This window comes from Neobacillus cucumis (assembly GCF_023715505.1).
The window spans coordinates 57672-101061 of sequence record NZ_JAMBOH010000019.1; the positions used below are offsets into that span (position 1 = coordinate 57672).

At 38.7% G+C, this 43390-nt stretch carries 31 protein-coding genes (1 of these 31 running past the window's edge); 4 read left to right on the top strand and 27 right to left on the bottom strand.

All coding sequences use genetic code 11. The features are described from left to right. The 9 genes from M3226_RS22065 to M3226_RS22105 all read right to left on the bottom strand — a co-directional run. Positions 1-958: the 5' portion of an alpha-N-arabinofuranosidase gene (locus M3226_RS22065; protein WP_251570694.1), read on the bottom strand. The gene continues 530 nt to the left of window position 1, outside the view; 958 of the gene's 1488 nt are visible here — the first part of the coding sequence; it begins with the start codon at positions 956-958; the stop codon falls past the left edge of the window. Positions 959-1020: 62 nt separating this feature from the next. Next, entirely contained in the window at positions 1021-3039 is a 2019-nt protein-coding gene (gene tkt, locus M3226_RS22070; RefSeq protein WP_251570696.1) for a transketolase, read from the bottom strand. A gap of 107 nt (positions 3040-3146) precedes the next feature. Beyond that, positions 3147-4634: an L-arabinose isomerase gene (gene araA / locus M3226_RS22075; protein WP_251570698.1), complete on the bottom strand. Its 1488-nt coding sequence runs from the start codon at positions 4632-4634 to the stop codon at positions 3147-3149. 110 nt (positions 4635-4744) lie between these two features. After that, a complete protein-coding gene (gene araD, locus M3226_RS22080) occupies positions 4745-5440 on the bottom strand; it encodes an L-ribulose-5-phosphate 4-epimerase (protein ID WP_251570700.1) in 696 nt (231 codons plus the stop codon). A 273-nt stretch (positions 5441-5713) separates the two neighbouring features. Then, positions 5714-7312, bottom strand: coding sequence for a xylulokinase (locus tag M3226_RS22085; RefSeq protein ID WP_251570703.1), 1599 nt, complete (start codon positions 7310-7312; stop codon positions 5714-5716). 212 nt (positions 7313-7524) lie between these two features. Further along, the gene (locus M3226_RS22090) at positions 7525-8991 is read right to left on the bottom strand and encodes an arabinan endo-1,5-alpha-L-arabinosidase (protein ID WP_251570705.1); all 1467 of its coding nucleotides are present in this window, start codon (positions 8989-8991) and stop codon (positions 7525-7527) included. A 149-nt stretch (positions 8992-9140) separates the two neighbouring features. Further along, positions 9141-9983: a carbohydrate ABC transporter permease gene (locus M3226_RS22095; protein ID WP_251570751.1), complete on the bottom strand. Its 843-nt coding sequence runs from the start codon at positions 9981-9983 to the stop codon at positions 9141-9143. Positions 9984-10063: 80 nt separating this feature from the next. Next, a complete protein-coding gene (locus tag M3226_RS22100; protein ID WP_251570706.1) occupies positions 10064-10954 on the bottom strand; it encodes a carbohydrate ABC transporter permease in 891 nt (296 codons plus the stop codon). 141 nt (positions 10955-11095) lie between these two features. After that, complete coding sequence (locus tag M3226_RS22105) at positions 11096-12454, bottom strand: ABC transporter substrate-binding protein (RefSeq protein ID WP_251570708.1); 1359 nt, start codon at positions 12452-12454, stop codon at positions 11096-11098. 638 nt (positions 12455-13092) lie between these two features. Between M3226_RS22105 and M3226_RS22110 the strand changes: the two genes are divergently transcribed. Next, entirely contained in the window at positions 13093-14259 is a 1167-nt protein-coding gene (locus M3226_RS22110; protein ID WP_251570710.1) for a GntR family transcriptional regulator, read from the top strand. A gap of 225 nt (positions 14260-14484) precedes the next feature. Here M3226_RS22110 and M3226_RS22115 read toward each other — a convergent pair whose 3' ends face one another. Next, entirely contained in the window at positions 14485-15591 is a 1107-nt protein-coding gene (locus M3226_RS22115) for a GerAB/ArcD/ProY family transporter (protein ID WP_251570712.1), read from the bottom strand. A gap of 142 nt (positions 15592-15733) precedes the next feature. On the opposite strand from M3226_RS22115, the gene M3226_RS22120 reads away from it, so the two are divergent. The 3 genes from M3226_RS22120 (at position 15734) to M3226_RS32805 (ending at position 19586) form a co-directional block, all read left to right on the top strand. Beyond that, positions 15734-17338, top strand: coding sequence for a spore germination protein (locus tag M3226_RS22120; RefSeq protein WP_251570714.1), 1605 nt, complete (start codon positions 15734-15736; stop codon positions 17336-17338). Between the two features lie 31 nt (positions 17339-17369). After that, positions 17370-18542, top strand: coding sequence for a Ger(x)C family spore germination protein (locus M3226_RS22125; protein ID WP_251570716.1), 1173 nt, complete (start codon positions 17370-17372; stop codon positions 18540-18542). Positions 18543-18986: 444 nt separating this feature from the next. Then, positions 18987-19586 carry a YesL family protein gene (locus M3226_RS32805; RefSeq protein ID WP_374110666.1) on the top strand — a complete coding sequence of 200 codons (600 nt, stop codon included), beginning with the start codon at positions 18987-18989 and terminating at the stop codon, positions 19584-19586. 163 nt (positions 19587-19749) lie between these two features. On the opposite strand, the gene M3226_RS22130 is transcribed toward M3226_RS32805, so the two are convergent. The 17 genes from M3226_RS22130 to M3226_RS22210 all read right to left on the bottom strand — a co-directional run bounded on the left by M3226_RS22130 (position 19750) and on the right by M3226_RS22210 (position 43122). Further along, positions 19750-21723, bottom strand: coding sequence for a glycoside hydrolase family 127 protein (locus tag M3226_RS22130; protein ID WP_251570718.1), 1974 nt, complete (start codon positions 21721-21723; stop codon positions 19750-19752). A 58-nt stretch (positions 21724-21781) separates the two neighbouring features. Next, a complete protein-coding gene (locus tag M3226_RS22135; protein WP_251570720.1) occupies positions 21782-23062 on the bottom strand; it encodes a glycoside hydrolase family 27 protein in 1281 nt (426 codons plus the stop codon). A 119-nt stretch (positions 23063-23181) separates the two neighbouring features. Then, positions 23182-24060: an AraC family transcriptional regulator gene (locus M3226_RS22140; RefSeq protein WP_251570722.1), complete on the bottom strand. Its 879-nt coding sequence runs from the start codon at positions 24058-24060 to the stop codon at positions 23182-23184. Positions 24061-24281: 221 nt separating this feature from the next. After that, on the bottom strand, positions 24282-26480 hold the full coding sequence (locus M3226_RS22145; protein WP_251570725.1) for a dihydroxy-acid dehydratase domain-containing protein: 2199 nt from the start codon (positions 26478-26480) through the stop codon (positions 24282-24284). A 145-nt stretch (positions 26481-26625) separates the two neighbouring features. Continuing rightward, positions 26626-28092 (bottom strand): alpha-ketoglutaric semialdehyde dehydrogenase GucD, encoded by a 1467-nt coding sequence (gene gucD, locus M3226_RS22150; protein WP_251570728.1) that lies wholly within the window; start codon positions 28090-28092, stop codon positions 26626-26628. Between the two features lie 35 nt (positions 28093-28127). After that, a complete protein-coding gene (locus tag M3226_RS22155) occupies positions 28128-29030 on the bottom strand; it encodes a fumarylacetoacetate hydrolase family protein (RefSeq protein WP_251570729.1) in 903 nt (300 codons plus the stop codon). 119 nt (positions 29031-29149) lie between these two features. Further along, on the bottom strand, positions 29150-30619 hold the full coding sequence (locus M3226_RS22160) for a glycoside hydrolase family 5 protein (RefSeq protein WP_251570730.1): 1470 nt from the start codon (positions 30617-30619) through the stop codon (positions 29150-29152). 84 nt (positions 30620-30703) lie between these two features. Beyond that, the gene (locus M3226_RS22165; RefSeq protein ID WP_251570731.1) at positions 30704-32086 is read right to left on the bottom strand and encodes an MFS transporter; all 1383 of its coding nucleotides are present in this window, start codon (positions 32084-32086) and stop codon (positions 30704-30706) included. Positions 32087-32290: 204 nt separating this feature from the next. Beyond that, positions 32291-33325 (bottom strand): CdaR family transcriptional regulator, encoded by a 1035-nt coding sequence (locus M3226_RS22170; protein ID WP_251570733.1) that lies wholly within the window; start codon positions 33323-33325, stop codon positions 32291-32293. Between the two features lie 99 nt (positions 33326-33424). Continuing rightward, positions 33425-34567, bottom strand: a complete 1143-nt coding sequence (locus M3226_RS22175) for a glycerate kinase family protein (protein ID WP_251570734.1) — start codon at positions 34565-34567, stop codon at positions 33425-33427. 284 nt (positions 34568-34851) lie between these two features. Then, positions 34852-35748, bottom strand: a complete 897-nt coding sequence (locus M3226_RS22180) for a carbohydrate ABC transporter permease (RefSeq protein WP_251570736.1) — start codon at positions 35746-35748, stop codon at positions 34852-34854. An 18-nt stretch (positions 35749-35766) separates the two neighbouring features. Beyond that, the gene (locus M3226_RS22185; RefSeq protein ID WP_215044632.1) at positions 35767-36642 is read right to left on the bottom strand and encodes a carbohydrate ABC transporter permease; all 876 of its coding nucleotides are present in this window, start codon (positions 36640-36642) and stop codon (positions 35767-35769) included. Between the two features lie 183 nt (positions 36643-36825). After that, positions 36826-38124 (bottom strand): extracellular solute-binding protein, encoded by a 1299-nt coding sequence (locus M3226_RS22190; RefSeq protein WP_251570754.1) that lies wholly within the window; start codon positions 38122-38124, stop codon positions 36826-36828. A 303-nt stretch (positions 38125-38427) separates the two neighbouring features. Then, positions 38428-39741, bottom strand: coding sequence for an extracellular solute-binding protein (locus tag M3226_RS22195; protein WP_251570756.1), 1314 nt, complete (start codon positions 39739-39741; stop codon positions 38428-38430). A 109-nt stretch (positions 39742-39850) separates the two neighbouring features. Beyond that, positions 39851-40639 carry a response regulator transcription factor gene (locus M3226_RS22200; RefSeq protein WP_251570738.1) on the bottom strand — a complete coding sequence of 263 codons (789 nt, stop codon included), beginning with the start codon at positions 40637-40639 and terminating at the stop codon, positions 39851-39853. Continuing rightward, entirely contained in the window at positions 40632-42383 is a 1752-nt protein-coding gene (locus M3226_RS22205; RefSeq protein WP_251570740.1) for a sensor histidine kinase, read from the bottom strand. The genes M3226_RS22200 and M3226_RS22205 overlap by 8 nt, the downstream gene beginning before the upstream one ends. 136 nt (positions 42384-42519) lie before the next feature. After that, on the bottom strand, positions 42520-43122 hold the full coding sequence (locus tag M3226_RS22210; protein WP_251570758.1) for a polysaccharide deacetylase family protein: 603 nt from the start codon (positions 43120-43122) through the stop codon (positions 42520-42522). Positions 43123-43390 lie beyond the last annotated feature (268 nt).

The following is a 43390-nucleotide window of genomic DNA, read 5'->3' on the forward strand; positions in this document are numbered from 1 at the left end:
GAATCGTATTTTGCTGGTATAAGAATCCAGGGTTTGTACCTGGCTCAACGTCAAACCAAGTACCCCACTCATCAATGATCATGCCAATGCGCTTTTGTGGATCATACTTATCCATAATCGTGCTGTGTTTAGTAATTAACTCATCCATATGAAGAGCTTTTTTCATGGTAATAAACCATTCGTCTTCTGGGAAATCAATGGCAGAACCTTTCCCTAACCAGAAGTCTCCTGGAATGGTGTAATAGTGAAGGCTTAGGCCATCCATTAACCAGTGGGCATTTTTCATTAACACTTCTGTCCAGTTATAATCATCGACATTCGCGCCGCCGGCAATTTTATAAACTTTGTTATTTCCATAGTTTCTTACATAGGTTTGGTATCTGCGATATAGATCAGCATAATATTCAGGGCGCATGTTTCCGCCGCAGCCCCAGTTCTCGTTACCAACACCAAAATACTTTAATTTCCATGGCTCTTCACGGCCATTTTCACGGCGCCAGTTGGCCATTGGTGATTCGCCTTCAAAGGTCATGTATTCAACCCACTCTGACATTTCTTGAACCGTTCCGCTGCCAACGTTTCCGCAAATATATGGCTCACACTCTAGTAATTCACATAGAAGCATAAATTCGTGTGTACCAAAATGGTTGTTTTCTACAACACCGCCCCAATGGGTATTAACCATGCGTTTGCGGTTTTCCTTAGGACCAATGCCATCTTTCCAGTGATATTCATCGGCAAAACAGCCGCCCGGCCAGCGAAGGACTGGTACTTTGATGTTTTTTAATGCTACTAAAACGTCATTCCGAATTCCTTTTGTATTTGGAATTGAAGAATCCTCACCAACCCAAATTCCTTCATATATGCATCTTCCAAGGTGCTCTGCAAAATGACCATAGATATTTTTATTGATTTTTCCTTTTTGGATATCTGCATTGATAATTACATTATTAGCCACCAAAAAACGCCTCCATTTTTGAGTTATTAGTATTAAAAGCAACCATGTTAACTACTCTTTTTTTATAGACGGTCTTTTATCTTCGTAATGATGCTCTCTGGTGTAAATCCGTATTCTTTAGCAATCTTATCCCCTGGTGCAGATGCGCCAAATGTACGAATTCCAATGACAAGTCCTTCTCTGCCGACATATTGTGCCCAGCCTTGTGGTGAAGCTAATTCAATCGCCACGTTAAGTTTAATGTCATTTCTAAGGATAGATGCTTGGTATTCAGGAGTTTGCTGATCAAATAGTTCCCATGACGGCATGCTGATAACACGTGTACTGATTCCTTCCTTTTCCAGACCAGTTTTAACATCTAGGGCAAGATTTAATTCAGAACCAGTGGCAATCAGTTGAACAACAGGTGTTTCAGCTGTTGTACAGTCAGCCGCAATATATGCACCTTTAGTTACTAGATCATTTGCCGTAGCAGCATCCGTGTTAACAGTCAGATTTTGTCTAGTTAAAACTAGCGCTACAGGACCATTTTGATTTGTTACAGCATATTTCCAAGCTGCTGCTGTTTCGTTAGCATCCGCTGGGCGTATCACGGTTACATTTGGAATGCCGCGCAGAGCAGATAATTGTTCAATTGGCTCATGTGTTGGTCCATCTTCACCGACAAAAATGCTATCATGAGTAAACACGTAAACAACTGGTAAATTCATTAGTGCCGATAATCTGATAGCCGGACGAAGATAATCAGAGAACACAAAGAAAGTCGAACCAAACGGTTTAACGCCGCCGTGAAGGGCCATACCATTTACGACGCCACCCATGGCAAACTCGCGTACTCCATAATAGACGTTTCGTCCTTCATAAGAGCCTTTTGCGAATCTGCCTAGGTCTTTCATATGTGTCATGGTTGAAGATTCAAGGTCAGCAGAGCCCCCAATTAAATTAGGAATTTTTCTAGCAAGTGCGTTTAGCACTTGTCCTGAAGCCACTCGAGTGGAAATGGTTGTGCCTTTCTCATAGACAGGTACTTCCTGATCCCAATCTTGTGGAAGTTCGCCATTAACCTCCCTTTCAAGGCGTTCACCCAATGCAGGGAACGCTTGCTTATACTTACTAAACAATTGGTCCCATTGCTGATTCGCTTGTATTCCTTTGGTTTTAACTTCGCTCCAATATTCCTTTACTTCTTCTGGAACATAGAAGTCTTCTTGCGGCCAGCCGTAAAATTCTTTTGTTAATTTTACTTCCTCTGCACCAAGCGGTGAACCATGTGTACCTTGATGTCCACCTTTTCCGCCTTTGTTCGGGCTTCCGTAGCCAAGAGTTGTTTTCACTTCAATTAAAGTAGGTTTGTTTAACTCTTTCTTTGCCTCAACAAGAGCCTCTTCAATAGCCGCTAAATTATTTTCTTCTTCCACTCGAAGGACTTGCCAGCCATAAGCTTCAAAACGTTGGGCCACATTTTCAGAGAATGAAAGATTTGCTTCCCCATCAAGGGTTATATTGTTAGAATCATAGATTAAAATTAATTTGCCTAATTGCAGGTGGCCGGCTAATGAAGCTGCCTCAGCAGAAACACCTTCCATTAAGTCGCCATCACCGCAAATTGCATATGTATAATGGTCAATAAGCGGGAAGTTTTCACGATTATATACGGAAGATAAATGCGCTTCAGCCATCGCCATTCCGACACCCATGGCAACACCTTGGCCTAAAGGTCCAGTCGTTGCATCTACACCTGCTGTATGCCCAAACTCAGGATGTCCTGGGGTTTTGCTTCCCCATTGTCTAAACTGTTTTAAATCCTCGAGTGACACGTCATATCCACTCAAATGCAATAAGCTATATAACAACATCGATCCATGTCCTGCAGAAAGAACGAAGCGGTCACGATTAAACCACGTTGGGTTTGCAGGGTTATGATTCAAGACTTTTGACCATAAAACATGACCGGCAGGCGCCATTCCCATTGGCATCCCTGGATGACCAGATTTTGCTTTTTCGATTGCATCAATCGCCAGTGTTCTAATGGTATTGACTGTAAGCTGTTCGACTTGCAATTTATCAACTGTTTGACTCAAAAGGCATCTCCCCTTTATAACAATAGAAATAAGTGTAAACTTAACATCAGGGCTATTATTTTCTAATAGCCCTGATTTTTTAATTAAGTAGTTTTAAACCTTTTTAATTAACGAAAGATAACGTCGTTCCAGCGAATTTCGTTATTGAATGCATGAGTGTTTGTATCATTATTAATTACTAGGAATTCAATTCCAGCTAGTTCAGCAAAATCTCTAAGCTGTTCAGTTGTTACCTTATATGAGAAGCCTGTGTGGTGGGCTCCGCCAGCTTGGATCCAGTTCTCAACCGCTTGACTTAAAGATGGCTGAGTCTTCCATAATACGCGTGCAACAGGAAGCTTTGGCATATCCTTTTCTAGCTTTACCGCATCCACTTCATTCACAAGTAGACGGAAACGATGTCCAAGGTCCACGATGGTTGCATTCAATGCTGAGCAGCCGCCTTTTCCATCAAATACAATTCGTGCAGGGTCCTCTTTACCGCCGATTCCAAGTGGATGAACCTCTATTTTCGGACGAGTGGCAGAGATGGTTGGGCAAACTTCAAGCATGTGAGAACCAAGAACCATTTCATTCCCTGGCTCAAAATGATACGTATAATCTTCCATGAAGGATGTTCCTTCATTACCTGCAATAATTTTCATTAATCTAACAAGTGCTGCTGTTTTCCAGTCACCTTCACCAGCAAAACCATAGCCTTGTTCCATTAAACGCTGTACCGCTAGACCAGGAAGCTGACGCATACCATGTAAATCTTCAAAAGTAGTTGTGAATGCAGTGTAGCCGCCTTCAGTTAAGAATGCTTTCATACCAAGTTCAATTCTAGCTTGATAACGGATGGAATCACGAACTAGACCATCTGTAAGTCCTTCTGGAGTAATATCATATTGCTCCTCATATTCAGCCATTAACTGGTCAATTTCTAGTTCTGTTACATCATTCATGCGTTGAACGAGGTCACCCACTCCGTAACCGTTGACTGTCCAGCCAAACTTGATTTGTGCTTCAACCTTATCACCCTCTGTTACTGCTACTTGGCGCATATTATCACCAAATCTTGCAACCTTAAGGTTCTTGCTTTCCTCAAATGCTGCTGCTGTTCTCATCCAGCTGCCAACTCGTTCTCTAACTTCTGAGTTTTCCCAATGACCAACAACAACTTTACGCTTTACTTTCATGCGCGCTGCGATGAATCCATGTTCACGGTCACCATGGGCCGCTTGATTCAAGTTCATGAAATCCATATCGATTGAATCCCAAGGGATATCACGGTTAAATTGTGTAGCTAAATGTAGATAAGGCTTTTGAAGAGAAGAAAGGCCGGCAATCCACATTTTTGATGGTGAGAATGTGTGCATCCACGTAATGATACCAGCACAATTTTCATCCGCATTTGCTTCGAGGATCAATTTGCGGATCGAATCTGAATCCTTTACGACGGATTTAAAAATTAATTTATAAGAAACAGCCGGATCATTATCTAATCCGTTTACAATTGTTTTTGAGTTTTCTTCTACTTGGCGAAGTACATCTTCTCCGTATAATAATTGACTTCCTGTTACAAACCAGAATTCATAGGCTTTTGTAGATAACATTTTAGTTCCTCCTAAGGTAGAAAATATTATAGTAATTTATTAAATTTGTACTCTTCAACCAGTCATCCGTACAAGTTATCTCGGATTACGGCATTTAGTAATCTATTAGACTACTTCTGTCCGTAATATGCGTTAGCACCATGCTTACGAAGATAATGTTTATCAAGCAAGAATTGGTCGATCGGCTTTATTTGCGGGTTAAGCGTAAATGTGTTTAACGCCATTTTGGCCACTTCTTCTAAAACAACTGCATTGTGAACCGCTTGGTTGGCATTTTTCCCCCAGCTAAATGGAGCATGTCCTGATAGTAAAACGCCCGGCATGGCCACAGGGTCATATCCTTCTTTTTCAAAGGTTTCAATAATGACATTTCCTGTCTCAAGCTCATAGCCACGATCAATTTCCTCCTGGGTAAGGGTACGTGTACAAGGAATTTCTCCGTAAAAATAATCCGCATGTGTCGTCCCAAGTGCTGGAATTGGAAGTCCAGCTTGAGCCCAGCTCGTTGCACCCGGTGAGTGAGTATGAACAATTCCGCCGATTTGCGGGAATGCCCGATATAATGCGAGGTGTGTTGGTGTATCGGAAGAAGGTCTTAAGCTTCCTTCCATGATGTTTCCATCTAAATTTAATACAACAAGGTCATCGATTTTCAACTCATCGTAAGGTACACCACTTGGTTTAATAACGACAAGGCCTGTTTCACGGTCAATTCCGCTCACATTTCCCCAAGTAAACGTAACTAAACCATGTTCTGGAAGCGCTAAGTTAGCTTCCAGAACTTCTCTTTTCAAACGTTCTAACATACGGTTTCTTCCTCCTTATTCTCTAATAAGAATACGTTTACAAATCTAATAAAATTTTTTTAATCTAAAAATGATTAATAGCTTTAATTCAGTCATTCTATAAAAATAAATTTAATATACGTACAAGATATTTAATAAGGGTGACAACTTATCAGTAATTCCTACAAGTCAATCAAACAACTTTAACTTGTACGTATAACCTTGATTAGATTTTACCATTTATCTGTTTTTTTTCAATGGTATTTTAATAATTAATTTACGTTTTTTTTATATTTACTTTAGATTGGTTATTGCTGCTCTTTCGATTGCAAGTCCGTTGGTATAACGCTTCATAAACTGCTCAAATCCCTCAACATCCTTTGGAACTGGAGAAACAGTCGTACCGGCTCTTTCTGAAAATACATTGTGGCTTAAATACTCTTCCAACGTTTCATTATTGCATTTGTTTATCATATAAGATGCAAGCAGCGCGATCCCCCATGCACCGCCCTCTCCTGCAGTTTCCATAACGGAAACAGGAACATTTAAAGCAGCAGCCATGATATTCTGCCCAACACCTTTTGTCTTAAACAGGCCGCCATGACCTAGGATTACATCTAGTTCCACTTCTTCTTGTTTAAGAAGAATATCCATACCAATCTTCAGCGCGCCCAATGCTGTATATAAATGTACACGCATGAAATTAGCCAGGTTGAAATTGCTATCAGATGAACGGACAAATAATGGACGACCTTCTTCAAAGTGGGTAATGTGTTCACCGGAGAGATAACCATATGCAAGTAAGCCGCCGCAATCCGGATCCCCTTGAAGGGCCAAATTATATAGAGTTCCATACAATTTATTCATGTCAACATCTATACCCATTGCTTTTGAAAATTCGTCAAACAATCCGACCCATGCATTCAGGTCCGAAGAACAGTTGTTGGAATGAGCCATCGCTACCAGATTACCTGTAGGTGTCGTAACAAGGTCGATCTCGGAATAAACTTTGGACAGTTCTTTTTCCAATACAACCATTGCAAATACAGAAGTTCCGGCTGAGACATTACCTGTACGCTTTGCTACACTGTTTGTCGCAACCATACCTGTTCCAGCATCACCTTCCGGCGGACAAAGTGGAATACCAGCCATTAGCTCTCCGGTAACATCCAGAAGCTTCGCTCCTTCTTCTGTAAGTACACCAGCGTTTTCACCCGCTACTAAAACTATTGGCATAATATCTTCAAGTTTCCAAGACAGATTATGAGGTGCAATCAATTCATTGAATTGTTTGATCATGGTCTGATTAAAGTTCTTCGTATTCAAGTCAATTGGAAATACACCGGATGCTTCCCCAACTCCCAGCACCTTTTCGCCTGTCAGTTTCCAATGGATATAGCCAGCTAGGGTTGTCTGGAAGCTAATGTCAGCAACATGTTCTTCCTGATTCAAAATCGCTTGATACAGATGCGCAATACTCCATCTTTGAGGAATATGGTAGTTAAATAGTTCTGTCAGTATTTTCGAAGCCTGTTCGGTAATATTGTTTCGCCAGGTTCGAAAAGGCACCAGTAGCTCTCCATCCTTGTCGAAAGCCATATAGCCGTGCATCATCGCACTAAAGCCGATTGCCCCTACTGTTTTTAGGGTAACTCCATATTGCTGTTTCACATCCTCAGCCATTTTTTGATAGCTGTCTTGTATACCCTTCCAAATATCCTCAACACTATAAGTCCAAATATTGTTCACATAGCTATTTTCCCAGTCATGGCTGCCAGATGCGATGGGTGCATTATCTTCTCCAATGAGAACTGCTTTGATTCGGGTTGAACCAAGTTCAATACCGAGTACTGTCTTGCCAGTTTGAATAGCATTTTTCACATCAAAACGCATGTAATTTCCCCCCTAATTTATAGAAACTTCTTTAATTTGGTTGATAGATATTATCCAGTTCATTTGAAAAATCAGTATTGCTGTCTTGATAACATTATTGGTTATCCTTACAACTCACTTAAGTATCAAAACTTGTACGTATAACTCAATTTAAATTTTACCATCTAAGAATTTTTTTTCAATGCCTTTTTATATTAATTTAGTAGTTTGGACTATTTATTCATTATTTTCTTTCCCCAAATAACGGTACCTTCTTGATTCATACCAGTGAAAACCAAAGTTCCCCTCCAGTTCTCCCAATCCCATGCGGGAAGAACTTTAACAGTAAAGTTCCAATAGTCCTTTGGAGCTACTCCAGGATCATAGATAGACAACAGTAATGTGTTTTGCCCGGTTAATTTCCAATAACTTTTCCCTTTGCCATCCTTAATTTTCCCATTACGTAATAATTGAAGATTGGTAGAAGCTTGCATTGAATCATCAAAGCGATTGAAGACAATCCGCTGCCAGTTTCCTATTAGATTGGATTCCATCACTTTTTGCTCTTTCTCACCTGCATACCGTTCAGGTGAAACTAGCGGCCAGCCATCCTCGGTCCAAATAATTTTTCTTACATGTAAATGCGACCAATATTTATCCTCTCCGGCTCTGGCATTGTGAATAAGATAATAGTTTTCTCCATCTTGAAGTAATCCATTATGTCCTGTTCCCATCCATCCTGGATCTTTTCCGAAAGAATAAGGCGCTAAAATTTTACTTCCGGTATTAAAGGAGTCGTCGCCTGGGTCAATCATGTCCTTATGGTTATAGTCTAAAAATGGCCCTGTGATATTTTTAGAGCGGGCAACCCTCACATTATACGTATCTTCCAGCCAGTCATAAGAAACAGTTAAATAATAGTAACCCGTTTTTTTGTTATAGATTATTTCTGGGCCTTCAATTCCAGCATTCATGTCCTTCCTTTGGGCAAGCAATGTTCCTTGATCATTAGGATTTACTAATTTACCGGTATTTTTATCGACCTTTGTAATAAAGATCCCACCAAAATAGGATCCATACACCATCCACGGCTGGCCACTTTTATCAATGGTTATGTCTGGGTCGATCGCATTAACTGTATTTCCGTCGCCTTCTTTCGATTTAAAGACAGCTCCTTCATCCTTCCAAGGACCTTCAATATTGTCGCTCGTCGCTAGACCAATATAAGAATTCCTTTTCCCTACCTCAGAAACAGAATAATATAGATAGTATTTTCCATTCATTTGAATGACGTTTGGCGCCCAAAATGTTGTTCCATGCGTCCAATCCCACGCCTCTTCGGAAACTTGTTCAAACACACGGCCAACGAATTGCCAATGAATTAAATCCTTGGATTTCCTGATTTGGATCCCAGGAGTTGGCGGTGCCCCGACCATATAATCGGTAGAAAACACATAATACCAGCCATCCGCTTTAATAATGGCTCCATCATGGGTAAAATTAGTCGTCCACTTCTTTTCATCATAAAGAACATCGGAGTTAACATTTTTAACTGGCGTTTTTGCCGGGGCTGAAGGCAGTTTTATTCCTGTAAAATCATTTTCCTTTGGTTGGTAGTGTTTAAACCCAAAGATAGACGCTGGGATGATGATTACAGCTAACAACACACCAATCAGAATCACTTTAGTTTTTGTTTTCATTCATTATTCTCCCAATCTATGAAACGACACTAGTATTTTTTGATAAGAAAAGGCACTTATCAAAACAAGTGATAATAAGTGCCCTTACGTTTTCTTTCTATTAAACTGTGAATGCCCATTATAAATGCACTAACAATAATTTAATTGGATCAACCTTTTACACCGGAAATCGCAATTGATTCAATGATTTGTTTTTGGAAAATAATGAATACAATTAGCATTGGCAATAACGCTACCATAGATGCCGCCATAATTAGCGGGTAGTCACTTTGAATCGCGTATGATGCATTAAAGTTTGCAATAACTAGCTGCAACGTTTGTTTCTCTGGAGAGTTCAAATAAAGAATTGGACCTAAGTAATCATTCCAGATTCCCATGAACCAAAGGATTAACTGGGCAGCTACCGCTGGCTTGATTAATGGGAAGATAATCTTATAAAAGATTTGGAAATAAGAGCATCCATCAATTTTTGCCGCTTCGATGATTGAATTTGGAATGCTCGTTAGGAATTGCCGTAAAAAGAAAATCATAAATATGTTACCAAACAATCCAGGGATAATTAATGGTAACAGGCTATCAACCCAGCCAATTTTTGAAAACATAATAAATTGCGGAATCATAAGAACTGGATATGGAATCATAACGGAAGCAAACAGCATGATGAAAATTTTATTCTTACCAGCGAAGTGTAACTTTGAAAAGGCAAACGCTGCTAAGCTGGATGTGAATGTTCCGATTACCGTAACTGTCACAGCTACAATTAAACTATTTCCGATACCAGATAAGAGCGGACCCATATCCCAGATTTCGGCGTATTTACTAAAAGAAATTGTTTCAGGAATCCAAACTGGTGGTAAGGCAAAGACATCTTCTTTTGATTTAAGGGATGTGGAAAACATCCATAATAACGGAGCTACCATGAAGATTGCTCCAATACTTAGTAAGGCAAAAACAAATATATTGGTAATTCTATTTTTCTTTTTTTCAGACATGGGTTCTGCTTTAACCGTCTTTTTTGCCATTGCAACTTCCATTTTTCAAGCCCCTTTCTATAACACTTTTATTCTCGTTCTTAATCCAAATCAAAAGAATTTTTCTCGTTGATTTTAAACTGGATTAAAGTAACAATAAAGATGAAAAGTCCCAGTACCAAGGCCATTGCAGATGCATAACCTAATTGGAAGTTACCAAATGCTTTTTGCCAGATGTAGAATACAACCGATGCGGAGCTATATTCAGGACCACCGGTTGGGGTCATAACGTTAATCTCCGTAAAGATTTGAGCACCGCCAATAATATTTGTAACGATAATAAAGAAGGTTACTGGTTTTACCATTGGCAAAGTAATGTACCAAAAAGATTTGAACGCGTTCGCTCCATCTAACTTAGCGGCTTCATAAAAAGATTTAGGAACACTTTGAAGTGCTGCTAAATACAATAACATCGTATAGCCTAAGCCCTTCCAAACCGCCATAATAATTAAGGCAGGTTTTACTGTGCCTGTATTTTGCAGCCAGTTTGGACCCTTTATGCCAAAAAGATCTAAAAATTGGTTAACTAAACCATAATCGCCATTGTAAGCCCACTGCCATAAAATTGAGATTGCAGCAAGTGAAGAAATAACCGGAATATAATAGAGAACTCGGAAGGTATTTGTTCCAGGGATCCCTCTATTTAAAGCTAAAGCAAGCAATAGTGCTAATACAATGCCAATCGGAATTCCCAGCATCATAAAGATGGTATTATACATAGACTTATAGAAATATTCATCTTGAAATAAATTCTTAAAGTTTTCTAGTCCGATAAAATTCATCTGTCCTAAGCCGTTCCAATCCGTAAACGCCCCGTAGATCGAATATAATAGAGGAACCAAAGCAAATATGAGGAATCCTAAAACCGGTGCCGCTATAAATAAATAGGCGTATCTTTGTTCCGTGCGATACAGCTTGGATGTTGTTTTCATCTTTCCCACCCTTTCACATGTCTTGTCGAGACATCTCCCTTTCTCTAAATTTCTTATGACTAAAAAAGTTAGATAAAAGGAATAAATGGTGCTAGCAAACTTCCTTAAACTAGCACCATTTACATTATGTCAAAAACGATATTATTTCTTTGCAGATTGTTTTTCTTGTTGAATGGCGGCGTCTAATAATTTTTGCATTTTTGGCTGTTCTTCTTTTACATACTGAACAGCTGTTTTCTTGCCATCAAGTACAGGCTGAATGTTTTTAAAGAATTCATCATACCATTCACTAGTATAAGTGAACTCACCTGGGAAGCTGCGGCCATAATCATTGATAATATCTAAGAATTCTTGCTTGTTTGCTGGCTTAATAGAAGTATTAGCAGCCCACTCTTCAGCAACTTTCACGCTGTTTGGAAGCTGGATTTGTGCATCAACTAATGCTTGTTGTCCTTCTTGGTCAGCAGATAGATAGGTAGCTAATTCAGCTGCTGCTTTAGCATTTTTAGTAGTAGCTCCTACACCAATTCCAAGTGAACCGATCCATGCAGCAGTTTTTCCAGTAGAACCAACTGGCCATGGAATTAAATCATATTCAAATGGTAATGTTGCATATGTCGCCATATCCCAAGGACCTACAGGGAAGAATGCTAATTGACCTTTCATCCATCTTTGGTATGTGTCTAGTGTTTGTGCTTCAGAGATAGATGGAGTCACTTTGTATTTGGTTTGCTGATCTGCAAACCATTGTAATGCTTCAATAAATTTAGGTTCATCGATCGTTACTTTTGTATGTGTTTTATCGATGAAGTCTGCACCATTACTCCAAACGATTGGCTGCAATGACCATTGTACGTTAAATCCTGTACCGTATTGATCAACTTTTCCGTCACCGTTTGTATCTTTTGTTAACTGCTTTGCTACATCAATAAATTGGTCTAAAGTATATGGCTTATCTTTGTCAGGAAGTGGAATTCCTGCTTTTTCAAACATTGTTTTATTGTAGCCTAGTGCGAATCCGCTGATATCCTTTGGCAAACCGTAGATTGCGCCTTGGCCAAGTTCTTTGCCATCAAAACGGTATTTATTAATACCCTTTTCCCACATATCACTTAACTTAACATCTTTTGAACCTTCAACATATTTCGTGATATCCAGTAAGATTCCAGAGTTTACATATGCTTTAACTTGAGCTGGGTTATAGAAGAAAACATCCGGAATTTTGTGTCCTGCAATCGCAGCTTTTAATTTTGTATCATATTGATCTGGAGCTACAGATACAACAGTTACTTTTACATTTGGATGAGACTCTTCATATTTCTTAACAGTTGATTTATAGGCTTCTAATTCTTTAGGCTGACCGCGAAACATAAAAGTAAGTTCTGTTTTGCCGCCGTCTTTACCTCCACTAGATTGATTACCACATCCTGTAAGGATGGAACCAATCACCAAAATCGCTAGCAACAAAAGTGCGCTTATTTTTTTAGATGCTTTAAACAAGTAAATCCCTCCAATTAAATTGATTTAAAAATTGTGTAAAAATTAAAACCATTGGAAGCGTAATCACTTTTCAATAAAAAATAAAGTGTTAATGTTAGTAAACTAGTTAACTCTTTATTTTAGATGTACGGACATGTAAAAGTGATTAGATATGAATCCCTCCTAAAAAGCCCCTCTTTATTAAGATTATAAGTCTTAAGTATGATATCTATAAGGCTTTTTTTATCGATTTTTGTAAAACCGTGAAAGCGTATTCCTTATATTTCAAATATTAATATACCTGTTCGTACATGTCAATCATTTTTCTATTAATTTTTATTTTTTGTACGTACGTGTCAAATGGTTGATTTATAAGCTTTTTATACGATAATAATCGATCTGCTTAGATTCTTTCAACAAAGCGCCAGATAAAATTCTTTTCAATGAACATTAGACTCATGATTTTTCGTGTTAATTAGTAACTTTTCTAATGGATTCGACACTAATTAACTTCTTTTATTAAAATTTTTATTATACTTGAAAAGATAAATAAAAATTTTTCATAGTTTTTTTTAATTATTTTTGTTACGATAATGTTATAAAACTGTTGTACGTATAAGTTGAAGGTTTTTCATACAAGTTGAAAGAAGGTGATACCAATGGCCCAGAAGACGAAATATAATATGGTAAAGGAAAAAATAACAGAATGGATTACAAGTGGGAAGGTACAACCTGGAGAAAAGATTTATTCTGAAAATGAACTGGTTAAAATGTTTGGGGTCAGCAGACATACCGTCCGTCAAGCCGTTGGGGATTTAGTCCATGAAGGATGGCTTTACCGAGAACAAGGAGCAGGTACTTTTTGCTCGAATAAATTGTTACAACCAAATGTGGAATCTGAAATGATTTCTCCTATTCAAAGTTTAAATACAAATGGGAAAAATATTGGCGTTATTACAACATATATTTCTGATTATATTTTTCCGTCTATTATCAAAGGAATTGAATCTTATCTAACAGCACAAGGTTACTCACTAACGTTTGCTTGTACGGATAATGATGTGGAGAAAGAAAAACAATGCCTGCAAACGATGCTGAACCGAAATATTGATGGTCTAATCGTAGAGCCGACCAGAAGCAGTAATTATAACCCTAACATTCATTACTACTTACAATTAGAACAAAATAATATTCCCTATCTTATGATTAACCAGTTTTATTCTCAGTTGATGCCTCCTCATATCATTATGAATGATGAACACGGTGGTTTTATTGCTACTGAACATTTAATCAATCTTGGCCACGAGAAAATAATTGGCCTTTTCAAAACGGATGACCTTCAGGGAGTCAATCGGATGCAAGGGTTTATCCGCGCATTTAGAGAACATAACCTCCCGTTTTTCCCGGATATGGTTATTACCTATACAACAGAAGAAAAGGATAATAATCTAGTGGAGCAATTACAGCAGTTTTTCACGACAGATGATAAGCCAACGGCAATTGTTTGTTATAATGACCAGTTAGCATTGCAGGTTTTATTCATGTTAAGAGGAATTGGCTTAAGCGTTCCTGAGGATGTTTCCATTGTCGGATACGACGACTCTTCCTTGGCGGAAGCTACAGATGTTAAACTAACATCTGTTACGCATCCGAAAATGGATATGGGGATTGAAGCGGCAAAATGGATTGTTTCTGCTGTAGAAAAGCGCGGCAGCATTGAGCACTCAACGATTTATGAACCAGAACTGGTCGTCCGAAACTCTACCTCAGCATTAGATAAAAACCCAAAAAATTTAAAAGAAAAACACCAAGACCAGACCTATTAGGACTGGTTTTTTGGTGTCTTGTAGATTAATTTTGAATTTGTACAATATCCATACTGGCTACCCCTTACGAACATCTTTCCTTTTTTTTCTTATCCACGTTATGATAGATAAAATAAAAGAAAGGCAAAAGAGGAATGTATAAAATACCCAAGGATCATCAATAACTACTTTTGACTGCCAAGGCCAGAGATATTTTTCCATACATATTTTCAGCTCCTAATACACCTATAATCCACTTCTAACCATTGATTTATTTGAAAATTTCCTGCGAATACAGGCCACGATAAATAAGAAAAAGGGAATAATTATCCACCATATTAAACCCATATACCCTAAATTTTTTATAGAATACCAATGTTCTGAAGTGCTCCTTGATATGGTTAACCCTAAGATAAATGTGATTATCGATATAGGCATTACCAATACCCTGCTGTCACGCAGGTACAACAATAGCTGCACCCCCCGAATGACACCATAAAGTTGTAACGACAATTTAAAGAACGCCGTTCCCACAAAATACAATATTCCCAATGCATCCAGGTTTTCAAGAAAATCTGCAACAGATATAACTTTGACTAATCTGTACAGGGGATAGGTACTAGTTGAAAAGGAACCCTCACCAAAGGTAAGAACAGCTAGTGCATCAAAAGCGGCAAGGAGGAATCCGTACAAAACAGACGCTAAGAGAGTGGGTTTTATTATACGTTTCGAATCTATCACTAATGTCCAGATCATCGCCAATTCAAGGGTTTCCGAAAATGACTGCTGAATCCCGTTTGGCCATACCGCTTTCCAAATACGACCCCATCCTTCCCCTAAAACCGGCTCTAAATGCTTAATATCAATTATATCCGAGGAGAAAATTAAGACGATCTCTAGTAAAAATAAAACTAAGATGACTGGTAAAATCATTTCGGCAAGGCGGGCTAGAACCTCAATCCCACTATACAAAGCATAAGAGATGGCAATCATAAACACACCAATTATGACCCAATTAGGTGTTCCAGGCAAAATGGTGGTGGGGATAAGATCCTTTATATCGCCAAGTGTTCGTCCAGCGTTATATAAAAAATGAAGCATATAGAACCAAGCAAGGGGAACACCGATCCATTGGCCAAACTGGGCGGGAAACCATTCAACTAGAGTCAATCCCGGCTGAAGACGCATTAAGATGAGATACAAAATAATGAGGCATGTCCCAATCACCGTACATATTAAAGTAGATAACCAAGCATCACTACCTGCTGCAGAAGAAAATCCAAATATGACAGAGGTACCAATCTGAAATACTAGTGTAAGCATAAATAATTGGCTAATTGAGATTCTCTCCATGGTCTCCCACCACCTGACCCATTTTTTGTTAAATCCGCTCAGTATTAACATGAACAAAATTTTTACATCTATCCTCGAGATTTATTTTTATATCTGGTTAAAATAAGAAAAAAATTTAACTACTAGGGGGTGAGTTTTTAAGATGGGATTCATGAGCTGGTTTGGGAAGAAAACCTCAAATTCAAAACAAATCCAAAACCAACAGCCATCTAACCATGAAAAAGATTTCTACGGCCAACAGCTTAAAGGCAATTTTCACAGTGATTTAGAGCAATTGAAAATGATTTTTGAACGATCTTCGGATATTGTTTTTCGTGAATTTCAGCTGGCTGGGAAACAAAATGGAGCTCTCATTTTTTTGGATGGTTTGGTTGATAATCAAATCATCGATTCCGACGTAATAAAACCCTTAATGAACGTGGGGAATAATGGGACGTTTCCGTACGCGAAAATACCTTTGAAAGAGATGGATTCTTTTCTTCGGGATCCACTTATTTATGTTTCGCAAATAAGTATAGGGAAAACCATGAAGGAAATAGTGGATCACATTTTAAGCGGTGACACGATTCTATTATTGGATGGAATAAATCAAGCTCTTATTATTAGTGCTCAAGCTTGGGAAATGAGATCTGTCGAAGAACCAGCGACTGAAGCTGTCATTAGGGGGCCCAGGGAAGGATTTACTGAAAATCTGCGAACCAACACCAGTCTGATTCGCAGAAGGTTAAAAACGCCTCAGCTTAAAATGGAATCCATGACCGTGGGGCGGTTATCCAAAACAAAGATAGCAATCACCTATTTGGAGGGAATTGCTGAGTACTCACTAATAGCGGAAGTAAAAGAAAGACTCAATCAAATCGATATCGATGCAATTTTAGAAAGTGGTTATATCGAGGAACTTATTCAGGACAACCCCTATTCTGTTTTTCCTCAAGTAAACAATACGGAACGCCCGGATAAAATAGTGGCAAATTTATTGGAAGGGAAAATCGGGATTCTTATCGATAATACTCCTTTTGCCTTAATTGTTCCAGTTAGTTTTTTTGAAATGCTCCAATCGAGCGAGGATTATTATCAGCATTATATGGTTTCGACGGTAATCCGATGGCTTCGCTTGTTTATGCTGGCAGGTGCTTTGCTTTTGCCTTCACTTTATATTGCCATAACGTCATATCATCAAGAAATGCTTCCTACAACCTTATTACTTAGTGTGGCTTCGAGCAGGGAAACTGTTCCGTTTCCCGCTATAGTAGAAGCTTTTATAATGGAAGTCTCCTTTGAGGCATTGCGGGAAGCCGGTGTACGCCTGCCGCGGCCAGTTGGACAAGCTGTAAGTATTGTTGGCGCCCTCGTAATTGGACAGGCAGCAGTACAAGCAGGAATTGTATCAGCTTCAATGGTTATTATCGTTTCTATAACAGGGATATCTTCATTTATTTTTCCAGTCTTTAGTCAGGGAATCGCCATTCGTTTGCTCCGATTTCCGATGATGATCTGCGCAGGAACGCTCGGATTGTACGGTATCTTGGTAGCTAGTTTAATTCTATTAATTCATATGACTCGGCTTCGCTCGTTCGGTGTTCCTTATTTGTCTCCAGTTGCACCTTTAGATTTCTCGAGTCTCAAAGATACTTATGTACGTGCCCCTTGGTGGAAAATGATCGACCGTTCCGATCAGACAGGGAAAAAGAATCGTAAACGAATGAATCATTTAATGCGTCCACGGCCGCCTAAACCGAGGAACTAGCTCGAGTGAGTGGTTCGGAAAGGGAAACAATATGAAAAAACTAGGAATCCTAGTAATAAACTGTATGATTATATTCGTGCTGACCGGCTGTTGGAGCCGGATTGAGATCAATGATATCACGATCGTTACAGCTACTGCCATAGACAAGATGAATGATGGGAAAATTCGTGTTTCACTTCAAGTAGCGATCCCTAAACAGCTTGGACCTGTTGGAGCCGGCGGTTCCGTGGGTAGCAATGGTTCGACCGTTGTCATTTCAGAGACAGGAGAAAGTATGATGGATGCCATCAGGAGACTTCAAGAAAAATTGCCTCGCCGGATTTTCTTTTCTCATAACAGGATTTTAATTATTGGAGAAAAGGCTGCCAAGGATGGGGTTTATCAAATTTTAGATTACATATCGAGAGTTAGGGAAGCACGTATGCGCAGCTTTATTTTGTTTTCAAAGGGAGAGGCCGCATCCATTTTGAGACTGACTCCGGTCATTGAACGATACTCTTCAGAAGCCATTCGGGAAGAGGAGAAATCAGGGGTCGGAGCAAAAATAATGATAAAGGATTTTTTCAATATGCTTACGACCGAAGGCATCTCCCCTGTCGCAGCTGAAGTAGCCATACGATCAGAAGAAAAGGGCAGGAACAGTTCTAAGCAGACTGCCGCCATTATTGGATCAGCTGTATTTCGTAAAGATAAATTGGTGGGGTGGATCAATGATAAGGATACACGGGGAGTGCTGTGGATTCGTAATGAGATGGAGAAAGGGAACATTACCGTTTCGATACCAAAAGAAAAAGGAGGAGGAAAAATCAGTGTTGAGTTAAAAAAAGGCCGGACAAAGGTTAAACCAATCCTTGTACAAAGCAAAGTAAAAATGAATGTGAATATTCAAGCACAAGTTGAAGTGTTTGAAAATAGTTCAAAATTGGATTTAGGTAACCCTAAAGTTTTACAATATGTTCAAACCTTACTTGAAAAGGATGTCGAAAAAAGGTGTGAATTAGCACTTTTTAAAGCACAAAAACAGTATCATACTGATATATTTGGGTTTGGAAATGCGGTCTATCGCAGCCATCCAAAAGCATGGAAAGAACAACATAAAAATAAGTGGACTGAGGAATTTCCAAACCTTGAGGTTAGCGTAAACCCCCACGTTTCCATCGTTAGAACAGGGTTATCCATCAAGTCCCCAGAGATGAAAGATTGATAAAAAATGTACAATCATCTTTATATTAATGCTTCTCCCAATAAATATTAAAAAAGCGGTTTTTTAAAATGATCTGCCCTCCTCTCAATTAGACATCGGAAATAAATAAACGACACTAAGCGGCGTTAGCCCTGAATTCATTCTACAGAGCTAACGCCGTTTAGTTGCAATCTCAGCTATTCCAGCCTAATGGAGGAGTTGTTGCAAATATATGGTGTTTCATATACAAGTCTACTTCTTCTATAAGATTTTTCAAAAAAGTTGTACGGTCCACTTCCACAATAATACGTTTTCAGATAAAATTAAATAATAGAAAAGAAGAAAAATAGTAAACTCACAGTTCCAACTTGGCCTGAAAAAATGGCAAATATAATATCACTTATCTAAATACACTTATGCTATTTTAATGGTACTTCAAAAAATTATGGGAATTTGGTGAAAATTATGTTGAGATATGACGGTAAATTCTTTCGAATCCTTGAGGTAGTTACAGCTTTCTTTCAGTTAAATGTTATATGGTTGTTATTATGCATACCTGTAATAACCATTTTCCCTGCCACAGTCGCAATGTATTGCGTTACACGGCAATGGATTTTGCATAAAGATTTCAGTGTTTTTCGGCCATTCATTCAATATTTTAAGGAAAATTTCAAACAAAGTTTTGGACTAGGAATTCTATGGATTATCTTCTGCGGACTGTTTTTTTTAGATTTTATGTTGCTGAAAAATGTTGGTTCTTTTCGGTATATATTGTTTCCGGTTTTATTTTTAATGGGACTATTAATTCTCTTTACCTCAATATTTATCTTTCCAACAATCGCTAACTTTAAGGTCAACTGGTTAAATGCACTCAAAAATTCACTATTTTTTTCAATTAGATATCTTCCGACTACTCTTTTAGCGGTCCTTTATATTGGATTAATGGCACTTATTCTTTTTAAATGGCCGATAACCTTTTTATTTATTTTTAGTCTTGGTGCCTATAGTATTTACTATCTTTGTCACCGAGTTTTTACCAAAATCCACTTGGTTAAATCGTCTTAAGTACTTGTATGTACAAGTATAACCATTTAAATTTTTCATAAGAAGAGGGTGCCTCCAAAAGAATTAGTTTTGGAGGCACCCTCTTTTAAATTATAAAGTTGGTTAACATCAATTTATCACCACAGCCCGACCGTGAAAACAAAGCGTCTTTAAGGTCTATACTCTAAAGAGTTTCTAGTTCGTTAACCCATACTTGCATTTCCCCTAATCCACGGTTAGCCCAGGCAAAGTAAGGGATAAACTTAATAGCTACTGATTCCGTTTCTAGATGGATGTTTGGTTTATACAAGGCCTCTCCCCAGTTTTCTGTTTTCCGTTTTATCGCCTCTCCAGTAATCACCTTCATCCCGCCAAGGAGGTTTTCGTCCTCTTCAATTTCAAGAATTCGATCTGAAGGTAATAAAATTTGATACAGATTTTGACCATTGTCTGCTTCTTCCAAGCAATAAATGAGCGGGCCTCTTTGAATAGCGACTTTTCCAGAAGTATGGCGTACAAGTGGATGTCCTTTCATACGTACAACCGGCATAGAGAGAACCAAATGGATTTGATCACCAGTTTTCCAGGTACCTTTTAACATGGCATACCCATCGATTATAAGTCCAGATACTGATTGAAGTTCACCATTTATGGAGATTTCTGCATTCTCACACCAGTCCGGGATACGTAACGCAAGAGTCAGGTCAGTTTCTTGATCCGCCTTAATGGTAAATTGAATGCTGCCACTCCATGGATAATTTGTTTCTTGTTCCAAAATTAGACGCCGGTTACCGTCCAGCTCAATTTCTGCCTGGCCACTTATATATAAATGAGTATAGACTGTATTTTCACGTACGGTATAAACATATTGGCCTAAGGAAGCTAGCAGCCTGGCTACATTTGGCGGGCAGCAGGCACAGCCAAACCATCTTTGGCGAGTAGGCTTCACATGGTGGTAAATATGATTGGATTCACAGGCATGTGGCTCAACTTCAAGTGGATTCACATAGAAAAAACTTTTTCCATCGTGCCCCATACCTGCTAATACGGTATTGTATAATGCTCTTTCCATTACATCCGCATACTGACTATTTGGTTCTACCTGCAACATTCGTTGCGCAAAGAAAATTAACCCAATAGAAGCACAAGTCTCCGCATAAACCGTATCATTTGGAAGGTCATAATCAGTTGAAAAGGCTTCTCCATGACTTTGTGAACCAATTCCGCCGGTGATATACATATTCTTTGAAACCATATTGTTCCAAAGCCTTTTACTAGCTTCATACATTTCCTGATTACCAGTTTCAGCCGCCAAATGTGCCATTCCCGTACACATATAAACAAATCGGACTGCGTGGCCAACAGCCTTATCTTGTTCACTAACAGGCTTATGTGCTTGGCTGTATTCCTTATTCCGGATCATCCAAGAATCTGGCCAATGATGGGTACCACCTCTTTTTTCGAACTCTTCTTCATAAAAATGCGGCTTTCTCCCTCTTTCCTCTAAGAAATACTGGCTTAATCGCAAATATTTATCGTTTGAAGTTACTTCGTATAGTTTGATCAGTGCCAATTCAATTTCTTGATGTCCGTCATAACCATGAAGCTTTCCAGGCTCTGTGCCAAAAACATCAGCTATATGATCAGCAAATTTAATGACCACATCTAGTATTTTTCTTTTTCCAGTTGCTTGATAATAAGCCACTGCCGCTTCAATCATATGACCAGCACAATATAATTCATGGCATTCACTAAGGTCCGTCCAACGTTTCCCTGGTTCTTTCAAGGTATAATAGGTGTTTAAGTATCCATCCTCCAATTGAGCTTTTGCAATAATATCAATGATTCCATCTGCAATCTTTTCAAGCTCTTCGTCTCTCTCTACCGATAGCAGGTAACCAACAGCTTCCAGCCACTTAGCCACATCACTATCTTGGAAGACCATGCCATGAAACTCTCCCGTTTCTTCTCCTGCTGCAATTTTAAAGTTTTTTATAGCACAACTTGGCTCTGCATCTGCTATTTGGTCATTAAGGGCGTCCCATTGATAGGGAACAACAACATCCCGAACTAAGTTAATGTAATAAGACCAGAATGGATCATTAATCTTAACCTTGTTTAATGGCAGAGTTTTTATTTTCATAACAATCTTTTCCATTTTGTGCCTCCTAGATTAATAACTTGCGTGCATGTATTTGGAACAGCCTTGTAAATTATTAAAATAACTTTATTAGGATGGAGCCGTGCGGTGGCAGCATTGGTTTAATTCCATCTGTAATTTCTCCAAGCTCTTCCTGGCTCCACACATTTCTTGCTCTTTTTTTAGCAGAAAGCCCCAGTTGTGCTAATGTAACCTCAACTTCAGCTGTTTTATCTGCTGCATTAAACAACGCTGCATAAGTGTTATTCTCCTGATCCTTTGCCGTCCAGACGATTTTATCATCCTTACGGTAGACTAGGCGATTGCTGCGGCTATTCTGATTTAATTCAAGTACTTCTTTATTTGTTAGCAAGGAAAGGGTCCATTCATCATTATCTCTTAGCTCTCCGCCAAACATTAGCGGGGAACGGAAAATAGACCAAAGGGTCATCATCGTAACCTGTTCGTCTTTTGTGAATCGGGTCCAGCGGTCTGCCCCGCCTCCATCAACGGAACGGATGCCAATATGCCCTAATGGAAGCATGTCACAATCAGGCCAATGACCTACACCCGTATATTCGTTCCACTTTTCGCATCGTTCAAACATGCCATATAAAAGATTCCAGTGATCCCAGAAATCATCCGTCATTCTCCACATATTAGCATTTGCTTTCAAGTCTTCCGCATACTCCAATGGAGCAGGTCCTGGAGACAGGCTAAGCACCATAGCTCTCCCACAGTTTTCAATTGCTTTTCGGATCAATTTGATTTCATCTAAATGGGTGTCATAAAGCCTTGATGCTGCGATATCATCCACTTTTACAAAATCCACGCCCCATTCAGCATACATTTGAAACAAGGAATTATAATACTCCTGTGCCCCAACTTTACCAGCATCCACCCCATACATATCGGTATTCCATGGACAGATCGAATTTGGATGAGCGATATCTCTTGCCCTAGCCTTGGTCCCTAGTATCGGTGTATTAGCATGAACAGCCTGACGCGGAATCCCACGCATAATGTGAATTCCAAATTTTAAACCAAGGTTATGTACATATTCGGCCAACGCTTTAAAACCATTACCGTCAGCAGCAGAAGGAAACCGATTGACAGCTGGAATTAGCCTTGAATATTCATCCATTTCCAGCGGAACAAACGGACGATAAACAGAGGAATTTGCACCCGGTTCATACCATTGAATATCAACAACGACATATTCCCAGCCATATGGTTTTAGAAACTCTGCCATATAATCAGCATTTCCCTTTACTTCCTCTTCCCTTACCGCGGCTCCATAGCAATCCCAGCTGTTCCAGCCTAATGGCGGTGTTTTTGCAAATGTATGATGTCTCATTTTCTCATTCCCTTTCTATTAATTTATTGCTCTTTAAACTAATAATAAGGAATTGCAACAACTACATCTACGATAACATTTTGCCCTTTATTGTAAAATATTGCTCCCTTTCCACCACTTCAATCAAACCTGAGCTCATTTAAGTAAGCCAGATCTTTGCCTAGGCGAAACTCCCCAGGGGAAAAACCAATCCATTCACGGAATACCTTAATGAAGTAGCTGCCATTGGAATATCCAATTTTTCTTGCAATCTCTTCTATCGTTAAATTCGTATTACGAAGGAGCTTGACCGCCTTTTCCATCCTGACTTTTGTTAAATATTCCATAGGTGACAGTCCAGTTGTTTTTTTAAAAAGCCGGGTAAAATGATATTTGGATAGTTCAACTCTATTTGCCAGTTCTTCCAGACTTTGCAGGGAAACGTAATCTTCTTCTAGGAAACGGACGGCTTGGACTACTTTTTCCGGCCAGATTTCTTTTTCCTTTTTATAGGCTGTACTATACCGGAACAGCTCCATAATAAATTGATAAACAATAGAAGATGCACGAAAACCATCGGTGATTTGATTCTTGCTGGCGGCAAAATAGGCACTTTTCAAGAAAATAATCGGCGGGCTATCTTCTGGTATTTTAGGAATCTTGCCGATTAACTTCACCAGTTCTGTCCATTCTCTTTGTATATTGATAGGTCTTACTAAAATAAAATAAAATTCCCAGTTTTCACTGTCTGCCGGCAAATAATAGCGGTGATTACTTGGGATTTCTACCATAAACGCCGACCCTGCCTCTACTTGATGAACCTCACCGTCTATCTCAATATTTCCAAATCCCGAAATGGTATATTGGAACAATAGAAGCGGACCGTCTTTTCGTTTTAAACCGTCCCAATCATACGAAGAGTCAGTTATATTCTGATACCCAACAGCAAATAGCTGGTAGAAGGAACTATTTAGAGTATCTAAGAAACGAAAGCCATATACCCCATATTTATTAGACATAAAGGAACCCCTTGAAATCAAAAATTTAGTAATAGAATTACCGATTTTAATATTACCTCTTTTCCACTAAAATTGCTTTTCATACAAAGAAGTAAAGTAATGATATGTGATGAGACCTGGTGAAATGAAAGACAAAGAGACTGTTAACGAAAGTAACAGTCTCACTAATACAAGTTAATAAAAAAACTGATTCTACTGATGATCACTTCAAAGGAAAAAGTTTAATTCTTACTAATAGCTATTCTAGGAGAAAATGGAATGACCGCATCCATCTTTACTGCTAAAGGTACAACTCCTTCAACAGCACTTGTACATCCGACGAGACGGTTAGACGCAGCTATCATTCTTTGTCTCTTTTTCATTGTGTCCTTCCTTTGTTCTCCAAGCGCAACCCTATCGAGCTTGATATCCCCTAAGTATGGTCTAATTTCCCCATTTGTAAAACTTCCGGCATCAAGTAACTCAATTCGTTTTGAGCGGAAACGTAAGTGTAATAAGTCTCCTTGTTTAAGGTACAACACCCCTCCGCCATTATAGGCTTCCGGAGTCATATGGCCAATTGCTGCCCCGTAAGTAACTCCGGAATATCGACCATCACTAATTAGAGTAGCTAAACGTTTGAGTTGGCGATTTGCATTAATATGCTGCATCGGATTGAACATCTCAGGCATTCCAAATGCCTCAGGTCCTTGACCAGCGATAATTATGGTAAGTTTCAAACTTTGATCTTTTACCATTCGATTGAATAATTGATGATAGGATAAGGATTTTGCTTCTGAATAACTATCTGGATGATTATATTTCCACATATGCAGCAAATGCTCTTGCGAAAATGCTTGCTGGTCTCTTAGTTCATCTAATAATTGGTCATTTAATAATTGGTTATTCGCATCTTCTTCATTTTCAAAATAAAGAACAAACGAAACTTTATCATCAAATTGATCTAATTGATAGGTAGTCATCCCACTAATTTTGACAACCGCACTTTCAAAAAAGTTCCCCCGTAATACATCGACTCCACTGAACTTTCTTAGCGGCTTACTTTGGATGATTGGATTGTCCTTAACCCCATCTGCGCTAAGTCCTTCCGTATTACTCAGCCTTTCCTTCCAGGTTTGGCCAGTGACAGTTAAAGCATCGACATCCATAGGAACTCCATTTCGAATTAATTCATAAAAAAGAGTTTCCATTCCTCTAATCTGACCAGAGCAGCATTGCTCTGCCAGTACGAAAATATCCCTGCCTTCTGTAAGGCTGTAATGAAATAAATCGGGTATAGGATGTGATTGATGAATTTTCTCAATATCCCAAAGACTGAAGTCATATCCAGCATAGACCATTGCCCCAACAATATGCATCATTAAGTTGGTGGACCCGCCGCCAGAGCTATGAATCCGGATGGCATTTGCAATATTAGCACCGACCAACTCAGCCACACTGCATTCTGGGCGATTCGCTATCATAAATAAGGATTCAATGGCTGGCTTTAGCTGATCTGAAGTGGGTGGTTCTGTTAACAATTCCAGTTTAGGGTGAACTAACCCAAAACCTGCCATCAAATCTCTGGAACTATTTCCCGTTCCATGGAAGGCACATATTCCCCCTGCTGAGTCACATGTATTAATGGCAAGCCTCTTTTCATAATCCTTATGTTGCTCATGGGTAATGATACCTTTCTCAACAGCCCGAGCAAGAACTCCTTGAAATTGTGTATTCGATGTACATTGTAAGATAAAACTTAACGCATCGTTAAGATCATCGGCAATATTCTGTTCACCCATTAAGGATGCTCTGTCAGCAATTTCTTTTAATTCCACTTGTAAATCCTGCGGAATTTCCCCTCCCTTTAAAACGTGAGAAGGGGCAAACGTTGCAAATACGGGTGCTTCACCACGGTAGCGCCGGACTCGATCCAATAAAGCTAAACCACTTAATACACCTAAAGGCTGCTTATCACAACCTTGGATAACAAATGCCCCATGATAAGAATGCGCTTCCATTTGGTTCACGACAATTTCAGCAATAGCATTACGGCTTTGCAGCGAATAAGACATCCCCATATTACTTTGGGCTGTACCGTCACACATCACTGGTGTACTAAAATAAAACGGAACCCCTCCTGCTTCCCAAATTTTTAAAGCTGCCCTTGAAACAGTTTCTAGATCTAAAATATGGGCAGGATGGTCCGCAGAGCCACCAATAATTGCGATACGAGGTGCATTCTCTTCTAAACGGTTATATATTTCCCCTAATGTCCAATCGGATTTTGGACCTTGATAAGAGTCTCCTAGAACCTTTTTCGCCCTATCCAATAGTCCTGCTACTGTAATCGGTTCATTTGCTTTCCCTTGCACATTTTCCCTATAAGGGTTAATTGGATTGTTAATTATTGGCTTTTTATCATTTACATTTCCGGTCATATAAAGCCTCCTGCTCCACTTCAATTTTCATTTAAACACTAAAATCGTTTTCTATAAATCTATAGATTTATAAAAGGAAACCATACATTATGGATACTCTCCACCTATGTACAGTCCCCTTTCATTAACTAATTTTCTTTTTTCATTAAGGCTTAACGAATACCGTTTTGATGGAGGTGTAAAACTCAATTGCAGCAGTTCCTTGTTCTCGTGCACCGGAACTGGATGCTTTCATACCGCCAAATGGTGCTTGTAATTCAACTCCTGCTGTTTCATAATTTACTCGGACAAGCCCTGCCTCACTTGCCTCGATAAATTGAAATGCCTTCCCAATGTTTTTCGTGAATATTGATGCACATAAGCCATATGGAATGTCATTTGCCAATTCGATTGCTTCCTCAATGGTTTTAACTTTTATTAAGGCTAACACCGGACCAAAAATTTCTTCTTGACCAATGGTCATGTCTGATTTAACATCATCAAAAATGGTCGGCTCTACAAAATACCCATCCTGCAGTTCAATTGCTGATGGCCTGTTACCCCCAACTAGAACGGTTGCGCCTTCTTCTTTTCCTTTTTCAATATAGGATAGTACAGTGTTTAACTGTGATTCATTCACACATGGTCCCATCCAGGTCCCTTCCTCAAGGCCATCGCCAACCTTTAATTCTCTTGTTCTATCAACTAATCTTTTTTTGAATTCTTCATATATTCCTTCTTGTACAATGACTCGGCTAGTTGCGGTACATTTTTGACCCGTGGATCTTAGTCCTCCGCTTATAGTCGCTTCCACTGCCTCCTCAAGGTCGGCATCATCTGCAATGATAATTGGATTTTTTCCGCCCATTTCCAATTGATATTTTGCGCCCCGTTCAATGGCCCCAAATGCCACTCTTTTACCGGTAGAATTGGAACCTGTAAAGGAGATTCCGTTTATTTGAGGATGATCAATGATGCGAGTACCAACTACTGAACCTTTCCCCGTCACCATATTGACTACCCCTGCAGGCAAGCCAGCCTGCTCCATACATTCGATTATTTTAGCACATGTGACGGAAGCCTCCTGTGCAGGCTTAATCACAACTGTATTTCCATAGATTAAAGCCGGTGCCATTTTCCATAGAGGGATGGCAACAGGGAAATTCCATGGTGTAATAATTCCCACAACACCTAAGGGAACACGGGTTGTATACATTAACGCCTTGCTATCGGATGCTGGAATGACATCACCGGTTTTCCGTAAGCCTTCCCCAGCATAATACCTTAGAATAGCTATACCACGTAAAGTTTCTCCCTTTGCTTCTGGAAAGGTTTTTCCCATTTCTCTTGTAAGTGTTTCAGCAATTTCATCCAGGTGCTTCTCCATAATATCAGCAATTTTAAAAAGTAAGTCTCCTCTTTGGGCACCAGATAAATTCCGCCATGTTGCTGTTGCATTTTGAGCAGCAGCAACAGCTTTATCTACATCACTTGTAGATGAACTTTGATAGTACCCAACTATTTCATTGCGGTGTGCCGGACTATAACTCCTTTCAACCAAATTGGTAGATGATGAAATCCATTCTCCACCTATAAAATTCCCATACGTTTTTACTTCCGTTTGAACTGTCATAGCTACCCTTTCCCTTCTTTTCATACTTTTATTAACTAAATTGTTTCAACTATTTTTACTGCTTGTTTTTTTACCGGATTAACCAATGTACCTATACCCGGAATTTCTATTTCAATAAGATCACCGTCTTGTAAAGTATAATTTTCTGGGGGAACAATGCTTGTTCCTGTTAAAAGTACAGTCCCATTAAACACAATATTATCTTTTACTAGATAGGAGCATAGTTCTTCATATGTTCTTCGCAACTCACGGGTACTCGCTGTTTCTTCAAATACTTTTTCCTGATTTCGATAGATACGACAGGTAATCTGAAAGCTATAAAAATCTTCAACTGTTTCTGCCAAACGAATAGCAGGACCAATCGAGCATGAATTTTTCCATATTTTAGCTTGAGGTAAGTAGAGTGGATTTTCTCCCTCAATGTCCCGGCAGCTCAAATCATTTCCAATTGTGAACCCAAAAATTTGCCCATTCTCATCTAAGACAAGGGCTAATTCAGGTTCGGGAACCTGCCAGCTTGAATCAGTTCTTAAACAGAGGGATTCGCCTGTTCCTCTTGTTCTTTCTTTAGTAGATTTAAAGAAAATCTCTGGCCTTTTTGCCTCATAAACTTTATCATAAATGGTTGGCTCAACATGTTTCCCACCGGTAGCTTCATAGTTTCGTTCTTCCCTGCTTCTAAGATAAGTGACCCCAGCAGCCCAAACTTCTTGTGCTTCTATTGGTACGAGTAATTTAAGCTGTTCTACCCCTTCCTTCTTAGGCAAGGTATCTTGGATAGCTTGCTGAATGATTTCAACCATCGATACTTTTCTTTGTTGTGCTTCCTGCCTTAGTTCAAGGATGTTTTCAAATGGCAATTCGTAAAGTAAATTCTCATCGGTAATGGCAGCTAATTTCGATAAACCGTTTTCTTCCAAGAATCGTATAATACGCATCCAATCACCTCTAATTAGTTTTACATTATAAAACTGAGTTCTATAATGTATTTATATAAAAACTCCATTATTCAGAATAAGGGGTTCTTGAAAAATAACCGATTTTTCGGCATATTTCTTCACTGAACTTGTTCGTTTGTATGTTTTTTCAATATATTTAGCAGACCTTCGTTAATTTTACAGTTCTTAAAGGCAAACGACTGCATAATAAGGTCAATTTCTTCTTCGGATAAATCTTTAAAAATCTTCGCATACTCGGGCTGGATCAGTGCTCCCGCATAAATGGTAAAAATGGCTTGTGAAAGGCTGGAAAGATTAAAACTGTGAGACAGTTCAGGATTAACCACCTCTTCCAAATGGCTAGCTAACTTCTCGACTGATTTTCTTGCTTCAAACCCAGGCAGCCAAATCATCCAATCGTCCGTATTTAATGCAAGTTTCATTTTTAAAATGGAAGAAATCTTCTTCATATACTCTGATTCCGGGTCAAGTGTCACTAACCCCATAACGCCAACATCCTTATACGTCCAAGTTGTCCAATGAGCGCCAAATTCTTCAAAAATATGAATTTGATCATCCATGGCACTTAAACGATCCGGGATCTCCTGCTCTGGACCATTATAGACGGAGCCAAACTCACCCACCCAAAGAGGTACATCATATTTCTCTGCAAACTTAGTACCTTCATGGTTATAAAATACTTCCTCTTGGACAGATTTATCCCAATACTTGCCACTCTCTACGCGGGCCGTTTTTGCATCTGCCACTCCCGGGTACTGTCCTGGTCCAAATCCAGCCGCTGTATAGTTATGACTGCTGTAGACCAGATTTTTTGCAAATGGAGCTTCTAAACCGGCAAACAGCTTGGAATAGTTATCCCCTTCAAGGAAAATGATGTGGTCAGGATCAATATTGCGGATGGCTTCAACGACCCGTTTATAAATCCGATTCATCCTTTCCCAATCTGGTTTATAATTGCCAAAGAATGTGTGTGGAAAATCGCCGTGCGGGGTATTCACACATGGTTCATTCATGACGTTATATCCTGCAATAACACCTCGCCCTTTATAACGGCGGGCAAACTCTTCCCACAGAGCGATAAACCTGTCTTGATACGTTTTGTCATGCCAGAAAAAGCTATGCCGCACATCATTATCTGAATGCCAGTGGGTGTTTTGGAACCCCTGCACGGCGTGAAGATCAAGAATAACGTAAAGTCCGTGCTTTTCACAAAGATCAATGATTTTGTCCAGGCGGTTAAATCCCGATTCTTTGTAAGTAAAAGGTGCCTCATCATCCTCAAAATGTCGATAATTTAAAGGAATTCGAATGGTGGTTGCTCCCCAGCTCTTAATAAACTTAATATCATCTTCACCAAAGAAATAGTGCAGCAGCCGGTCGAATAAAAATTCTGCTTTTTCCTTTCCAATGACTTCGGAAACCGTGTGACGGAGGGCATGTTCCGTCCCTGTATAGCCATTAATAAAGTCCTCCATATTCATCCAGCCGCCAATACAAGTTCCTCGAAGTTGAATTGGATTTCCAGTTGAATCCGTAATTTTATTATTTCTTACCTGAAGCAATTCCATCTTTATTTCCTTCCTTTCAATGTTGAACAAGTGTCCAATTCTCCGTATTGTAAAAACAAACTATTCTATATTTTTGCGATTTTCTTATCCTCTCGCTTTTAATTCAGCTAGAACTCTTTTATGTTCTTTTTCATCCAAGTTGTAGAAGTATATGGCGACAAGCTCGATAAGAACAAATACTGCCGGAATGGCTGTCATTGTAACCAAAATACCATTTAATGCGGTTGCCGTTTGGGCTTGATTGGCAACATAACCGAAGTTGGCCAAGATCAAACCTGGGACAATTCCTCCGATAGCCATACCAAACTTAAAGAAGAATCCGACTAATGCATATATGACACCGCTTGCACGTTTACCAGTCTTGTATTCACCATAATCAATTGTTTCAGGAATTAATGCCCAAGTAAAGGCACCTGCCGTGATGGTACCTAATGCCGCAACTAAACGCCCTGCAAATACAAGCGGAACCATGGATGCTGGAATAACAAATAAAGCGATTAAGCCGATTGCCTTCAAAGTTAAAGCTGTAAATAGTAACTTTTTCTTACCCATCCATTTATACATCAATGGCATTAATGGCATAAGGATGAGTGCAGGAAGCGTTCCCATTAAACCATACCACTTGACTAAATCCGGTCTTGCAACGTTATAAGTGACATAATAAATTCCAACAGAGTTGACGATGGAGTTAACACCGAAATTAAGAATAAAGAAAAAGCATACAATGACTAGCGGACGATTGGCCTTTAATTGAAGAAAGATATCTTTAAAATTAACTTTTGCTTCTTTGGAGTGATTAATTTGTACTCGTTCTTTTGTATTCATGAAACTGTAAATTAATAGAAGTGCGCCTAAAACTCCCATGATTGACATGGTAATTTGCCATCCAGTACTTGTTTTTCCAGTTGCATTTGTAAAAAGTCCGGCTAAAAGCGGTACTCCAAAAGAAACAATTAAGCCACCAGTATTTGAAAATAACATTCTAACGGAAGTTAAACTTACAACCTCTTTGTTATCTTGAGTAATGGCTGAAGTAAGCGCGGCATAAGGAATGTTAACTACTGAATAGGTGATCGATAACAGAATATAAGTAATATAGGCATACACTAGTTTCATAGGATCAGAAAACGCAGGAGTGGTAAAACAAAGAATCGCTACGCCTGCAAATGGAAAGGCACCATATAAAAGGTATGGACGAAATCTTCCGTATTTAGTATTTGTTTTATCAACAAATGTTCCAATCAGCGGATCAGCTACTGCATCAATCATACGAACAATCAGAAACATAAACCCGGCCGCTGCGGCCGAAATTCCAAATACATCAGTATAGAAGAATAATAGATAACTACTTACGGTTTGATAAATGAAGTTACAAGCTAAATCCCCAGTGGCATATCCAATTTTTTCCTTCATTTTAATTCTTCCAGTTGGTATTACTGCTATTTTTTCAGCAAGATTTGTATTCATCCTTATCCTCCTTTTGGTAATCAATCATATAATAATGAAGCAGGAACACTGGTCTTCTCCAAAGTTAGACAACTTCGTTTGTCTGTCGCACAAACAAAGTGATAATAAAGAATCCTTCACCTCCCTTTTCTCTCCTCTTTAAGATAAAAATCTTATCGGCAGTTTAACATTAGAATAGCTAGAGTTTCCCAATCCTTCCCTTATTCACTTATACCAAATAATTGAACATATTAATTCAAATAATTCTAGGATTACTTTGGGATTCTTGTTTGTTAAGTTCCCTATTTTTTCTAACCTATAATTCAATGTATTTCTGTGAATTTTCAGTTTTTTAGCTGTATTGTTAATATCACCATTTTCCTCCAAGTATACTTGCAATGTATGGAACAACTCCTGATCGTTTCCTAAACTTTCTAGGACCGATAAGATAGAATTATGATGATCTCTGTGATCGGAGGCGAGATGTATAAATAACTTTAAATCATTATAAAAATAGACCTTTTCTGAGGGTTTTATTTTCACCCCAACTGACAATGCATTGGCAGCCTGTTCCAGCGTAATGGCGGCAAATTCCTCCTTTTCACCGATTGCTACTTTTTCTATATCCTTATTTACTAATAAATCGGTTACTACTTCCTTAAAGCTGCTAGGTTCTGTCAGAAACAGGACCCTCTTGCTATTGTCAACGGTGAAAAAGTGCCTAAACCCATCAAAAAATGCCTTCATGCCTTTTGAATGTAATTTTCCTTTAATTAATATGGCTTGACATTTTTTTGTTAGGTCAATACCATACATTTTTCCCTGTTGTAAAAATTCATCATCATAGCTTGTTTTTCGATAGGATAATTCGTGATAAAATGTCTCACGCTTGATTCTGTCATTCTGTGCTTTCTTATTTATGTTTTCCTGTTCGATTAGAAGTCTTGCGGTTGCCCCAACAAGCTTACTAAAGGGCCTTACTTCATCAGGAAGCCCTGTAATCCCAATTACCCCAATAATCTCACCGTTAATAACAATAGGCTCATTGACGCCAGGCTTCATCCCGTCACCTTCGGTATAAATTTCAATGATGCTCTTTTGGGCAATGACCTTTGATGCCCCCTTATGCAATGATCCTATCCGTTGTTTATCTCCACTCCCAATAATCACCCCTTTTTCATCCATTAGATTAATATTGTAGGGTATGATCTTCATCATTTCCTTTGTGACCTTTTCAGCTATTGGCTTTGATAGTTTCATGACATCACCTTTTCTTACCAGCTATTCATTATTAGTTTAAACCTGCTAAACTATTTAATAAATAGGGCAGAACTCATTTTATGGCCTAGTTGATCACATTTACCTCGCCAAATTCATTAATCTTATCGCACTTTCAGAGGCTCTTTTCAGGTTTTGCTGACCATTTGCTAATGCTTCCTCTAGTGAACTAACTCCTTGCATAATGCTAAAAATAGAATCAATCTTCTCGTACAAGGAATCGATATTTCCACCGACTTTACCAGCGAATGCCACCACTGGCTTATGATATTTCTTAGCAAGTGAAGCCACCCCAAAAGGAGTTTTTCCAAATTTAGTTTGGAAGTCTATACTGCCTTCACCAGTCCAGACCATGTCTGCATCCTTAACTTTCTCTTCCAGTGACGAATATTCGATAACCATATCAATACCTTTTTTTAAAGTTCCATTTAAGAACACCATGAGTCCAGCACCCAAGCCGCCTGCTGCACCAGCTCCAGGTACATCCAGGAGGTTTATATTAAATTGTGCTTTAATAATATTTGCGTAATTCATTAAATTTTTGTCTAATAGTTCAACCACTTCTGGTGTCGCACCTTTTTGTGGTCCAAATACAACGGTTGCCCCTTGTTCTCCACAAAGCGGGTTATTAACGTCACAGGCAACTTCAAGGCTAATATCCTTTATCCGCGGATCAAAATGGGTCAGATCAATTCTTGCCAAGCGGCCTAACTCCCCTCCGCCAAAACCCAGCTCTTCGCCATTTGCATCGAGCAGTTTACCGCCTAAAGCTTGTACTACCCCTGCTCCGCCATCATTTGTAGCACTTCCGCCGATACCAATTAATAGTTTATTTATCCCCTTATCTAAACAGGCTTTTATTAATTGACCTGTACCGTAGGTGGTGGTAACAAGGGGATTCCTTTCTTCTTTTCGTACTAAATGAAGTCCACTTGCACTAGCCATTTCAATGATTCCAGTTTTACCATCTCCTAAAATCCCATAGGGGGCTTCCACTTCATTTCCCAAAGGACCTATAACTTTTTTCGTATATATTTCACCGCCAGTAGCATCAACCAGCGATTGCATCGTGCCTTCTCCGCCATCGGCCATTGGAACTTGAATGCACGTAATCTGATGATTTACTTTCTTGATTCCTCTTTCCATTGCTTCACATGCCTCTTTTGCTGTCATACTTTCTTTAAATGAATCTGGTGCTAATACGATGACAAAATTTTTGTCCATGATTCCGCCCCCTTTCCTTTTTATAATAGACATTTACCAAAACCAGTAAAGCGCTTTCTAAAATCATATTAATCTATTTACTTTTATTTTGGTATAGTCGATGCAACAAATATATTTGTGCATTTGCACAAAAACATTATTTCAAGGCCGGCAGATCAAGAGAAACAGGGCAGGCTTTTTAACTTTAATTTTCCATGTCTAAATATAGTTTCTACACATCTTTTTCTAATAAAAATAGGGCTGATCCTTGGTTTTTGAATCAGCTCCCTTTTGATAACTTGTTATTATCCTTTAACAGAACCCGCTGCAATACCTTCCACAATTCTGTCACTAAGAACAAAGAAAGCAATAAGAACCGGAATAATACTGATCATCAAGGTTGCACCAATTGCACCCCAATCTGTTAAATATTGTCCTACAAAGTTATTAACTCCAACTGTGATAGTCTTCCATTTATCAGAGCTTAAGAAAGTATTAACAAAGACGAATTCGTTCCAGTTATAAATCATGTTAATGATTACCGTTGTTGAAAGTACTGGTACGGTCATTGGCAGTGTAATTTGAAAAAAGATCCGATGAATCGAACAGCCATCTATTACTGCAGCTTCTTCTACCTCCCGTGGAAGGGATTTGTAAAAGCCACTTAAGATCATGATGGTGATAGGCAAGTTGAACGCTACATAAGATAAAATGACAGAAATAGGATTATCGATTAAATGGACAGATTTAAAGGTATTAAATAATGGTATTAATGTTGAGTGAAGGGGAATCATATACCCCGCCATAAACAAGCCTAGAACTAACCCGCTAAGCTTCCATTGCATTCTTGTAATCGCGAATGTGACAAAGCTAGCTAGAATGACAGTTAGTACGACAGCTACAACGGTGTAAATCACACTATTAAAAAAGTAAGCATCAATATGTCCAGCAGTCCAAGCCTTTAAATAGTTACCCCATTGTGGATGTTGAGGCAATGAGAATGGGGACATACCAAAAACCTCTTGATTGGTTTTTAAGGAAAAAAGGAATAACCATATCAATGGGTAAATCTGGATGATAGCGATCATTCCTAGAATTAAATAGAGAATTCCGTAACCAATTTTTTTCCCAAACGTATTACTAGTTTTATATGAAGCAGATAGGGTCGAATGTGTTTGTGTTTCATATGCAACTTTGCTCATCTTATTCACTCCCCTTTTTTAATAATCCACATCTTTAGTAGATAGTAGTTTTTGAATTAACCAGGTCATTAGCATACAGATCACAAGTAAACCGAACCCGATGGCACTTCCGTAACCGAAGTTATATTTGGTGAATGCTTCTGTATACATATAGGATGCCATAACCTCACTCGCATGGTTAGGGCCGCCGCCAGTCAAGACGAAAATTAAATCAAAATACTTTAATGAACCAACGATGGCTAAAATGACCATTACTTTGATGACTCCTGCAATCAGAGGAACTTTAATTTTATAAGCAATTTGAAAAGCAGTGGCACCATCAATTTTCGCCGCTTCAATCAGTTCTTCCGGAACATTTTTTAAAGCAGCATAAAAAATGATGATATAAAAACCAGCGTATTGCCAAACAATCGGAATAAATAGGGCATATAAAACGATGTTCGAATCCGCTAACCAAAGCGGTGGATTTTCCACACCAAACGTCATTAACAATCTGTTGATCATTCCGTTAGACGGGTCAAATATCTTCGCCCATAACTGTGCTATTGCAACAGAAGATAACAACATGGGGATTAGGTAAATTTTTCTTAAAAAGTTAGCTCCCTTAATCTTACTTGCTAAAATTAACGATAAAATCAAGTAACCAATCAGGCTGATTGTGGAGAAAATACCGAGTAATAAGGAATGCCATGTACTTTGCCAAAACATTTTGTCATGGATTAGATTTTTGTAGTTCTCTAAACCTATAAACTTCATCTTCCCGATGCCGTTCCAGTCCATTAAACCATAATAACCTGTTTGAACTATTGGGATATAAATCAAAATAAGAATAAGTAGTAAGGCAGGAAGTACGTAGAGGCTTATGGCTAACTTGTTTGACATTACGTTTTTCATTTTCTATACTCCCTTCTAATTAAAAACGTAAGCGCCTAGGTCGGGAGCGACAGGCTTAAGTCGAGCCTTCTTGAAGGATTGAATTAAGCCTGTCGCCCCTAAGCGCTGAAGCTAGATAGTCTTAATTAGATAGAGGGCATATTTTGTATGCCCTCTATCTTTAATAGAATGAATTACGCTTACTTACTTTTGTTCTTTAGCAAGAGCATCTGCCTGTTGTTTAGCAAAGTCTTTCGGCGTAATTTGTTTTCCAAATAGAGCTGTCATTAAATCATGGTGTAATTCAGATACAGCTGGGCTAGATTGAGTATCAAAATAAGTCGTAACGTTTGATGCTTCACTCAAATCCTTCAAGATATCAATATACATTGGAGACAGTTTCAAATTAGATGTGTCTACTTTCGTTGCAGGTATAACACCAGCATCAGTAACTGATTTTTTACCCCATTCTTTCACTAAGAATCCAACAAAATCTTTTGCTTCTTTCTTCACTTTAGAATCCTTCGCTACGAATAAACCAACGCCAGGGCCGCCAACATAACTGTTAATGTCTGTACCTTTACCGCCTTCATAAGTTGGGAATTTAAAGTAGCCGATTTTTTCTTTAAAATCTTGTTTAACATCAGGGCTTGTCGTATAGTTTGGCAATTCCCAAGTAGCGGTTAAGAACATCGCTGCTTTTTCATTCATAAAGTAACCTTTTGCATCTTCATTTGATAAAGCGCTGGCACCTTTTTCAAAGCCGCCCATATCTACTAAGTTTTGAACTTCTTGACCTGCTTTTACAATAGCAGGGTCAGTCATTTTTGCTTTTCCATGAATAACATCTGTTAAAATCGTAGGTCCGCCAATACGATCTGCTAGATACATAAACCAGAAGGATGCTGGCCAGCCATCTTTAGCGCCTACAGTCGCAGGGGTAACCCCGTTTTTCGCTAATGTCTTCACAACATTTTTATATTCTTCAAATGTTTTAGGAACTTCAAGGTTATATTTCTTGAAAATTTCTTTGTTATAAAAAACGTATGAAATGTTTAATTCTAATGGTAAACCATAAGTTTTGCCATTTACCGCATACGATTCTTTTACACCCGGGATAAACGCGTCTTTAAGATCAGGATCGTTATTTACGACATCGTCTAATGGCTCTAACATGTCACCTTGTACGTATGGCTGGATAAATCCATCTGACCATGTCATACCAATATCAGGTAATTCATTGGATGAAGCTAAAACTTTAAGCTTGTCTCTGTATTGATCAGGGCTTAAAATTTCTGTTTCAATTTTTACATCTTTATGCTGTTTTTCATAATCAGCAATGATATTTTTTACAATCGAGAACTGTGCATTTGAACTGCCTTCTGGCCATAAATGCATAAATTTAATGACTTTCTTGTCACCGTTTGAAGCGCTTTCTTCACTAGACGAACTTGATGAAGAACAGCCAGCAAGTGCTAAGGCAGCAAGCATTACCAAGGACATCAAGACTGAAATCGTTTTCTTTTTAAACAATTGTTATTCCCCCTATGACCTTTTATTGTGTGTTTGTTTACATTTATAGCTTAACATTCTGATAGTTTCGAAAATAGGTCACAACGATTAGGAAAAATACCACTATTTTTAGAAAGCCCTTTCATTTCGTAATCATGCCATATATGTATATAACGATAAACACTAAAAAACTTCCAGTTAATATAACTGGAAGCCCTTGTAACCCCGGCTTATCTGTCGCAGCTCCTGCATCTTTTTCCTTCTAGGGTTATAAAACGTAATAAATTGAGTTATTTACTTTTGTTCCTCAGCAAGAGCATCTGCTTGCCGTTTAACAAACTCATTCGGCGTTACTTGTTTTCCAAATAAAGCGGTCATTAATTCATGATGTAAATCGGATACAGCTGGGCTTGCTTGAGTATCGAAATAGGTAGTAACGTTAGATGCTTCGTTTAATTCCTTTAAGATATCCATGTACATTGGAGAAAGCTTCAGTTTGGATGTGTCCACTTTTGTTGCTGGAATGACACCTGCATCTGTGACTGATTTTTTGCCCCATTCTTTTAAAAAGTATCCAACGAAATCTTTTGCTTCTTTCTTAACGCTGGAATCTTTCGCTATGAATAACGCTACGCCGGGTCCCCCGACATAGCTGTTAATATCTGTCCCTTTACCGCCTTCGTATAGCGGGAATTTGAAGTAACCAACTTTATTTTTAAACTCTTGTGGTACATCAGGGCTTGTTGTAAAGGCCGGTAATTGCCAAAGTCCTGTAAGGAACATGGCCGCTTTTTCATACATGAAATACGCTGCGGCATCTTCATATGATAATGTACTTGCTTCTTTTTCAAAACCGCCCATATCAACTAAGCTTTGAACTTCTTCTGCTGCTTTTAAAATAGCAGGGTCATCCATTTTTGATTTTCCATGAATAACATCGGTTAAAATAGTTGGTCCGCCAATACGGTCTGCGAGATACATAAACCAGAAGGATGCTGGCCAGCCGTCCTTTGCTCCTACAATAGCAGGGATCTCTCCATTTTTCGCTAATGTTTTCACGACGTTTTTATACTCTTCAAAGGTTTTGGGAACTTCAAGGTTATATTTCTTGAAAATTTCCTTATTGTAAAAAACGTATGAAGTGTTCAATTCTAATGGCAAGCCAAACGTTTTTCCATTAACAGCATACGATTCCTTTACGCCGGGGATGAAGGCATCTTTAAGCGCTGGATCGTTATTGACGACATCATCTAATGGTTCTAACATGCCACCTTTTACGTATGGCTTAATAAACCCATCTGACCATGTCATCCCAATGTCAGGTAATTCATTCGCTGTCGCTAAAACTTTAAGCTTGTCTCTATATTGATCAGAATTTAAAATTTCAGTTTCAATTTTTACATTTGGATGTTGTTTTTCGTAATCCATAATGATATTTTTCACGATTGAAAACTGGGCATTCGAACTGCCTTCCGGCCATATATGCATGAAATTAATCACTTTCTTATTAGTACTTAAAGCACTTCCTTCACCAGACGAACCGGAAGCAGAACAGCCAGCCATCGTTAACGCAGCAAGCATGACCAAGGATACCAATACTGAAATCATTTTCTTATTAAACAATCGTTATTCCTCCCATGACCTATTATTATCTTGTTTGTCTTGATTGTTTTGATTGATATAGTTGCAAAATAGGTCTTAGGAAAGGGAGCCGGAATTATTGGAAAGCCCTCTCATTATTGTTTTTACGATAGGCGCTAGGTGTTTCTCCTTCCATTTCCTTGAAAATCTTAATAAAATATTTAGCCGTTTTATACCCAGATTCCTCCGCAATATCGGCAATCGGAAGATTAGTAGACATTAATAATTCTTTGGCACGCTGGATTCTTCTTCTAGTCACATATTCACTGAAAGTGAGCTTGACATGATCCTTAAATAAAACGCTTAAATAACTTGGATTTAAATGAACATGGTCTGCAACTTCCTTTTGGGTAAGTTCACTTTTTAGATGATGATTAATATAATCGAGCGCTTCACGAATTGGTACCCGATTGGAAGGATTTTGGGTGTTCACATCAACAAGTTTAGTGTCTACAACTTTTTCAATCATTCCAGCACGTTCTTGTTTCTCTACAGCCTTCAAGGCATCCTCCACTGCTTCAATAAGATTTTTTTTGCTAATTGGTTTTAGTAAATAATTAATCACCCCGAGCCGAAGAGCCTCATGGGCATATTCGAATTCCGAATAGGCAGAAATAACAATAATAACAGGTGACATGTTTTGCTCTTTTATTATTTTCAGGAGCTCTAAACCAGTCATTTCCGGCATACGGATATCTGTTAATAGGATATCAATCTTTTGCTGACGCATGATTTCGATTGTTTCCTCCCCATTAGCGGCCGTGATCATTTGGTATTCCCCTTTTGCCCATGTATCCATTGTCTTCTTAAGTCCTTGCCGGGTTCTTGGTTCATCATCAACTATTAAGATCGTTCGTCTATACAACTTGCTTCTCCTCCATATTGACGGGTATTTCAAAAGAAATGGTTGTACCATTATTTACTTCACTTGAAATCGTCAGGCCTCTTTTTAAATTAGCATGGTAGTATAATAGAAGGCGTTTAAAAACATTGGAAATCGCCATTCCATTTCCTTTTATCGAAGGGCCGCCTCCTTCAGTCATAGAACGTTTTACAACATCTAACTTTTCCTGATTCATTCCAGGACCATCATCATGGACAAGTATTTCGAGGTACTGAGTATCGGCTGAAGGTTGAATCGATACAGTAACCGTACATGGCTTGACCGTATTCCCAGCCCCATGAACGACCGCATTCTCCACCAAAGGCTGGATTAAAAGTTTTGGTATCTTTACATCAACCCACTCTCGAGCAATATCCAATTTCCAATTTAATTGGTCTCCAAAACGCATTTTCATAATGTCCAGATAATCCTCAATATGTTTGATTTCTTCTTTGATGGATACCCAATCGCTATCAGATTGTTTAGTGATGGTATAACGAAATAAGTTGGACATCGCAATGACTAGGTCTGCAAGTTCCTCTTCTTCTTTATCATCAAGTGACCATCTGAGAGCGTCTAATGTATTAAAAAGAAAATGCGGATTGATCTGTGCCTGCAGTGCCTTTAGTTCACTTTGACTGCGAATGATTTCTTTTTGGTAAACCATTTTTATAAGATGATTGGTTTCTTTAACAAGCTGATTATAGGTAATGTTCAATTCGTTGATTTCATTAACAGTTGGGACAGAAGGATTCAAGGATAATGAACCTTCGCTCGCTTTTTGCATCGTTTTTGTCAGTTTAATAATGGGTCTTGTAATGATGGTTGAGAGAAATAATGAACTGCTAAAAAAGATAAAAAACCCTATGATTCCTGAAATAATAATCCCCATTCTCAAGACATTAATCCCTTTAGTAAGCGCTTTAAAGGGTGTTAAAATAATAAGAGTCCATTCGGTATCTTTCGAAGATTGTTTTGTAACCATATAATCCTTATGGTCCAGGGAAATAATCGACTCTTCATTGTTTATAATGGGGGCAGGTGAACCAGTATAGTTTGACAAAATGGGCTTTAAATCTTTGTCTAGTAAAATAGAATATTGGGTAATATCATTATTGTCTTGGTTTGCAAATTGAAAATAGTTATGATAAATCCTAACAAGGAGATATCCGCCCTTACCATAGTCATTCCCCATGAGATTCACTTGTCTAAGGGCTAAAATATAATCTGAATTATGAGGGTCTTCCCCTATCCAAACCAAACGGCCCTTTGCTTCATCTGCCTGCTCGATCCACCGCTTGCCAATGCGGGCAGCTAAACTGGAATCATCATTTGGTAACAAGCGGGTCTGACTTTTCGTAAAAATCTCGAACGAGAAAATCCCTTCCGTATTAGCTTGAATGGTATTAACGGTTCCCTTTGCTTCTTGAAGTTCAGCAAAACTTACTTTACTGCCTAAATATGCTTTTGATAAAATCCCTTGAATTTTATCATTTGTCATGACCAGTTTTGAGGCTGTATTCACTTGTTCATAAAGCGATTCCAATCTTCCATTTGCCTCAATGGCTGTTTGCTGAATTTGCTTTTCTCCATTAGTTTTCAGCATATTGGAAACTTGATTAAAAGTTAAACTGCCAACGATTAATAAAACAATGGCCATGACAATTAAAAAGACGACTAAAATCTGATTTCTCATTGTATTCCATTTTTGTAATTTTGAAAGCATTTGGCCACCTTCTACTTATAGTCCTTTTTTAATATAATCATAACTTATTTTAGTATAAAAATAAGGGCAAACAGCAAAAAAAGGACCAGAAAAATTTAGTAAATTTTGGCCATTTTTTTTACTATCATTATTTCCTTTATGCTAAGTTCAATAGCTCACTCACCGTTACTAGCTGATAACCTTCGGATTTAAGCTCGGAGACAAGCATCTTAACCGCTTGTATGGTTTGAGAACGATCTCCATAGCCGTCATGGAAAATGAAAATACTTCCATTCCTCACACACTCTCTTGAGGCTGATAGAATATGTTCTACCCCGGGCTGCTCCCAGTCTTGAGCCTCTAAATTAAGGGCACCAATCATAGAATATCCCTTACTCTCGACGATCGAAATCGTGTCCTGATTGTAAGCGAGATAAGGCGGGCGGAAGACAACTGGGGATTGTCCTGTCAATTCCCGTATGATTTGCTCATTTGATTCAATTTCAGCTAAACATTCTGCAGGAGTTAACGCAGATAATTTAGGATGGGAATAGGTATGATTGCCGATTTCATGTCCTTGTTCGGCGGCAAGTTTCACAATCTCAGGATAATCATTCATTTGTTCGCCAATCATAAAAAAGGTCGCTTTTCCCTCTGCCTTTTCAAAAATTTCTAACACTTCCGGGGTATAAATAGGGTTTGGCCCATCATCAAAGGTAATGGCTACTGCTTTTTGTGAGGTGGACACTTCGGTAATCATAGTTAGCTCAGTCAAGTGGATTCACTCCTTATAGAAAGTAATTATTTGTGAGGTTTACTGGTCTATTGACTACCCTTGGCATTCTTTTTTCTCCTGCTCGGTCGTCAATAACGTCTATTGACTACCGAGCACTCTTTTTTCAGTCAAGTCCATTAAATTGTGTAAAATTATCAACAATGAAATTTTACGCAACGCTCATAATTATCGTAAGTGGACTACGCTATTTCGAATTTACATTGAGGGGCGGGCATGATAGCCTGGAGGGCAA

What these genes read in the sequence shown, in the direction of transcription:
- araA (WP_251570698.1), bottom strand. Translation starts at nt 4,634, where the DNA reads ATGTTATCTACAAAAGCCTATGAATTCTGGTTTGTAACAGGAAGTCAA.
- araD (WP_251570700.1), bottom strand. Translation starts at nt 5,440, where the DNA reads ATGTTAGAACGTTTGAAAAGAGAAGTTCTGGAAGCTAACTTAGCGCTT.
- M3226_RS22085 (WP_251570703.1), bottom strand. Translation starts at nt 7,312, where the DNA reads ATGCGTTTTGATGTGAAAAATGCTATTCAAACTGGCAAGACAGTACTC.
- M3226_RS22090 (WP_251570705.1), bottom strand. Translation starts at nt 8,991, where the DNA reads ATGAAAACAAAAACTAAAGTGATTCTGATTGGTGTGTTGTTAGCTGTA.
- M3226_RS22095 (WP_251570751.1), bottom strand. Translation starts at nt 9,983, where the DNA reads ATGTCTGAAAAAAAGAAAAATAGAATTACCAATATATTTGTTTTTGCC.
- M3226_RS22100 (WP_251570706.1), bottom strand. Translation starts at nt 10,954, where the DNA reads ATGAAAACAACATCCAAGCTGTATCGCACGGAACAAAGATACGCCTAT.
- M3226_RS22110 (WP_251570710.1), top strand. Translation starts at nt 13,093, where the DNA reads ATGGCCCAGAAGACGAAATATAATATGGTAAAGGAAAAAATAACAGAA.
- M3226_RS22115 (WP_251570712.1), bottom strand. Translation starts at nt 15,591, where the DNA reads ATGGAGAGAATCTCAATTAGCCAATTATTTATGCTTACACTAGTATTT.
- M3226_RS22120 (WP_251570714.1), top strand. Translation starts at nt 15,734, where the DNA reads ATGGGATTCATGAGCTGGTTTGGGAAGAAAACCTCAAATTCAAAACAA.
- M3226_RS22125 (WP_251570716.1), top strand. Translation starts at nt 17,370, where the DNA reads ATGAAAAAACTAGGAATCCTAGTAATAAACTGTATGATTATATTCGTG.
- M3226_RS32805 (WP_374110666.1), top strand. Translation starts at nt 18,987, where the DNA reads ATGTTGAGATATGACGGTAAATTCTTTCGAATCCTTGAGGTAGTTACA.
- M3226_RS22130 (WP_251570718.1), bottom strand. Translation starts at nt 21,723, where the DNA reads ATGGAAAAGATTGTTATGAAAATAAAAACTCTGCCATTAAACAAGGTT.
- M3226_RS22135 (WP_251570720.1), bottom strand. Translation starts at nt 23,062, where the DNA reads ATGAGACATCATACATTTGCAAAAACACCGCCATTAGGCTGGAACAGC.
- M3226_RS22140 (WP_251570722.1), bottom strand. Translation starts at nt 24,060, where the DNA reads ATGTCTAATAAATATGGGGTATATGGCTTTCGTTTCTTAGATACTCTA.
- M3226_RS22145 (WP_251570725.1), bottom strand. Translation starts at nt 26,480, where the DNA reads ATGACCGGAAATGTAAATGATAAAAAGCCAATAATTAACAATCCAATT.
- gucD (WP_251570728.1), bottom strand. Translation starts at nt 28,092, where the DNA reads ATGACAGTTCAAACGGAAGTAAAAACGTATGGGAATTTTATAGGTGGA.
- M3226_RS22155 (WP_251570729.1), bottom strand. Translation starts at nt 29,030, where the DNA reads ATGCGTATTATACGATTCTTGGAAGAAAACGGTTTATCGAAATTAGCT.
- M3226_RS22160 (WP_251570730.1), bottom strand. Translation starts at nt 30,619, where the DNA reads ATGGAATTGCTTCAGGTAAGAAATAATAAAATTACGGATTCAACTGGA.
- M3226_RS22165 (WP_251570731.1), bottom strand. Translation starts at nt 32,086, where the DNA reads ATGAATACAAATCTTGCTGAAAAAATAGCAGTAATACCAACTGGAAGA.
- M3226_RS22170 (WP_251570733.1), bottom strand. Translation starts at nt 33,325, where the DNA reads ATGAAACTATCAAAGCCAATAGCTGAAAAGGTCACAAAGGAAATGATG.
- M3226_RS22175 (WP_251570734.1), bottom strand. Translation starts at nt 34,567, where the DNA reads ATGGACAAAAATTTTGTCATCGTATTAGCACCAGATTCATTTAAAGAA.
- M3226_RS22180 (WP_251570736.1), bottom strand. Translation starts at nt 35,748, where the DNA reads ATGAGCAAAGTTGCATATGAAACACAAACACATTCGACCCTATCTGCT.
- M3226_RS22185 (WP_215044632.1), bottom strand. Translation starts at nt 36,642, where the DNA reads ATGAAAAACGTAATGTCAAACAAGTTAGCCATAAGCCTCTACGTACTT.
- M3226_RS22190 (WP_251570754.1), bottom strand. Translation starts at nt 38,124, where the DNA reads ATGTCCTTGGTAATGCTTGCTGCCTTAGCACTTGCTGGCTGTTCTTCA.
- M3226_RS22195 (WP_251570756.1), bottom strand. Translation starts at nt 39,741, where the DNA reads ATGATTTCAGTATTGGTATCCTTGGTCATGCTTGCTGCGTTAACGATG.
- M3226_RS22205 (WP_251570740.1), bottom strand. Translation starts at nt 42,383, where the DNA reads ATGCTTTCAAAATTACAAAAATGGAATACAATGAGAAATCAGATTTTA.
- M3226_RS22210 (WP_251570758.1), bottom strand. Translation starts at nt 43,122, where the DNA reads ATGATTACCGAAGTGTCCACCTCACAAAAAGCAGTAGCCATTACCTTT.